This is a genomic window from Neisseria sp. HMSC15G01, from assembly GCF_001808255.1.
In the GTDB taxonomy this organism is placed as follows: domain Bacteria; phylum Pseudomonadota; class Gammaproteobacteria; order Burkholderiales; family Neisseriaceae; genus Neisseria; species Neisseria subflava_A.
On sequence record NZ_KV792687.1, the window covers coordinates 1 to 55,729 of the forward strand.

Genomic DNA, 55,729 nt, shown 5'->3' on the forward strand with positions numbered 1-55,729 from the left:
AAGGTGCCCCATCAACCATTAAATCCGTATACCCCTTTAAAAAAAGGCCGTCTGAAAGTTTCAGACGGCCTTTTTATTTATCCAAACGCTTAGTTTCCGTTCAATCTTTATCTCAATAATTCGTCGGTAACGCGTTGCAGAAATTCGATGCGCTCGGGTTTGGCTTCGCCTGATTCGGCAGCGGCTTTGACGGCGCAGCCGGGTTCAGCGCGGTGGGTGCAGTTGTGGAAACGGCACTGGCCGATAAGGTGGCGCAGGTCGGGGAAGTATTGTAATAAATCGGCAGCTTGGAGATGGTGCAGGCCGAATTCTTGCAGGCCGGGGGAATCGATGAGTCGGGTTTCTGCGTCTAAATCGTACAGTTGGGCGTGGGTGGTGGTGTGTTTGCCGGAATCGAGCGCGGTGGAAATGTCGCCGGTTCGGGCGGCTTGGTTGCCGAGTAGGGAGTTGGTCAGGGTGGACTTGCCCATGCCGCTTTGTCCGAGCAGGATGTTGGTTTGCCCTTCTAAAATGGGACGCAGGATGTCGGCGTTTTCCAATGCGTTGGTTTCGACCACGGGGTAGCCGAGGGTTTCGTAGAATTTGAGTTTCTCGCGCCATTGGGCGGTTTTGGGGAGGTCGGCTTTATTGAGGACGATGACGGCGTTAATGCCGGCCGCTTCGGCTGCGAGGAGGGCGCGTTGTAACAGGGCTTCGCTGGGTGAGGGGCTGGCGGCGGTTACGATGAGCAGTTGGGTAACGTTGGCGGCAATCAGTTTGGTTTTCCATGCGTCTTGGCGGTAGAGCAGGCTTTCGCGCGGGAGGTAGTCTTCAATCACGACTTGTTCGCCGTTGATGGGGCTGATGCGGACTTGGTCGCCACAGGCGAAATCGACGCGTTTTTTGCGGGTGGTGGCGTCATATATTTGGCCGTCGGGGGTGCGGACAATATAGCGGCGGCCATAGCTGGTAATAATTTGGGCGGTATCGGGCATGATGGAGTTTATTGTTTGGAATGGTGTGATTGTACCGAAAGTCGGCTATGGCCGTCTGAAAACTTGTTTGCACCTTTTAACTTTCTTTGGCTTGGTTTTTGGGTGTTTCTACTCTATATTTGCAATGTATTGGTTTTCAGGAGATTTTTTTATGGATTTCAGTCAGTTGCTCAATCAGGTTTTGGGTGCGGCTCAAAAAGGCGGCAAAGCGGTGGCGGACAGCCCGCTCAATTCTTTCGGCGGTGGCGCGCTGACGGGTGCTTTGGCATCGATGCTGTTGAAAAAGAAAAACGCAAAGAAGCTGGTCAAGGCCGGCTCGGTTGCCGCTTTGGGTTTTCTGGCTTATAAAGGCTATCAAAACTGGAAACAAAACCGCCAGCAGGACGAATTGCCGCAAAGTGCGTTCCAACCTGCCGGCCTGATTGGTGAAAACCACAGCCGTGTGATTTTGCAAACGATGATTGCGGCGGCGGCTTCAGACGGCCTGATTGACGATGCGGAACGCGCGGCCATTGAGCGTGAAAGCGGCAGCGATGCGGAAACGGCGGCATGGTTGCAGGCGGAATATGCGCAACCGGCCTCCATCGAGCAAATTGCCGCTTCGGTCGGCAATGACGAGGCTTTGGCAGCCGAAACTTATCTGGCGGCCCGATTGGTCTGCGCGGACTTGTCGCGCAAGGAAATTGTGTTCCTGAGCCGTTTGTCCCAAGCTTTGAATTTGGACGACCAACTGGTCGAGAGTTTGGAAAAACAGCTCGAATTGGCTTGAGCTGGATTTAAAAGGCCGTCTGAAACTTGATTTCAGACGGCCTTTCGACTTAATTTCAGAGTAAAATAACCCCTTCGACATATTAAAGGCTGTCTGAACATGAATAAACTTTTTTCCACATTCAAAACGTTTTTAGCCGCTTCGTCCGTCTTGGTATTGGCTGCCTGTCCGAGCGGCAACGCGCCGCAATCCAAACCTTCTACGCAGGGTCAAAATACGGTTTCGCATACTGCACCCAAACCGAAAGCCACGGTTGCGCTGGCTTTGGGCGGCGGCGCGTCCAAAGGCTTTGCCCATATCGGGATTATTAAGGTTTTGAAAGAAAACAATATTCCGGTCAAAATCGTTACTGGTACATCTGCCGGCTCGATTGTCGGCAGTATGTACGCTTCGGGAATGTCGCCCGACCGCCTCGAATTGGAAGCGGAAATTTTGGGTAAAACCGATTTGGTGGATTTGACCTTGTCCACCAGCGGCTTCATCAAAGGCGAAAAACTGCAAAACTACATCAACCGCAAAGTCGGCAACCGCCCGATGCAGCAGTTCCCCATCAAATTTGCCGCCGTTGCGACCGATTTTGAAAGCGGCAAACCGGTGGTATTCAACGTAGGCAATGCCGGACAGGCCGTCCGCGCTTCTGCTTCGATTCCGAACGTGTTCCAACCTGTCGTTATCGGCAGTCGCAAATATGTGGACGGCGGCCTGTCGCAGCCCGTACCAGTCAGCGCGGCGAAAAAACTGGGGGCAAACTTCATCATTGCCGTCGATATTTCCGCCCGTCCGGCCAAAAATGTCAGCCAAGGTATGTTCTCCTATCTTGACCAAACCTTCAACGTGATGAGCCAAACCGCCTTACACCAAGAATTGGGCCAAGCCAATGTGGTCATCAAACCGCAGGGTTTTGGAGCTGGGCTCGATTGGCGGTTTCGACCAAAAACAACGCGCCATCCAATTGGGCGAACAAGCCGCACGCGCCGCCCTGCCTGAAATCAAACGCAAACTGGCGGCATATCAGTATTAATCATCCGCCGTTTGAACAGGCCGTCTGAAAGTATGTTTTTCAGACGGCCTTTCTTGTGCAAATCTGCTAAAATCACGCGTTTCCTACAAATCATAAAATCCTAAAAAAATGAATATCTTTTACGAAGAGTCCGGCCAATTCAAAGTTGCCTCCATCGTCCAAAAAAACGACGCCACCTACCAAGTCGATACCCAACACGGCAAACGCACCAAAGTGAAGGCAAATAATGTCTTTGCCGAGTTTGACGGCGATATGGCGGCGTTTTTAGAGAACGCGCAGGCGCAGGCGGCGGACATCGATACCGATTTATTGTGGGAAGTATGCGGCGAAGAGGAATTTACCGCTGAGGCGATTGCCGAAGAATATTTCGGCCATGCACCGACCAAAACCGAGCTGGCGGCAACTTTGATTGCGCTGTACGCCGCGCCGATGTATTTCTATAAAAAAGCCAAAGGCGTGTTCAAAGCCGCGCCTGAAGAAACTTTGAAACAAGCGCTTGCCGCCATCGAACGCAAAAAACAGCAAGACGCGCAAATCGACGCTTGGGCGGAAGCCTTGAAACGCGGCGAGATGCCGTCTGAAATCGCGGCAGATTTGAAAACCATCCTGCACGCGCCCGACAAGCAGTCGCTGACTTACAAAGCCTTTACCAAAGCCGCCGACGCGCTGAAAATCTCTGCCTACGAACTGGCGAAAAAGACAGGCGGCATTACGTCCATTCCCCAATACCTGCAAGACGGGTTTGAAATCAAATACTTCCCCAAAGGAACAGGCTTCCCCGACCTTCCGCTTCCTGAAATGCCCGACTTGCCCAAAGCCGACGTTACCGCCTTTTCCATTGACGACGAATCGACTACCGAAGTGGACGATGCTTTGAGCCTGACCGACTTGGGCAATGGCATGAAACGCGTCGGCATCCACATTGCCGCGCCGTCGCTTGCCATTAAACAAGGCGACAAAATGGAAAAAAACATCATGGAACGCTTAAGCACGGTTTATTTCCCCGGCGGCAAAATCACCATGCTGCCCGAAAACTGGATTGCCGCGTTCAGCCTTGATGCGGGCGCGTACCGCCCTGCCGTCAGCATTTATTTTGATGTGGACGGCGAGTTCAACGTCGGCGCGCCAACCTGCAAAATCGAAGCCGTCAACATCGCCGAAAACCTGCGCATTCAAGCCATCGAACCGCATTTCAACGCCGAAACCGGCTTGGACGAAGCCGGCGAAATGATGTTTGCCCACCATCAAGACCTGATTTGGTTCTATCAATTCGCCATCGCCCTGCAAAAAGCGCGCGGCAAATACGAGCCCGACCGCGCGCCGCAATACGATTACAGCATCGAATTGGATGAGGAAGGCAACGTATCCGTCGTCCGCCGCGAACGCGGTTCGCCCATCGATACGCTGGTCAGCGAGATGATGATTCTTGCCAACAGCACTTGGGCGCAAATGCTGGACGAAAACGAGCTGCCCGGCCTTTTCCGCGTCCAACCGGCAGGCAAAGTGCGCATGAGCACCAAATCCGAGCCGCACATCGGCATGGGCGTGCAGCATTATGGCTGGTTTACCTCGCCGCTGCGCCGCGCCGCCGACTACATCAACCAAAAGCAGCTGATCAGCCTGATCGACGACTCTGCCGAGCCACTGTATCAAAACAGCGATGCCGAGCTTTTCGCCGCGCTGCGCGACTTCGATGCCGCCTATACAGCCTACGCCGACTTCCAACGCCAAATGGAAGCCTACTGGAGCCTTGTCTATCTGCAACAGCAAGGCACGAGCGAGCTGACGGCCACCATCCTCAAAGAAGACCTCGTCCGCATTGAAGGCCTGCCGCTGGTAACGCGCGCGACCGGTATCCCGTTTGACGCGCTGCCCAAATCACAGGCATTGTTCAAAATCACCGAATTGGATGCCGAGAAGCAGTTTATCGCGCTCAACTATCAAAAAGCCGTTTTACCGGGCTGATAACGTTATTCCGTTTGAAAAAAGGCCGTCTGAACGAAGAAACAGAAATCTTTGATTTCGTTTTCATCCCCTGTTCAGACGGCCTTCATCATCTAAAAATGCTACAATTCCCCTTTTCTGCCCATCATTTCAAACCATGAAAAAAAACGCCCCCCAATCCTTTGAAGAAGCCTTATCCCGCCTCGAAACCCTGACTCAAGCCATGCAAAGCAGCGAAATGCCGCTGGAAGACGCTTTGGCCGCCTATCAGGAAGGCAACGAATTGGTCAGATACTGCCAAACCAAATTGGCGGAAGTCGAGCAGAAACTGCAAGTCTTGGATGCCGGCGAACTGAAGGAGTTGAACCTTGAACCCGGCGAATGAACTCAAAACATGGCAACAAAAAGCCCAAGCGCAAACCGAATTGCTGCTGGCGCATTTCTTGCCGTCTGAAAGCCAAGTGCCGCATACGCTGCACGAAGCCATGCGTTACGTTACCCTCGGCGGCGGCAAACGGCTGCGCCCGCTCTTGGTGCTTGCCGCGTCCGAATTGGGCGAAGCAAACCAAAACGCCGTCGAGCAGGCCATGGCAGCCATCGAAATGGTGCACGTCTATTCGTTGGTTCACGACGATATGCCGGCGATGGACAACGACAGCCTGCGCCGCGGCAAACCGACCTGCCATGTGCAATACGATGAAGCAACCGCCCTTTTGGTCGGCGATGCGCTGCAAACCCAAGCCTTTGATGTATTGAGCCGTCCGACAGGCCTGCCTGCCGAACGCCAGCTTGCCATGTTGTCCACACTGGCTCAGGCATCCGGCAGCCTCGGTATGGCGGGCGGACAAGCCATCGACCTTGCCAATGTCGGCAAAGCCATGAATCAGGCCGAATTGGAACAGATGCACAGCCTCAAAACTGGTGCGCTCATCCGCGCGGCCGTGGCCTTAGGCGCACTTTCCTGTCCGGACTTAACACCGGCGCAAATCCAAACCTTAGACCACTACGCCGCCAAATTGGGCCTGGCTTTCCAAGTGATCGACGATGTATTGGACTGCGAAGCCGATACCGCCACCTTGGGCAAAACCGCCGGCAAAGACTCGGACAACGACAAACCGACCTACGTCAAACTGATGGGCCTTCAGGCCGCGCGTACTTACGCAGAAACGCTGATTGCAGAAGCCGTTGCCCTGATCGAGCCATTCGGCGACAAAGCCCTGCGCCTGCGCCAACTGGCCGAGTTTGTTACCGCACGGAAAAACTAAACCCGTAAATAAATAAAGGCCGTCTGAAACCTGATTTTAGGTTTCAGACGGCCTTTTTAACAGCCTGTTTGGCTTTTGTACCAACCGAATGCGAAGCCTTTCAAAATACGGCTCAGAAATCCCCCGCAAACTGCGTTTACAAACCTCAACCTGTCTGTTTAATCCAATAGGGCATCCACGAACGCTTTGGCATTAAACGGACGCAAATCGTCGATGCCTTCGCCTACGCCGATGTAGCGGACAGGAACAGGGCGGTCGGAGGCAAGGGCGGCAAGGATACCGCCTTTGGCCGTACCGTCTAGCTTGGTGACGATAAGTCCGGTCAGACCCAGCGCTTCGTCGAAGGCTTTCACTTGGTTGACGGCGTTTTGACCGATGTTGGCATCCAAAACAACGATGATTTCATGTGGCGCATCCGGCATGGCTTTTTGCAACACGCGTTTCACTTTTTTGATTTCTTCCATCAAATGAAGCTGCGTAGGCAAACGGCCGGCAGTATCAGCCAGCACGATGTCGATCCCGCGCGCTTTCGCGGCTTGGACGGCATCGAAGCAAACGGCTGCGGAATCGCCTGTGGTTTGCGAAATCACGGTTACATTGTTGCGCTCGCCCCAAGCTTGAAGCTGCTCACGCGCAGCGGCACGGAAAGTATCGCCTGCCGCCAGCAACACAGATTTACCCTGCGCTTGGAAGTATTTGGCGAGTTTGCCGATAGACGTGGTTTTACCCGCGCCGTTGATACCGGCAAGCATAATCACGAAAGGCTCCCTGGTTTCCGGCAAGACCAAAGGTTTCTCCAGAGGCTTAATCAAGTCGTACAGCGCATCTTTCAGCGCACCGCGCAATTCGTTGCCGTCTTTGAGGCCTTTGAGGCTGACACGGTCGCGCACGTCTTTCATCAAGTATTCGGTGGCTTCCATGCCCATATCGCTGGTAATCAGCACGGTTTCCAGCTCTTCGTACAAGTCCTCGTCGATCTGTCCGCCGCCGAACACGCCGGCCAACGATTTTGCCATTTTGTCGCGTGATTTGGTCAAGCCTTGTTTCAAACGCGCAGCCCAACTGAGCTTGTGTTCTTCTGCCGGAGCAGGGGCTTCAACCGGTATTTCCACAACGGCTTCTTGAACTTGCTCGACAGTCTCGCTAACTGCCTCAACAGCTTCTTCTTTGACTGCTTCAGCTTGTTCCGCTACTTCTTCAGCAACCTCGGCCGCTTCAGACGGCATCTCGGCAACGGTTTCCTTTACCTGCTCAACAACCTCGCTGACGGTTTCAACAGCTTCTTCTCTGACTGCCTCAGCCTGTTCTGCCACTTCTTCAGCAGCCTCGACCGCTTCAGACGGCATCTCGGCAACGGTTTCTTTTACCTGTTCAACAGTCTCGCTGGCGGTTTCAACAGCCGCTTCTTTTGCCGCTTCAACGTGTTCTTCTACTTTTTCAACTGTTTCAGACGGCGTTTCGGTCAAAGTTTCCCGAACCTGCTCGACGGTTTCGCTGATAGTTTCAACAGCCGATTCGACAACTGATTCAACATGCCCTTTGACGCTTTCTGCTAAAGATTCGGCATCTTCTTTAATATTTTCAACTACTTGAGCAACTTCAGATTCTATTTTTGCTGCGGTTTCCTGAACTTGAGCCTCCTCGGGAGCCGGAGTTTCCTGTTTTTTCTTGCGACGGAAGAAGCTGAACATTAAATTTTCCTTTTAATTTTAGAAACTTGAAATAGGGAGTATTGTAGCGTATTTTACGTGGCAAGGTCGTCTGAAAATCAAGGTTGTCAGGTTTTGGCATTTCCAACGTCTAATAAGATAAACCATCCATACAGGAAACATAGAGATGAATCCCCGCACATTATTTTCACTTTGCACCAAGTTCGGCTGCCTGCTTGCGCTTGGCGCCTGCTCATCCAAAATGATGGATACCGAAGCCGCAACCGTACCGCAGGCATTGTCCTCATTAAAAACCCCTGACAACCGCCCTGCCAGTGTTTTCCTAAAAAAAGACAAACCCACCCTGATTAAATTTTGGGCAAGTTGGTGTCCTTTGTGTTTGTCCGAATTGGGACAAACCGAAAAATGGGCGCAAGATATAAAATTCGGTTCTGCCAACCTGATTACCGTTGCCTCGCCCGGTTTTCTACACGAGAAAAAAGACGGCGACTTTCAAAAATGGTATTCCGGTTTGAACTATCCTAAGCTGCCCGTCGTTACCGACAACGGCGGCACCATCGCCCAAAGCCTGAATATCAGTGTTTACCCTTCTTGGGCATTAATCGGCAAAGACGGCGACGTGCAGCGCATCGTCAAAGGCAGCATCAACGAAGCGCAGGCATTGGCTTTAATCCGCGACCCGAATGCCGATATAGGCCGTCTGAAAAACACATTTTACAAACCCGACACACAGAAAAAGGATTCAGCAATCATGAATACGCGCACCATCTACCTCGCCGGCGGCTGCTTCTGGGGCTTGGAAGCCTATTTCCAACGCATAGACGGCGTGGTTGACGCAGTATCCGGCTACGCTAACGGCAAAACGGAAAACCCAAGCTACGAAGACGTGTCCTACCGCGATACAGGCCATGCCGAAACCGTTAAAGTCACCTATGATGCCGACAAACTCAGCCTAGACGATATCCTGCAATATTTCTTCCGCGTCGTTGATCCAACCAGCCTCAACAAACAAGGCAACGACACCGGCACGCAATACCGCAGCGGCGTGTACTACACCGACCCCGCCGAAAAAGCCGTCATCGCCGCCGCACTCAAACGCGAGCAGCAAAAATACAAACTTCCCCTCGTCGTCGAAAACGAGCCGCTAAAAAACTTCTACGACGCCGAGGAATACCATCAGGACTACCTGATTAAAAACCCCAACGGCTACTGCCACATCGACATCCGCAAAGCCGACGAACCGCTGCCGAGCAAAACCAAAGCCGTCCCTCAAGGCAAAGGCTTTGACGCGGCAACGTATAAAAAACCCAGCGCTGCTGAACTCAAACGCATTCTGACCGAAGAGCAATACCAGGTTACCCAAAACAGCGAGACCGAATACGCCTTCAGCCACGAATACGACCACTTGTTCAAACCCGGCATTTATGTGGACATCGTCAGCGGCGAACCCCTGTTCAGCTCTGCCGACAAATTTGATTCCGGCTGCGGCTGGCCGAGTTTTACCCATCCAATTAATGCCTCCGCCGTTACCGAACACGACGATTTCAGCTATAACATGCGCCGCACCGAAGTGCGCAGCCACGCCGCCGACTCACACTTGGGACACGTCTTCCCCGACGGCCCGAAAGACAAAGGCGGCCTGCGCTATTGCATCAACGGCGCAAGTTTGAAATTCATTCCTTTGGAAGAAATGGACGCAGCCGGCTACGGTGCATTGAAAGACAAAGTGAAATAACGGATTGAATCGAAAAAGGCCGTCTGAAAAAGATTTCAGACGGCCTTAAATTTATAATTTATTTGGTCATGTCATAAAATGATGCAACAGAAAGTATTAAATACATTACTGATATCAAAATATATTTAATTTTTTTATCTCTAATTTCTTTCCATAAATGCAAGCATATAGGAAGCATCGTAAACACTAGAACCGCAATATTAAAACATAAAAGAAAGAGATATCCTTTAGAACTTTCTTTCCAAAAGGGTATAAAAAAACTTGTACATATCGAAAATCCAATTAGAAAAGAGACAATACTATTTAAAACATCAATAATTCTTGCCTCTATTTGAATAGAAACAAGATACGGAAAATTACATAATTGTAGAAACCTAAGAAAATGAAGATATGCCAATAATACATATATTGGAGTCAAACCCATAAAAGTATCAAATATATTTTTAAAAGGAATTTTTCCATGAAAATGTAATATACTGACTAACAAGCCGATTGGTAACCATATAATCAAATTTTCCTTACTTGGAAAATATTTAAACATCTAAAACTTTCTTCATTATTTTCATACTATATATTTAATTCAAAAAAAGCCATTTGAAGATTCAAATGGCTTTTTTATAAATCAAATTCGTTTTGCCAACTCTTCGGCCTTACCCACATACAACGCAGGGGTCAGCTCAAGCAATTTGGCTTTGGCTTCTGCCGGAATTTCCAACGATTCGATAAAGAGTTTCAACACTTCAGGCGTAATGCCGTCTTTACCGCGTGTCAGGTCTTTCAGCTTCTCGTAAGGATTGGCTACGCCGTAACGACGCATTACGGTTTGAATCGGCTCGGCCAGCAGCTCCCAAGTAGCGTCCAAATCGGCAGCAAGGGCGGCAGGATTCGGCTCAAGCTTGTTCAGACCGCGCAGATGGGCGGCAAAGCCCAATATGGTATAGCCCACGCCTACGCCCATATTGCGCAATACGGTGCTGTCGGTCAGGTCGCGCTGCCAACGGGAAATCGGCAGTTTTTCAGACAAAAAGCCCAATACGGCATTGGCCATACCGAGGTTGCCTTCGGAGTTTTCAAAGTCAATCGGATTGACTTTGTGCGGCATGGTGGAAGAACCGACTTCGCCTGCTTTAACTTTTTGTTTGAAGTAACCCAAAGAAATATAGCCCCAAACATCGCGGTTGAAGTCGATCAGAATCGTGTTGACACGGCTGATGGCTTGGAAGAATTCCGCCATATAGTCATGCGGCTCGATTTGAATGGTGTAGGGGTTGAAGGTCAGGCCGAGGCTGATTTCAACGAAGTTGCGGCAATGGGTTTCCCAATCCACATCGGGATAAGCGACCATATGGGCATTGTAGTTGCCGACTGCGCCGTTGATTTTGCCGAGGAACTCTTGCGCTTGCAGGTTTTTGAACTGGCGTTGCAGGCGGTACACGACATTGGCGATTTCTTTACCCAATGTGCTTGGTGTCGCAGGCTGGCCATGCGTGCGGCTCATCATAGGGACGGCAGCCAACTCATGCGCCATGCCGGTCAGTTTTTTGATGATTTCGGCCAGTTTCGGCAGCAAAACAGTCTCACGCGCTTCTTGCAGCATTAAAGCGTGGGACAGGTTATTGATGTCTTCGCTGGTGCAGGCAAAGTGGATGAACTCGCTGGCAGCAGCCACTTCAGGCACGCCGGAGAAGCGTTCTTTAAGCCAATATTCGATGGCTTTGACATCATGATTGGTGGTCGCCTCAATAGCTTTGACGGCGGCAGCATCTTCAAGCGAGAAGTTTTCGATCACTTTGTCGATTTCGGCAAGCGTAAAATCGCTGAAAGCAGGAACTTCTACAATCTTAGGTTCGGCGGCAAGGACTTTGAGCCAGTTTAATTCAACTTTGACACGCGCACGCATCAGGCCGTATTCGGAGAAAATCGGACGCAATGCTTCAACGGATTTGGCGTAGCGGCCATCTAATGGGGAAAGTGCAGCGATAGGGTTAATCATGTCGGATCTTCCTATGGGATGAAAACCAAATTGTTTGCAATTATACATGATTTTACACTCCAAGGCCGTCTGAAAGACAGGTTTCAGACGGCCTTTTCAGCGTATTTTTCATAAAATTCTTTTCAGAGGTTCAACTTTGCAAAATCGATTTACGATATATGCCATCTTCACGGATAATATCGGCTGACTTTCTGTAAATAATGAGGTTTTATGAATATCAAACGTTTTTCCCTAGCTGCAACCGTATTTGCGGCTTTGATGTTGAGTGCCTGTGAAACAACCACCACATCGAGCGGCGGCGGCAGCTGGACCAACATCGGCACCATCTCTGAAGGCAATATCAAAGTGGCTATTGATAGAAGCAGCATTAAAAGAAATGGCGCACTGGTTACTTTCCGCGATAAAAAAACCGTTTCCAAACTGAAAGAGGAACGTTTCGTCAACACGCCGGCCTATAAAACAGCCATCGGCAGCTGGGAAATTCATTGCTCAAACAAAACCTATCGCCTGGCAGCGCTGCAACTGATGGACGAACACGGCCGGGTAATTTCCAACCAAAGCTATACTCCGACCAGCATCCGCCCAATGAGCGTCATGAGCGGTACGATTACTGAAAAACAATACGAAACTGTGTGCGGACATAAGCTTTAATCCACACTTATTCACAAAGTTATCCACAGTTTAAATATTTAAAAGGCCGTCTGAATGCTTTGAATATCAAGTTTCAGACGGCATTTTTATGTTTTTATGGAAATTTATCTTCAAATTTATCCACAAAATTTGTTTATTCAAAAATAATTTATTAAAGCGATTCATTTACGCTCAAAATTTGCTTCATTCTTTCACAAAATACTGCTTTATCCTCTAGACTGCTATGCATCAAACTGGATCTGCGCTAAATGCTTTTCACACAGGTATTCCAATCTTTTGGAAAAAATTTGCTTCTCCAAATAAATACCTTTCCTTTGAAAATACAATTCTTCTTTAACGCAGCCTTGCCCCTGTTTCTCCGTCAATAATCTGGCTGGGCGTTTTCTGCTTACCTATCAATCCGCCTACAACCCAGACTTTCCTGCCAAACTGTCTTCTGACTTCCCTTTCCGTTTTGCATGCCCGTTTTCCTGCACGATTGCATGAAGTAGAGACTAAAGGCATTTCCAAAACCTGACACAAACGCCTTGCACCTACATGCGCAGGAACTCTGACAGCCAATTTACTGCGTCCTTTTCCACGCAATGATGGCAATACTTTTTTGCCGACCGGCAATAAAAAAGTTTTCGGAGCAGGCCATGCTTCATGCAGCATAGTTTGGATATTTTCAGACGGCCTTTGCAGCAAAGGTTGCAACTGTTCCAAGCTATGGCCAATGACAATCATGCCTTTGTGTTGCGGTCGTTTTTTCAGATGAATCAGTTGATTGAGTGCTTTAGGCAAAGTAGGGACACAGCCCAAGCCATAGCAAGACTCGGTAGGATAGGCGACCAAACCGCCTTTTTTAAGATGCGCCTGCAGCCTGCATTGGGCTGCAGCCGATAAAATTCTGGGAAACATCATCATCATACCAAGGCCGTCTGAAACTGAGATTGTCGGACAATCTGTGTTCAGACGGCCTATTTCTATTCATTATTAACGGTTGATGGCTTTATCGGCAATGTCTTTACGGTATTGCATACCGTCAAAACGGATTGTTTCCAATGCCTCATAAGCCTTGCTTTTAGCTTGGGCAACATCATCGCCCAAACCGACTACACACAATACACGGCCGCCGTTGGTTACAACTTCTCCTTTTTCATTCGTTGCAGTACCGGCATGGAAAACTTTACCGATTTGATTGGCCTTATCCAAGCCGAAGATCACATCGCCTTTTTTCGGGGAGTCAGGATAATTTTGTGCGGCCAACACCACGCCTACTGCAGTTTGCGGATTCCATTTGGCAGCAACACTATCCAGTTTGCCGTCGATTGCCGCTTCAACCAAGTCCACCAAATCGCTATCCAAACGGCTCATAATCGGCTGGGTTTCAGGGTCGCCGAAACGGCAGTTGAATTCAATGGTATAAGGCGCACCGGTTTTATCAATCATCAAGCCCGCGTATAAAAAGCCGGTAAACTCATGACCTTCTGCTTTCATACCTGCCACGGTCGGCAAAATAATTTCATTCATCGCGCGCTCGTACACATCAGGCGTTACCACCGGAGCAGGGCTGTATGCGCCCATACCGCCGGTATTAGGGCCTTTGTCGTCATCCAACAGGCGTTTATGGTCTTGACTGGTTGCCATCGGCAAAACATGATTGCCGTCCACCATAACGATAAAGCTTGCTTCCTCGCCTTGCAGGAAATCTTCAATCACGACACGCGCGCCTGCATTGCCCATTTTGTTGCCCAACAACATATCGTCAATAGCGGCATGGGCTTCATCCAAAGTCATGGCGACAATCACGCCTTTACCGGCAGCCAAACCATCCGCCTTAATAACAATTGGCGCACCTTTTTGATTGACGTAATCATGTGCCGCATCGGCATTTTCAAAGGTTTGGTATTGCGCGGTTGGAATGTTATATTTTGCCATAAACGCTTTAGCAAAATCCTTTGAGCTCTCCAGCTGGGCCGCGTATTGAGTCGGGCCAAAAATCTTCAATCCGGCAGCACGGAAGTCATTCACCACACCCGCAGCCAAAGGCGCTTCAGGGCCGACTACGGTAAAGGCAATATTTTCATTACGGCAAAAATCAATCAAATCTTGATGTGCCGTCAACGCCACATTCTGCAGTTTAGGCTCAATTGCCGTTCCGGCATTACCAGGTGCAACAAAGACAATTTCTACTTTAGCCGACTGCGCCAATTTCCAAGCCAGTGCGTGTTCACGTCCACCATTACCAATAACGAGCAATTTCATACCATCTCCTTGAAGAATAGATGTTGTAAATAAAATTCAATCGATGGAATATTGTTCCATCTTGCATAGCTGTTTCAAATTAAGAATAATATTGCACCAAGACAACCATACTCTAATTTCAAACAACGAAAGGAAAATCATGCAAAAACGTATTGACGAAATTCAAAGCAAATACCGCGAATGGTGCGAATTACTGCCGCAACTGGAAGCAGATATCGCCCGTTGGAAACATGCTGCAAGCCTCATGCAAGACATGGATGACTTCTATACCAACGAATACCAAGCATGCCATCAAGCCATTGAAGAAGGGGCAGATGTTGATTTGCGAACACAGGGCGAATACAGCATTATGAGCGAAGATGCCCTATGGAACGCACTAGGGGAATTTCATCAACTGGCTTGGGAACACCTGCGCTCAAGTGTAAATGCTTTAGACAGATACCAAGGCTAAAACTTCAAAGGCCGTCTGAAACTTTTGATTTCTCAAATATGTTCAGACGACCTTTTATTCAAACGGCTTTTCAGTATCTATTTCAATTTGGCGCGTATTTTTCCAAGCAGCAATACAAGCTTCATAATCGGCCAACGCTATTTTCACTGTCAACTTACAATCCAGCTGCAAATCCTGTTCCACAATATCGACCTGATATTGTTTGGCAATCCGTATAGCCTCATTCAAAACAGGATATTCACATTTCAACCAAACTGTCTTTTCGACATTCTTTTCAACAACTTCAGCTATCGCCAATGCCTGAGTCGTTGATTCCTTATAAGCATGAATCAAACCGGGAACGCCCAATAGCGTACCGCCAAAATAACGCACAACCACAACCAACACATCCGTTACGCCGACAGAATCAATCTGTCCCAGAATAGGGCGGCCTGCGCTTCCGGACGGTTCTCCATCATCGTTTGCGCGAAACTGCATTCCATCCACACCCAATCGATAGGCATAGCACCAATGTCGTGCCTTGTGATGTTCTTCCTTTAATGGGTCTAAATACTTCTTCACATCGGCCAAAGTGCGAATCGGATAGGCGTATGCAATGAAGCGGCTGCCTTTATCTTTAAATTCAGCCTGTGTCGGTGTGGTAATGGTTTTATAGGTCGTAATCATGCCAAAATATTTTCAGACGGCCTTTGTTGTAAAAGGCCGTCTGAACGTTTCACGTGAAACATTAGTTTTTCAGTGCTTCAGTTAGTTGAGGCACAACTTCAAACAAATCACCAACCAAGCCGTAATCTGCCACATTGAAAATCGGAGCGTCAGCATCTTTGTTGATGGCAACAATTACTTTACTGTCCTGCATACCGGCAACGTGTTGGATAGCACCGGAAATACCGATAGCAAAGTACAGTTGCGGCGCAACCACTTTACCGGTTTGTCCGACTTGGGCATCGTTTGGCGCATACTCGGCATCCACTGCTGCACGGGATGCACCAATCGCCGCACCCAAAACATCAGCCAAAGGAGTCAATACTTCATTGAATTTTTCAGCGCTGCCCAACGCACGGCCACCGGAAACAATCACTTTTGCCTGAGTCAATTCAGGGCGGTCAGACTGGGAAAGTTGACGGTTTACGAAACGGCTCAGGTTTTGAGCAGGCGTTGCCTCAACATTGACCACTTCTGCATTACCGCCTTGTCCGGCAGCATCAAATGCGGTTGCACGGAAAGTCAGCACCAGTTTTTCAGAATTGGATTGAACGGTTTCAAATGCATTACCGGCATAAATCGGACGGACAAATGTCGAGTTATCCACAACTTCAGTTAAGTCCGAAACTTGTGGCACATCCAACAGGGCAGCGACCCGGGGCAGAAGATTTTTACCAAACGCAGTTGCAGTCGCAGCCACATAGCGGTAATCCGCAGCCAATTTAACAACCAAAGGCGATAATTCTTCTGCCAAGCCTTCAGCGTAATAGGGCGCATCGGCTACCAAAACTTTCGCCACGCCTGCAACCTGTTTTGCCTCTTCAACCACCGCAGCAGCATTGCTGCCGGCAACCAATAAATCTACATTACCCAATTTGGCGGCAGCCGTTACCGCATGCAAAGTGGCAGGATTCAAATGTTGGTTATTATGTTCTGCAATAATCAATACGCTCATTTCATACTCCTTAGATCACTTTGGCTTCGTTTTTCAGCTTTTCAACCAACTCGGCAACATCAGCCACTTTCACACCAGCTTGACGTGCTTTAGGTTCGGCAAATTTCACGGTATTCAAACGCGGAGAAATATCCACAGCCAAATCGGCAGGACTTAATTTTTCCAAAGGTTTTTTCTTTGCCGCCATGATATTAGGAAGTTTGACAAAGCGTGGTTCGTTCAAACGCAAATCTGCACTAATGACCGCAGGCAGCTTCAATGCAACAGTCTCTTCGCCGCCGTCAATTTCACGGGTTACCAATGCTTCTTCGCCTTCAATTTGCACTTTTGATGCAAAAGTACCTTGAGCCGCATTCAACAACGCAGCCAGCATTTGGGCAACTTGGTTGGCGTCATCGTCAATTGCCTGTTTGCCCAGCAATAAAATTTGCGGATTTTCTTTATCCGCAACAGCTTTCAGCAATTTTGCAACGGCCAAAGGCTCCAACTTCGCATCAGTCTCAACATGAACCGCACGGTCGGCACCCATCGCCAAAGCAGTACGCAACGTCTCTTCGCATTTTTTCTCGCCAAGAGAAACAGCAACAATCTCGCTTACTTTTCCGGCTTCTTTCAAACGGACAGCTTCTTCTACCGCGATTTCATCAAACGGGTTCATCGACATTTTGACATTACCGATATCCACATCGGAACCATCGGCTTTCACACGAACTTTGACGTTATAGTCCACTACGCGCTTTACTGCGACCAGTGCTTTCATTCAATTCTCCTAAAAAGAATGTCCATCAAATCTAGCATACTGCTTTTGATACATTCTTTATATAAAATCCAATTCGGTTTTCACCAACATGATAAAACCAAATTTGTATAAATCTTGGTAAATAGAGCGGAATTATATCATTTCTAAAGCATTTACTCAGAAAATAAATCCAACTCCCCTGCAATTATTTACCATATGCTGCAACACAATCCATCAAGGTTTGATAAACCTCGTCAACATTGGGAATTTGAGCAATACCGCCTAAATTTTTTGCATAAGCCGAAACTTGAACGCCGGTCTTGGCCGGATCTGTATCTGTATAAATTCCTACAACAGGCTTTTCCAGTGCATTGGCAAGATGCAGTAGTCCGGTATCTACGCCAATAATACCCTCTGCGTTTTTCAATAAAAATGCAGCCTGTAATAAATTCATTTTGTCGCAAACCGAAGCAGACGGTAAATCGCTTGCAATCTGTTCGGCACGCATTTTTTCGGTTTCATTTCCCCACGGCAAATATACATTGCATTGTTGTTCTTCATTCAACTTTTTCAATAATGCACGCCAGTGTTCTACCGGCCATAATTTACTGTCTCGACTGGTTGCATGCAAAGCAACGTAATAAGGGGATTGCAAATTTTTCAGACGGCCTGATTCAGGAACCGACAAACCAAATACCTGCGTTTCAGGCATTGTATAACCAAATACTTGGGCGAATAATTCACGGTTTCGCCAGACCGCATTTTTGCCTTTCGGCACGGCAAATGTTTTACTGTATGCAAAGGCAGCCAAACTTTCACGCGTGCTGTGTTTATCTAAACCGTAAATAGGGGATTTCGCCATTTTGGCAAAGCATGCGCTTTTAATCAGTCCTTGACTATCTAAAACAAAATCAAAAGATTCAACCTGTAAATCTGTTTTCAGACGGCCTATTTCACGCCAAGTTTCAGCCTGAAAAAGCTGTTTGCGCCATTGCCGCCATTTCATTACATGAACCTTTTTGACAAAAGGATGCAAGCGGACAATATCTGCAAACCCTGCCTCACACAGCCAATGGAGCTCTACCTCAGGACATTGTCGCGCCAAATCTTCAACTGCGGGTAACGTGTGAATTAAATCGCCCATACTGGACAAGCGGACAAGTAAAATCTTCATATTTTGAAAAATGTTTCACGTGAAACAACAGAATTTTAAATATACTTTATTGATTATTAATGTATTTTTTTATTTCTTCGGCGTTTTCTAAAATAATAGCTCCGGCAGAACGCATTTCCCGCCATGCAGATTCAACCGTTTCCGGAGCAATGCCACGGCAAGCCGCCTGATTGACGATGACTTTCCAAGCCCCGCCTTTAAGCAACTGTAAAACTGTCGTTTTCACACAATAATCCGTTGCCAAACCGCCGACAATGACTGTATCTGCATTTTGACAGCGCAACCATTCGATCAAACCTGTACTGAGCTTTTCTTCAATATCGTGAAAACATGCGCCGTAAGGATGTAACTCAGGATCGACGCCTTTCCAAACGCAATAATTGTATTCTTTGGCTGAAGGCAGGCCATCCAACAAATCATAGCCATATGTTCCAACCATCGCATGCGATACCCAAGTCAAATCCGCATCGGGTAAACCCGTCGGTTTCAACATATCAACAGGATTATCCACAAGCCATTTTGCCGCGGCATGATGCGCATCTTTCGTCATTACGCGTAAATCCGCCAATGCAGCTTGAGCATTGAGTTCATCCGCAATCAGATGACCTTCGGCAACGGGCAATTCTTTCGGGCACAAAGGCGTAAACGTTTTTTGTGCATCTACATCGATGGAAACAATCATGGATTAATATAACCTATTGATTTTATTTATATAATTTGAATTGAGCATTTATTACCAATGTACGGACATTTGGAATAAATGCTTTGTATTATAACAAATTACTACCGCAAAATGTGGGAAAACATCTGTGATATGATGACAGTTTGCACAGAATTTTTATCCATAAATTATGTCCTATTCGATTACGCCTATTGCAACCGTTCATTCCCCCTACAAACAAAAATTCGGCATTGCCCGCCAACCCGGTTTGGTTCCTGCGGCAGAAATTTGCATTGAATTCAATCCTGAATTTACCACAGACAGCGTTCGGGGCTTGGAAGATTTCGACTACGTGTGGATAAGTTTTATTTTCCACGGCGTATTGGATGAAGGTTGGGCGCAAATGGTGCGTCCGCCACGGCTTGGAGGCAAACAAAAAATGGGCGTATTTGCCACGCGCAGCCCGCACCGCCCCAATCATCTCGGTTTATCCCTGCTGAAACTCGAACGCATCGAAACAGGCAAACCTGTCCGCATCTATTGCAGCGGCGCAGACCTATTAGACGGTACTCCGGTAGTGGATATCAAACCCTACATCCCGTTTGTCGAATCCAAACCTGACGCATCATCAGGCTTTGTCAGCGGCAAACCTGAAGAATTGAACGTTGTCTGGGCAGAAAGTACGCTTGCAGAACATTTATCCACAGAAGAAAAACATCTCATTGAGCAAAGCATCGCCCAAGATCCTCGCCCTGCCTATCAAGATATTCCCGAACGGGTTTATGTAATGAATATTGCGGATTATGAAGTGCAGTTTAGGATAGAAAACAAATGTGCCACAGTGATTAAACTATCCACAATCTGATTGCAAATTGAATCTATCTACACACAAAAGGCCGTCTGAAATGTTCAGACGGCCTTTTAATTATCCACAGACTGATTGATTCAGCCCGTTATTTTTTAGATTTTGCTGGCAAAAAATTCCAAGGTACGAACCAATTGGCAAGTGTAAGACATTTCATTGTCGTACCAAGCAACGGTTTTTACCAATTGTTTGTCGCCAACTGTCATCACGCGGGTTTGAGTCGCATCGAAAAGTGAGCCGTATTCGATACCGATGACGTCGGAAGAAACAATTTGATCTTCAGTGTAGCCTAAAGCATCGTTGGCGGCAGCTTTCATGGCTGCATTGATTTCTTCTTTGGTAACAGGGCGTTCGAGAACAGAAACCAGTTCAGTCAAAGAGCCGGTGGCTACAGGAACGCGTTGGGCAGAACCATCAAGTTTGCCGTTCAATTCAGGGATAACCAAGCCGATGGCTTTAGCGGCACCGGTGCTGTTCGGTACGATATTCAAGGCAGCGGCACGGGCGCGGCGGAAGTCGCCTTTGCGGTGTGGCGCGTCAAGGGTGTTTTGGTCGCCGGTATAAGCGTGGATAGTGGTCATCAGGCCTTCAACAATACCGAATTCTTTTTGCAATACCGCAGCCATAGGGGCCAGACAGTTAGTCGTACAAGAAGCGGCGGAGATAACGGTTTCGCTGCCGTCCAAAATATCTTGGTTTACGCCGTATACGACAGTTTTCACATCATTGCCGCCAGGAGCCGAAATTACAACTTTGCGCGCACCGGCACGGATATGGGCTTCCGCTTTGGTTTTATTGGTAAAGAAACCAGTACATTCGAGGACAACGTCCACACCCAGCTCGCCCCAAGGCAATTCTTCAGGATTAGGATTGGCAAATACTTTGATTTCTTTGCCGTTCACAACAATCGCATCATCTTTCAATTCGGCAGAGCCTTCAAAGCGGCCTTGAGTACTGTCGTATTTAAAGAGGTGCAGCAGCATATCGGCAGGAGTCAAGTCGTTAACAGCAACGACTTCGATACCTTGGGCTTTTTCAATTTGACGTAATGCCAGACGACCGATACGGCCAAAACCATTAATCGCTACTTTAATACTCATTTTGCTACTCCTAATTAGATGGAATGGGAAAAATTTTTCAGTAAGGCCATTGTATCCTGAAATAAAATTACTTTCTAGGATTAAAGATAATTACTTTTAAGTTGTTTGATTTAAATAAAGAAAACATGAAATTCTTGTTTGTAGGAAAATATCAGGTAAATCGAATCAGTCCTTAATTTTGATATTTTATTTCATAAAAACCTTTTTCCAATCTTAAAAGTTTCATAAGTTTATGGAAATCATAAACTTAGTTCTATTTCCTCCGTATTTTGCCATTTTTGTGTTGATAATTCAGTGTTTTCTTCAAATTATAATATTTTAATTTTTAAAATGATGATTTTGATGAAGAACCAAACCATCTGTGGATAACGGAATAACTTTCTTTAAAACCAATTTGATAGTCGCTTTTTATCTTTGAGGCCAACCCCAACTGAATGCCGGAATAAAAAAGGATAGAATCTTAGTTCTTCTATTTTTCTGTGGATAAAACCCAAATTACCCACTTCAATTTCACATGCTATTGTGGATAATTAAAATTTTGAAATTCACACCCGCAAAACATCCATATTGGCAAATACTATTAAAAATGATGGCTTGTTTTTTCCTTTTTAACGTATCATTTGCCCATCAGACTTTTTAAAAGGAAGCAATTATGCTGCAACGGACTTTAGCCAAATCAGTAAGCGTTACCGGCGTTGGCCTGCATTCGGGCGAAAGGGTCGCTCTGACTTTGCATCCTGCCGAAGAAAACAGCGGTATTTCGTTCCGCCGTACCGATTTAAGTGGGGAAATGGGCGAAATAATCAAATTGAATCCTTATTTGATCAACGATACCCGCCTCTCTTCAACCATCGTTACCGATAAAGGCGTACGCATCGGCACGATTGAACACATTATGTCGGCTCTGTCTGCCTATGGCATCGACAATGCCTTGATTGAATTGAACGCGCCTGAAATTCCGATTATGGACGGCTCCAGCCTGCCGTTTATTTACCTATTACAAGATGCAGGCGTTGTCGATCAAAAAGCCCAAAAACGTTTTCTAAAAATCCTCAAACCCGTTGAAATCAAAGAAACCGGAAAATGGGTGCGCTTTACGCCTTATGACGGCTTTAAAGTTACTTTAACCATCGAATTTGATCATCCCGTATTCAACCGAAGCGCACCTACTTTCGAGATTGATTTTGCAGGAAAATCCTATATCGATGAGATTGCCCGTGCCCGTACCTTCGGCTTTATGCACGAAGTGGAAATGATGCGCGCCCACAATCTCGGACTGGGCGGCAATTTGAACAACGCCATCGTGATTGACGACATGGATGTTTTGAATCCGGAAGGTTTGCGCTATCCCGATGAATTTGTCCGCCACAAAATCCTTGATGCGATTGGCGATTTATACATTGTCGGCCATCCGATTATCGGCGCATTTGAAGGTTACAAATCAGGCCATGCCATCAATAATGCGCTGTTGCGTGCCGTTTTGGCAGATGAAACCGCTTACGAATGGGTTGAGTTTGCCGATGACGAAGATTTGCCCACCGCTTTTCACGAGTTGCCGGCAGCCTGATAGAAAATAGATAAAGCAGTCCAATGAAAAGGCCGTCTGAACCTTTCAGACGGCCTAAATCATGTCATTTTCCACAAGTAATTATCCACATATTCATCCTTTTTATCTTATTGAAAAATAAAAACATTAAAATTTAGCGTTATTCTTATACACATCTTATCCATATTTTTTCCTAAACTAAAAGGCCGTCTGAACAACTAGGTTTCAGACGGCCTTTGCATGTCAAACCGACAATATCAATCGCCCATGACCTTGCCTTCACGGCGCGGGTCGGCGCCGCCGAGCAAACTGTCTTTGCCGATCACAATGCCTTGCACGCCGGAATTCAAATCGCGGATTTGGACTTTGTAGCCCAATTTTTCCAACGCAGCCGCTTTATCCGCAGCCGCTGTTTTATCCTCGATTTCATACTGGCTGCCGCGATTGAGCATATTCGGCAGTGAAATTGCCGTCTGAATGTCCATACCCCAATCGATATGCGCCACCAGCGTTTTAGCGACAAAACCGATAATGCGGCTGCCACCCGGCGAACCGACCGCCATATAAGGTTTTCCGTCTTTCATCACAATGGTCGGCGCCATCGAAGAACGCGGACGTTTTCCACCGGCAACGCTGTTTGCCACCGTTTTACCGTCCTCTCCGACAGGATTGAAGGCAAAATCGGTTAATTCGTTGTTGAGCAGATAACCGTTTGCCATCAGCCCCGAACCGAACGCGTTTTCAATCGAAGTCGTCATCGACACGACATTGCCGTCTTTATCCACAACCACCAAATGGCTAGTAGACGGTAGCTCGACCGCCATGCCCTGCGCGTATACCTTGCCGAACTGACCTGCCTGAATAGTTTCCAATGCCTTGTCAGCTTTGCGGATTTCTTCGGCACGCGGTTTCAAATAAGCCTGAGAAATCATGGCGCGGGTCGGAACGTTCACAAACGCAGGATCGCCGACATAATAATCACGGTCGGCAAAAGCAATCCGCGACGCATCGCCTATCCAGCGCCAACTGTGAATATTTTCCGATCCCAACGCCCTCATATCCTGATTTTGTAAGACGCCCAAAATCTCACCCAAAGCAATCGCGCCCGAACTTGGCGCGCCCATGCCGCAAACTTCATATTCACGATACGGCGCGCAAACCGGCTTACGCTCGATAACTTGATAGTTTTTCAAATCCGCCATGCTGATTTTGCCAGGATTATCCACAGCACCGGTAACGGCACGAACAATATTCTGCGCCTGCATTCCCTGATAAAACGGCGCACTGCCTTTTTCCGCCAACAGGCGTACGGAACGCGCAAATTCAGGGTTTTTCAAAACCGTTCCCGAAGCCAAAGGTTTGCCGTCAGGCAGGAAGTAAGCGGCGGTTTGCGGATAACGTTGCAAGGGTTCCAAATTTTGTTCGATGGATTTCGCCATACGCGGAGAAACGGCAAAACCTTGTTCCGCCAAAGTAATCGGTTTCTCAAACAAACTTGCCCAGGGCAATTTGCCGTAACGCTTGTGGACATCTTCCAGCAGCTTCGGAATTCCCGGCACACCGACCGAACGGCCGCCGACCACTGCTTTCATAAAGCCCATCGGTTTGCCGTTTTCATCCAAGAAAAGTTCCGGCGTTGCCGCTTTCGGCGCCGTTTCTCGGGCATCAAACGTCGTCAGCTTTTTCGCCTTATTGTCCCAATACACCAAAAACGCACCGCCGCCCAATCCGGAAGACTGCGGCTCAACCAGTCCCAAAGTTGTCTGCATGGCAATCATCGCATCTATCGCACTGCCGCCGCGCTTCAAAATTTCATAACCGGCTTCAGTTGCCAGCGGATTGGCAGACGCCGCCATATAATGCTTGGCGCGGATTAATTTCTGCTCCGTCAGCCCTGTTCCTTGCTCCGGCGCATGGTTATCCACAGATACAGAGGGCAGGGAAACTTGAGGCTTTTGAACCGGCTGTTGCGCACAAGCGGCCAAAATCAAAACGGATAACAGGTTAATACTAAAGGAAAACTTCATATGCACACCCTTATTGAAATATTTTCAGACGGCCTTTTCCCAGCTTAAATAAAAGGAAATATGAAAATAACTTGAAATAAAAAACCATTTGACTATTTCTCTAGTCAATCAGTTCCAATTGGAGAAGTATAAAACAGGCTAAGATTGTGCACAGGCAAAAAGTTACCCACAGAATAAAGCAGTAGGAAATTTTTATCCACATCTGCAAACAAGGCCGACAATACTTTATCCTCATCAAAAAATATCAGCTAAGTATTTGAAAAATTTTTGTAATCAAAGTTATCAACAAGCTGTGTCTGCACTCAATATCATCTTCTATTTATTATTTAAAATCTTATTTATAGTTTGTTTTCCCAAAGGCCGTCTGAAACGTAAAGGCATCTTTTCAAAAAATTAAAAAGTTAAGGATTGTTAAAAAGTTGTAAATCAGCTAGAGTTACGGTTGATAAATTAAATTAATAATGGAGCTTCCATCAATGAAAGGCGATATCGGCGTCATCGGCTTGGCCGTTATGGGTCAAAATTTGATTTTGAATATGAACGATCGCGGTTTCAAAGTCGTGGCGTACAACCGGACCACCGCTAAAGTAGACGATTTTCTCAACGGCGCAGCTAAAGGTACCAACATTATCGGTGCCTATTCATTGCAAGATTTAGTGGATAAACTGGAAAAACCGCGCAAAATCATGATGATGGTTCGCGCTGGCTCTGTTGTTGACGATTTTATCGAACAACTCGTTCCGCTTTTGGACGAAGGCGACATCATTATTGACGGCGGTAATGCCAACTATCCTGATTCCACCCGCCGTACACACGAGCTGGCCGCGAAAGGCATCCGCTTTATCGGCGCGGGCGTATCCGGTGGCGAAGAAGGCGCGCGTCACGGCCCGTCCATCATGCCCGGCGGCGACGAAGCCGCATGGCCCGCCGTCAAACCTATCTTCCAAGCCATTGCCGCCAAAACCCCGCAAGGCGAACCCTGCTGCGACTGGGTCGGCCGCGACGGCGCAGGCCATTTCGTCAAAATGGTGCACAACGGCATCGAATACGGTGATATGCAGTTGATTTGCGAAGCGTACCAATTCATGAAAGACGGTTTGGGCCTGTCTTATGATGAAATGCACCAAATCTTCAACAAGTGGAACAAAACCGAACTGGATTCTTATCTGATTGAAATTACTGCCGCGATTTTGGGTTACAGAGATGAAAACGGCGAACCTTTGGTCGAAAAAATCCTTGATACCGCAGGTCAAAAAGGCACAGGCAAATGGACCGGTATCAATGCCCTCGATTTGGGTATCCCGTTGACCCTGATTTCCGAAGCCGTGTTTGCACGTTGCGTGTCCGCGTTTAAAGACCAACGCGCCCAAGCAAACAGCCTGTTTGGCAAAACCATCAGCCCCGTCGAAGGCGACAAAGCCACATGGGTGGATGCTTTGCGCCAAGCCCTGTTGGCATCCAAAATCATTTCTTATGCACAAGGCTTTATGCTGATCCGCGAAGCCAGCGAAAACAACGATTGGGCATTGAATTACGGCAATACTGCCCTCTTGTGGCGCGAAGGCTGCATCATCCGCAGCGCGTTCTTGGGCAACATCCGTGACGCATACGAAGCCAATCCTGATTTGGTATTCTTGGGTTCCGATCCTTATTTCAAAGGCGTGTTGGAAACCTGTCTGCCTGCATGGCGTAAAGTGGTGGCCAAAGCGATTGAGTACGGTATTCCGATGCCTTGCATGGCTTCCGCCATTACCTTCCTTGACGGCTACACTTCCGAGCGTCTGCCGGCCAACCTGCTGCAAGCGCAACGCGACTACTTCGGCGCGCACACTTACGAGCGTACCGACAAACCGCGCGGCGAGTTCTTCCATACCAACTGGACAGGCAAGGGCGGCGATACCGCTTCAACCACATACGATATTTAATTTGCCTGAGCAAACAAAAGGCCGTCTGAGTATTTCAGACGGCCTTTTTATAGGGTTATCCACAATGAAGAATGAAACGATTTAACCTATTTTATAGATAACTTTATGAAATAAATAAGAATTAATAAAGGCCGTCTGAATATTTCAGACGGCCTTTAAAATTGTTCACAACCTTATCAACAGGTTTTCCATAGATTAAACCAGATTTTGCGGATTACCGGCCACAAAGTGGTTGATATTGTCTAAAAGGATGTCAAACAGGCGGTTGGCGGCCTCTTGGCTTGCCCATGCAATGTGTGGCGTGACGATGAGGTTGGGCAGTCGGGCTTTCAGCAGAGGGTTGCCGTCGCGCGGCGGCTCTTGTGTCAATACGTCAAAACCTGCTCCGCCGATTTGGCCGTATTTCAACGCCGCAACCAAAGCGGCTTCATCAACCAAGCCGCCGCGTCCGCAGTTGATGAGGATGGCGCCGGGTTTCATTTGCTGCAATTCAGCTTCGCCTATCATATTGGCCGTTTGCGGCGTGAGCGGACAATTAAGCGATACGACATCGGCGGAGCGGATGGCTTCGTCAAAGGAAACATAACCGTCGCGGACGCTTTGGGCATTTTTATGTTCGGCGAACACGACATTCATTTTGAAAGCCTGAGCATAAGTTGCCAGCGTTTTCCCGATATTGCCGCGACCGAAAATCGCCAGCGTTTTACCGTTCAAATCGCGCATCGGTGCGCCGAGGTGGCAGAAAAACGGTGAGTTTTCCCACAAGCCTGCCGCAACGTCACGCTGATAGGCAGGCAGGTTGCGCATCAGGGTAATCATCATCATAAACGCGTGTTCCGCCACGGATTCATTGCCGTAAGCGCGGATATTGCACACTGCCGTACCGTTTTGTTTGGCAGCCTCAACGTCCACATTGTTGACGCCTGTCGCGGTAACGGCAACCAGCTTGAATTGTGGATTTTCGGCAAATGCTTGGGCGGAAATCACGACTTTGTTGGTAATCACAATGTCCGCGCCGCGGATACGCTCTAAGGTTTCGTGCGCTTCGGTTGTGCCGTAGCTGCTCAATGTATGTGGAAAATCAAAATCAAACGGGCGGTTGACGAGAGTATCGCGGTCGAGGACGACAATATGGAGCGGGTTCATAAAATTCCTATCAAAAATAAAATATCGATTTATAAAATCTAAATTAGGATAAAGGATTTAAAATATACGCGTTAGTTGATAATAATTATTATGTAGCGATTAAAACACCAATGTATCAGGAAAACAGAATGATTAAAACCATTACATTTGCTATTTTGCATTTCAGCGTCGCATTTAGTGTCGCCTATATTCTGACCGGCAGTATCGGCGTTTCCAGCGCGGTGGCCTTGGTCGAACCCATCGCCAATACCGTCGTCTTTTATTTTCACGAAAAAGCGTGGAACCGCTACGAGAAAAACAAATCCGAAAAACAAAAATTGTGGGTGCCTCTGCATCAGTGCGGCTAAAGTTTCAGACGGCCCTTTGCTTGATTAAAAACGATTATGCCTTTGCAGTTCGTCCATCGCCATCAAAATGCCAAACCCTAAAATAGGGTAAGACTTTACGAAGGCTTCATGAAGGTAAAAATGCTAAAATACGCTATTCTTGCAAACCCATTCAGACGGCCTCAATGCTCACCGATTTAGAAAAAAACGCCATCCGCGACCATTACCAAAACATCGGCAAAAACCTGCCCGGTTTCCGTCCGCGCGCTTCGCAGCGGGAAATGATTGCGGCGATTGCCAACGCTTTTTCGCGGACGTTGACGCGTGAAGAAGGCGAAGAAGCGCCCAAACGCGAGGGCGAGAGCATTGCCGTGATCGAAGGGCCGACCGGCGTGGGTAAATCGTTGGCCTATCTTTTGGCCGGCGGCATCATGGCGCAAACGCGCGGCAAACGGCTGATTGTCAGCAGCGCGACGGTGGCCTTGCAGGAGCAGTTGGTTGACCGCGATTTACCGTTTCTGGTCGAAAAAAGCGGTTTGGAGCTGACCTTTACGCTTGCCAAGGGGCGCGGCCGTTATCTTTGCCCTTACAAACTCTATCAACTGACGCAAAACAACGCCCAGCAAAACCTGCTTGGTTTTGAAGCGCCGGAAGTGTTGTGGGACAGCAAACCCAAGCCGGAAGAATTGAACCTGCTGCGCGACATTGCCGATGAATTTTCCGCCCGCCGCTTTAATGGCGACCGCGACACTTGGCCGGAAAAAATCGATGACGCGATTTGGCTCAAAGTTACCAACGACCGCCACGGTTGCCTGAAATCCGCCTGTCCTAACCGTCCGGAATGCCCGTTTTACCTGGCGCGCGATGTTTTGGAAACCGTCGATGTCGTCGTTGCCAACCATGACCTTCTGCTTGCCGACATCAGCATGGGCGGCGGCGTGATTCTGCCTGCACCCGAAAACAGTTTCTATTGCATAGACGAAGCGCACCATCTGCCCAAAAAAGCCCTCAGCCGTTTTGCCGCCGAACATTCATGGAATATTGCCGTTTGGACGCTGGAAAAACTGCCGCAGCTTACCGGCAAAATTGCCACGCTGACCGATAAAGCCGAACTTGCCAACCTTGCTGACGAAGCTGCCACATCCTTGCTCGACAGCCTGCACGAATGGCAGTTTCACTTGGCGGAAGAGCCGTCTTTAAGTCTGGGGTCGTCTGAAAACGACAGGCGGAAACACAACGAACCGACTTGGCTGTGGGAAGACGGCAAAATCCCCGAAGGCCTGGAAACCACAGTTTCCAATACGGCCATTGCTGCACGCAGCCTGCTCAAACACGTCGTCGGGCTGAACGATGCGCTTTCCGCCGCCCGCCGCGAAAAAGAACAGGACGGCGCGCTCATCGACCGCCTGACCAGCGAGTTCGGCCTTTTTATCGCCCGTATCGAACAAATCAGCGCAGTTTGGGATTTGCTCTCTACCGTTCCCATTGAAGGCGAAGAGCCGTTGGCGAAATGGATAACCCGCCGTGCCGACGACAAAAACGACTATATTTTCAACGCCAGCCCCATCAGCAGCGCATCCCACCTTGCCAACAGCCTGTGGCGGCGCGCGGCAGGTGCGGTGTTGACTTCGGCCACCCTGCAATCGCTCGGCAGCTTCAACCTGATTTTGCGCCAAACCGGCCTGCTGTGGCTGCCCGAAACCACCACGCTTGCATTGGAAAGCCCGTTTAATTTCGATACGCAAGGCGAGCTGTATATTCCGCCCGTACACGCCAGCCCCAAAGACCCTGATGCGCACACGGCCGCCATTGTCGAATGGTTGCCGAAGCTGGTTTCGCCGGTTGAAGCCATCGGCACGCTGGTGTTGTTTTCCTCGCGCAAGCAAATGCAGGATGTCGCCTTACGACTGCCTGACGAATACTTGCCGCTTCTGCTTGTACAAGGAGAGTTGCCCAAGGCTGTCCTGTTGCAAAGGCACCATCAAGCCATTGCCGAAGGTAAAGCCAGCATTATTTTCGGCCTCGACAGTTTTGCCGAAGGCCTCGACCTGCCCGGCACGGCCTGCGTTCAAGTCATTATTGCCAAGCTGCCGTTTGCCATGCCGGACAACCCCATCGAGAAAACCCAAAACCGTTGGATTGAACAACGCGGCGGCAATCCTTTTATCGAAATTACGGTGCCTGAAGCCAGCATCAAACTGATCCAAGCCGTCGGCCGCCTTATCCGTACCGAACAGGATTACGGCCGTGTGACCATCCTCGACAACCGCGTCAAAACGCAACGCTACGGCCAGCAATTATTGGCCTGTTTGCCGCCGTTTAAACGGATAGGGTAGTTGTGGATAATTCAAAGGCAGAGGCCGTCTGAAATCAAATGTTCAGACGGCCTTTTATTCATTTCAAGCTATAAATCCAATTTCATGACGGATACGGTTTCCCCGTTGTGCCAAGTCTGCGTGATTTCTTTCTAGCCGAACTTTTCATACACGGCCTGCACATCCGGCGTGGGGTAATTCCTAAATCAAATTTTACTAGCACACAGTTAGAAGATATTATGGCTGGAAAACGGACTATTAATGGATATATTTGGCATCATAATGCACAAAGTGCACCAAATAACATGCAGCTAGTACCATTGGAAATACATGATGCAGTTAGACATACTGGTCAAAATGCATTAAAAAAAGGACGTTAATCAAGGAAATGAATAATGAAAAAATTAAATATCTGGAGAGATGAAGGAAAAGTTTCTGCTTCAATCATTGAAAAATTTGCAGAAAATTTAGGTGTAACATTCCCTAGATCGTATATATATTTGATAAGTGAACATGATTATTTATATCCCGAAGAAGATTGTTTTATTTTTATTGATAATAATAAGAATACAGATGACAGAAATATTTTATTTTTAGGATATAAAAAAGATGCCTCCTGTCATGAAAATATCTATACCTATTCATGCATTGATAATGAATATGGCTATGGAAACCAAGTTGTTGCATTTGGAATAAGTGCAAATGGCGATTATATTTGTTTTGATTACCGTAAGAATTCAAGTAATCCATCCATCGTACTTATGTATCATGATGAATTTTACGAAGATGAACTAGGTAATACCAAGATGATTACAGTTCCCATCACACCTGATTTTGATAGTTTTATAGATAAACTTTATCAAGATGTAGATTAACTGGCACTACTAACCAGCATAGCCTGTGTAACCAACCAAAAAAGTGAAATGGTAGGATGTGCATTCATGCACACGCGGTTTTGGTTTCGCTGAACTCCGTTTCAGGCTGCCTTAAAACCACTTACCTTTCCTTTTTACTTTAACTAATCGTAACTCTAAACTATGCCCACTCCCCCCTAAACATTCTCTCACCCAAGCTCTATCCCAGTGAGCCATATAACGAAAGCGAAGCACCCGGTGCTATCACTTGGTTGTGGTATTAATCCCATGCACCGCCAAGTGCCTATTGCCTGTGTAAAAAAAGAAAATCAACTCACCGAAAAAAACAAGCAAGAAGAATTAAGCACATGACAAAAAACCGTGTATATCCTTGCCCAAGCGGTATTTAGAAGCAGCGGTTGCAGCAGCAGAAGTCAGCATTTCCATAACCTACGGCGAACAGCAAAACCGACAAACCACCCAAGTTCAAGTAAATCAAGCCCAAGCCAGCCAAATTCAAGCAGGCGGTAAAACTACCCTTATTGCCGGAGGTGCAGGCGAACAATCCAATATCAACATCACAGGCTCAGATGTTTCAGGTAAAGCAGGAACCGGCCTGATTGCCGATAACGACATCACACTCCAATCCGCCGAACAAAGCAGCAGCGAACGCAGCAACAACAAAAGCAGCGGCTGGATAGAGATACAGATGCGGCAAACCCAGTTCGCGTGCTTTATCCAGACAAAACGAAACCAGCTGCCTGCCTACGCCCAAACCGCGAAATTGCGGCAAAACGAACACATCACCCAGCCAATATTCGTATTCGGGAAAACACGCCATATCAAACCGCTTTAATGCCGCCGAACCCATCAGCCGCCCTTCGTTATCGACAGCCGCAAACGCCAGCGGCAAGTCATCCCCATTAAGGCACTGTGCGTAATACACACGGATTTTGTCCAGAGACGACCACGGCGCAAAATCGTGCCATTCCTCAAATAGCGTGAGTGATAAAGGCTCGACAAATTCAGGCTTCAGACGGCATATGTTCATATCGGGTCCTCTTGTTGTACCGCGTAGGGATTATTTTCACAGTATAGGCCGTCTGAAAGGTTAACACATCTTAAAAAATCAGCGTAAAACACGATAAACCCGCCGCCAGCCCCATTCAAATCACTTATAATTCTGCCCATACCGCACACAAACAAAAGAAGAACACCATGGCCAAGAAATTTCCCATTTTCCCGAAAAATCCCGAGCGTATCTGCTGGGGTTGCGACAAATACTGCAAAGAAGACGATCTGCAATGCGGCAACGGTTGCGAGCGCATCCAACATCCCATCGAATTGGACGGCCGCGACTGGTATAAAAAAGGCGACTGGAGCAATTTGTTGAGCGAAGAGCAGCAAATCGAACTTGGACTGAAAGAAGCACCCAAGCCGGCCAAACCGCATATCAAGCTGCCTTTAAAAAACAAAACGGCTTAAACGGTATGCCGTAAACAAACGAAATAAAAAGGCCGTCTGAAACCTGAAAAACAGGGTTTCAGACGGCCTTTGCGTTGTCGGATTATGCCTTCACATAATGCACAAACGCGTATTCGATGCCTTTGGCGGAAACATGGTTTTCCCGAGAGGCTTCTTGCCATGTTTCTGTGGAAAACTCAGGAAAAAACGCATCGCCGTCCACATCCAAACCGACTTCGGTCAAACGCAAATCCGTGGCAATCGGCAGGGCTTGTGCATAAATTTGAGCGCCGCCCATGATGATGACTTCTTCAGCCCCCTGACACAAAGCCAGCGCATCTTCCAAAGAAGCCGCCGTTTGCGCACCTTCGGCCTGATAATCTTGGCGGGTGATGACGATATTTTGACGGCCGGGCAGCGGTTTGCGCGGCAGAGATTCCCATGTTTTGCGGCCCATAATGACGGGTTTGCCGGTGGTGTAGGATTTGAAAAAGGCAAAATCCTCGGGCAAATGCCAAGGCATAGTGTTGTTGATGCCGATACAGCGGCGGGCGGCGTAGGCGGCGATAAGGGTGATTTTCGGCATGATGAAGTCCGTTTGCAAAATAAAATGATTATAGCGGAAGGGAGGCTGGATGGACTGAATGCCCGATATTTTTAAAATGTTTCAATATTTATAAAATTAATATTCAAAATACTTAATTTTGACAAAAATCATTTATTGTTCATTTTTTTAGGTATATGATGAATATCATACCAAATAAAAAGGAAAGGAAAAAATGATGCGAACCCTCCGTATTTCTGCTTTGACTGCTTCCCTGTCTTTGATGTTGGCTGCCTGCGGTGGCGCAACAAGCGGCTTGTCGAATGCCGTGACCGAGCCGCTCAATCCGCATCCGAAAGGCGTGTTGTCCGTTGAATTGAACGAATCCGTCCCTGAAAACGGTACGTTGGAGCTGATGGCCAACGGTAAACCGCAAAACCTGAAAAAAGGCGACAAACTCGATACCGGCTTTTTGAAAACCGATAAAGTATCTTCTTACGACTACGCCCAAAAAATTAAGGTAAACGGCCAAGTCATCACTTTGGAAACGGGCGACTTCCAAGTGTATAAACAAAATTATTCCACTGTTGCCGCGCGTTACGCCAAACAAAAAGCCGATGACGCAGGCAAGCTGCAAAACCTCGATACATACACATTCATCGTCGGCGAAGTCCAAGGCGATGAAACAGCGTATCGCAATTTGCCCAAACAAGGCAGCTATCAGTATTCAGGTATCGCGTTTAATGGCGACGACCGCAGCGGCCGTCTGAAATACACCGTCGATTTCGATAAAAAACAAGGTTACGGCAAAATCAGCAGCATGGCTTCCCACAATAATGTCGACCTGCTTGCCGCAGGCATTGCCAATAACAATGGCAAAGCCGCCATCAGCGGTAAAACCAGTTTGAATGGCGTAGAAAACGGCCGTTACGATTTGAAACTCTTCGGCCCGCAGGCTGAAGAAATTGCCGGTAAAGCGCAAATCAAAGTTGGCGACTCCACCAAAGAAATCGGTTTAGCCGGTAAAAAAGAATAGGAAACAAGGCCGTCTGAAATGTTCAGACGGCCTTTTTGTGACAAAAAAAGCAACGGCTCAAACCGTTGCTTTTTTCATGCCAACCTAAATTACAGGCTGCCCAAGATAATGCGCAATACGCGGCGCAACGGCTCGGCAGCACCCCACAAGAGTTGGTCGCCGACAGTGAATGCGCTGATGTATTCGCCACCCATCTCCAGTTTGCGGATACGGCCGACAGGAACAGACAGCGTGCCGGTAACTTTGGCGGGCGTCAGCTCGTGGATGCTGGCTTCTTTTTCGTTGGGGATAACTTTCACCCAGTCGTTCGCGCCTGCCAAAATCGCTTCGATTTCGGAAACAGGCAGGTCTTTTTTCAGCTTCAGGGTGAGGGCTTGGCTGTGGCAGCGCATAGAGCCGATGCGTACGCACAAGCCGTCGATTACGGTCGGATTGTCGCTGCGACCGAGGATTTTGTTGGTTTCTACGCCGCCCTTCCATTCTTCTTTTGACTGGCCGTTGCCCAAGTCCACGTCAATCCACGGAATCAGGCTGCCGGCGAGCGGTACGCCGAAGTTGGCTTTCGGATAGTCTTCGCTGCGCAGGAAATCGGACACTTTGCGGTCGATGTCGAGAATCGCGCTGGAAGGATCGGCAAGCTCGTCCGCCACTTTAGCGTGAATCGCGCCCATGCCGCTGATGAGTTCGCGCATGTTTTTCGCACCCGCGCCGGAAGCGGCTTGGTAGGTCATGCTGGTTGCCCATTCGACCAAATCGTTTTGGAACAGGCCGCCCAAAGCCATCAACATCAGGGAAACGGTACAGTTGCCGCCGATGTAGTTTTTCACGCCGTTTTTGAGACCGTTGTCGATGACGTTGCGATTGACAGGGTCGAGGACGATAATCGCATCGTCTTTCATGCGCAGGGAAGAAGCCGCGTCAACCCAGTAGCCGTTCCAGCCGCTGTCGCGCAGGGGTTGGAAGACGGATTTGGTGTAATCGCCACCCTGACAGGTAACGATGATGTCCATTTTTGCCAATTCGGCAACATCATTGGCATCCAACAATGTTTTGGCTGCCTGACCGAAATCAGGGGCAGCGCCGCCGACGTTGGAAGTGGTAAAGAAAAACGCTTCGGGAATGTGGGCGAAGTCGTTTTCTTCTTTCATACGCTGCATCAAAACAGAGCCAACCATACCGCGCCAGCCGACGAAACCTACTTTCATGTGTTACTCCTTACAAAGAAAATCCGGATAAGTTTATAGTGCATTAACAAAAATCGGAACGGCATCGCCTGCCGCTTTGTTCAGACTTTTGTTAACCCACTATAAAAAAGGGGAAAACGAGTGTTTTAACGCCGTCTGCGGAAAATGTAAAGGTTTTTATCAAAAATTTTTAGAATGATGGGAAAATAGGTTAAGATAACAATGAAACTACATTTCATTAATTGCACAGAGGAAGATTAAATGAGCGAAATCAATTTGTCGGATTTGCCTAAAACAGAAATAGTAGATGTCCATATTGCTTCGCCGGGGGCGAGGGTTGTGGCATATTTGTTGAATAATCTGTTTACTTTTTTGATATGGGTACCATTCATTGTGATGGTAGTTTTCACTTTTGATGAAAGCAAAGAATTAGTTTCGGAGTCTTCTCTTTCTAATACTCCTGACTATGCAGTCATAACATTTTTTATTTCTTTGGCTGTCTATTTGGTTTTTGGTATCTTCCAACTGTATTACATGAGCCGAGACGGTCAGTCTTTAGGTAAAAAAATTATGGGCATCCGGGTGTTAAAAAGTGACGGTAGCAATCCGGGTTTTGGTGGTACGGTTTTGATACGCGAAGTGGCTTGGTCATTCATTGTCGGTATTATAGTCATTGCGGTAATGTTGGCAGTAAATGAAACAGGTGGAGATTTGGTTTCTCTGCTTATGACTTTCATCAACTTCATCATGCTCTTCTCCGTCAAACGCAACCGTCGCACGCTCTACGATATGCTGGCCGATACGGTTGTCGTCAAATTGCCGCCGCGCCGATAAATCGCTTTTTTGTGTTAAAATCAGCACTTTCCAACATAGGCCGTCTGAAAAATAGCTTTCAGACGGCCTTTCAACACGCTATTGATTCCATGAAAAAACATCTGTACCGCATTACGCTCGTCAGTATTGCCGCAGCCATTCTTGCCGCCTGCCCGAGCAAAAGCATTAAAAATCTTCCCGAAACCGACACCAGCGTTATCAAAGGTCCTGACCGCCCCACCGGTACGCCTGATCCCGTCGGTACGACAGTGAGCGGGGGAGGAGCAAACTACACCGTAGTTTCCTACAACGAATTGCCGCACTGGGACCTCCAACACTTTACCAAAAGCCTGCAGTCTTTCCGTTTAGGCTGTGAAAAACTTAAAAACCGCCAAGGCTGGCAGGACGTTTGTATCCAAGCCATGCAAACGCCGGTGCACCATTTCCAAGCCAAGCACTTTTTCGAGCGCTATTTCACCGCATGGCGCGTCGATAACGGCGGCAATCCTGCCGGCACCATTACCGGCTATTACGAACCGGTCCTGCACGGCGACGACAAATCCACAAGCCAATCCCGTTTCCCTATTTACGGCATTCCGAACGATTTCGTTTCCGTTCCGCTGGCTGCAAACTTGAGGGGCAGCAAAGCCACTGTCCGCATCCGCCAAACCGGCCCAAACAGCGGTGTCATCGACAACAGCGGTACATACACGGCCGACTTGTCCAGATTCCCGATTACAGCACGCAGCACTGCGCTGAAAGGCCGTTTTGAAGGCAGCCGTTTTGTTCCTTACTACACCCGCAGCCAAATCAACGGCGGCGCGCTTAACGGCAAAGCGCCGATTTTGGGTTATGCAGATGATCCGGTCGAACTTTTCTTTATGCACATTCAAGGTTCAGGCCGTCTGAAAACACCGTCCGGAAAATACATCCGTGTCGGATTTTCCGATAAAAACGAACATCCGTATGTTTCCATCGGCCGCTATATGGCGGATAAAGGCTATCTGCCGCTGGGTCAGACCAGCATGCAGGGCATCAAGGCCTATATGAAGCAAAACCCCGGCCGCCTTGCCGAAGTTTTGGGACAAAACCCAAGCTACGTCTTTTTCCGCGAGCTGACCGGCAGCAGTGATTCAGGCCCGGTGGGCGCATTAGGTACGCCGTTGATGGGCGAATACGCCGGTGCCATCGACCGCCACTACATCACGCTTGGCGCACCGCTGTTTGTCGCCACTGCCCATCCGATCACCAAAAAAGCCCTCAACCGCTTAATTATGGCGCAAGACACCGGCAGCGCGATTAAAGGCGCGGTCCGTGTGGATTATTTCTGGGGCTATGGTGACGAAGCAGGCGAAGTGGCCGGCAAAATGAAAACCACCGGCTATGTATGGCAGCTCCTGCCCAACGGCATGAAACCGGAATACCGCCCATAAACAGCGGTTTAAAAAGGCCGTCTGAAACCAAGATTGAGGTTTCAGACGGCCTTTTTATTTCTATAAAAATGCGGCAGGTTTTTAAAACCTGCCGCGGTATGGGGACATACAGCTCGGACGGTAAGCCGGGTTCTGTCGCGGACAGTCATTCCTCTAGGCACATCATTGCTGGTGTGCTCAAGCAACCTACCCGAACGCTCGGCGAGCAGCGTCATCGAGTTCTGTTTGGTCTTGCTCCGAATGGGGTTTAGCCTGCTGCGCTTTGTTACCAAATGCACGGTGCGCTCTTACCGCACCTTTTCACCCTTACCTGTTTTGCCCGAAGGCAATCATCGGCGGTATTGCTTTCTGTTCCACTTTCCGTCGCGTTACCGCGCCCGGCCGTTAGCCGGCATTCTGCTCTGTGGAGCCCGGACTTTCCTCCCCGTATGCCTTACGCGATACGCGGCGACTGTCTGTCCGACCTGTATGAGGTGCGGATTATAACACAGCCGCCATAAGGTTCAGACGGCCTAAATATTTATTTTTTCTTTTTAAATGCTATTTCGGTCAAACCCAATTCCTGTGCTTTTTTGCGGACTGCGGATTCAGGCATTTCGCGTGCTAGGCGGCTGGTGCAGTATTCGGTCATGGTGGTGGCGCAGGCTTTGAAGTTGCCGGTAAAGTCGCTGGCGGCACTTAAAAACGGGATAAGGCGGCCGGCCATGATTTCTTCGGCCGGTGCGTCTGTTTGGGCGGATACGCGTCCGGACTCGACCGCCGAGAAAATTTGTTCGGTAAAGCGTCGGGCGAAGTTTTCTTCTGTTTGGCAGTCTTGGAATGCGGTGTTTTCGTGTTGGCAGACAAGGGTAACTTCGCCTTGAGCTTCTTGCAGCGGTTCGGCCAAATCGAGTTTGAGGGTTTGCTTGTCGGTTTGCAGCCAGGCGGTGCGGCCTTGGGTTTTGATGATTTTGCCGTAAACGCCGATGGCATCGTTTTTGGGGATGTTTTTCTGTTCGGCAAGTTGCTGGGCCGAGAATAAGGGGGCTTGTTCGGCAAATGCGCCGCCGGTTTCGTGTTTGAAGTAGGCGGCGAGGTCTTGTTTGATGAGGGCTTGGGTCAGTAGTTTTTCGCCTTCGGTCAGGCGGTGTGCAAAGCCGTGTGTTTTGGGGTCGGATGCGGCATCCGTGGTCTTGGTGTCCGGTGTGCAGGCGCTCAGGAGTAAAAGCAGGGGAAGGATGTATTTCATGGTTAGTCTCTCAACAGGCCGTCTGAACCTATGGTTTCAAACGGTCAGCGTTGTTTATCGATAACGATAAACCCGGCGGGGATAAACGGGATAGGCTGGGTAATTGCGGACGGGTTCGCTGTCTTGATAGATGACGGTCGTCCCGGGCGGGGCGTTGATGGTCACGGTTTTGTTGACAGTGGTTTGCGAGTGGACGGGCAGGTCCAAGACGGCGGTGCGTCCATACGGGGTCTCGGTATAGACGCATGCGCTTAGAAAGAGGGTGATGCTCAGGGCCAATGTCTTCATGTTTCAGACGGCCTTATTTGAGCAGGTTTTTCAAGGCCAGGCGCACGCCTTCGCCGACTTCCGTGCCCTTGGGAATGCCTTTGGTGGCGGCTTTGGCTTCGCGTTCGTTGTAGCCGAGGGCAAGCAGGGTGTTGATAATGTCTTGGCTTTCGTCGGCAACGGCATCAGGGGCAAACAGGCCGTCTGAAACGGTATGGGACACGAGTTTGCCACGCAGTTCCAATACCATGCGTTCGGCGGTTTTCTTGCCGATGCCGGGCGCGGAGGAGAGACGTTTGACGTCTTCTTCGGCGATGGCTTGCGCTAGCTCGTCGGCATTCATGGCCGACAAAATGCCCAATGCGGTTTTGGCACCGATGCCGCTGACTTTGACCAGTTGGCGGAAGGTGGCGCGTTCCTCGGCTGAGGCGAAACCAAACAGCAAATGTGCGTCTTCGCGGACAACAAGCTGAGAGTAAAGATGGACGGTTTCGCCAACGGAAGGCAGGTTGTAGAAAGTCTGCATGGAAACGTCGGCTTCATAACCGACGCCGTTGACGTCGATAACGACCTGCGGCGGATTTTTCTCAATCAATTTTCCTGTGAGCCTGCTGATCATGGTGTTCCCCTGTGATTAAAAAAGGCCGTCTGAAACCTTGCAATCGGGTTTCAGACGGCCTTGTATTGTATCAAACTTCAGCGGTAACGCGGACGAAATCAGATGGCGGATGCCAGGTTCAGATGACGGGCGCGTTCGCCTGCTTCGGCGGCACGTTCTTGGCTGCTGAACGGACCCATTTTGACAACGTATTCGTAGTTGCGTTTTTCAAGCGTGATTTTGCTGTCGGATGGCAGGCTTTGTGCGGTTTGGTTCAAATAGGCTTGCGCTTCGCGTTCGGTACCGAAGGATTTCAAATCAACAAAAAATTCTTTGTTGTTTGGGGTAATAATGGTTTGAGCGGCGGTTTGGCCGGGGATGATTTGTTCAACTTTGACGTTGGCTGTGCCTTGGTTGATGAAACCCAATTGTTGGGCGGCGGCTTTGGAAACATCGATGACGCGGTTGCCGTGGAAAGGGCCGCGGTCGTTGACACGGACGATGACGCTTTTGCCGGTTTGCATATTGGTCACACGTGCGTAGCTGGGAATAGGGAGGGTTTTGTGGGCGGCGGAGAGGGCGTTCATATTGTAACGCTCGCCGCTGGAAGTTTTACGGCCGTGGAATTGGCTGCCGTACCATGAGGCTTTGCCGGTTTGGCTGAAAGAGGAAACTTTGGTCAGCGGCGTGTAGCGTTTGCCGGCAACTTTGTAACTGCGGTTGGCAGAAGGATGCAGTTTTTCGACTCGGACCACGCTGTCGGCGACGGCGGCATTGATGGAAAGGACGCCGATGGTGGCGGCGGCTAAGGAAAGGAGGGTTTTTTTGGTAAAAGTCAAAACGGGTTCCGTTCTTGAGTTGATAACGCAGCGGTTTCAGACGGCCTGTTATACGCCGCCTGCGAAACCGTTTTGTCGCCATGCTTCAAACAGAATAACGGCGACGGTATTGGAAAGATTCATGCTCCTGCTGTCGGGCATCATCGGCAGGCGGATTTTTTGTCCGGCAGGCAGGCTGTCGAGAACTTCGGCAGGCAGGCCGCGCGTTTCGGGACCAAACAGCAACACGTCGCCTTCGCGGAAGGAAACTTCGTCGGGTCGGGTAGAACCTTTGGTGGTCAGCGCGAAAATGCGACGGCCTTCAAGGGCCTTGAGGCAATCATCGAAATTTTCATGTACCGTCAGTTTGGCAAACTCGTGATAATCCAAGCCCGCGCGTTTCATTTTGGACGAATCCAGCGGAAACCCAAGCGGCTTGACCAAGTGCAAATCGGCACCGGTATTGGCGCACAGGCGGATGATATTGCCCGTATTGGGCGGGATTTCGGGTTGGTACAAAACTATGGTAAACATATAAATCAATCACTTATAGAGTGGCATAATGCCGAAATGTTCCATGGGTGTCAAAAACTTTAAGCTATTTTTTCATTGGCGGCCGCGCCAAGCTCCAGCAAAAAATCTTACCTGCGCCTGATTTTTTCAGTGTTTTCGCCAATTCGTTTAAAGTCGAACCGGTGGTAAAGACATCATCAATTAACAGAATATTACACGCCTTCGGCAATTCAGTTTTGATTTTAAATGCATTCTTGATATTTCGCCGACGTTCGTCGCTTTTCAGCGTACTTTGCGGCTCGCCGTGCCGTCTGAAAACCGCGTGGCGCGGCAGCAGCGTCCAGCCGTAGCGTTTTGCCAAAATATCCGTCAACACCTCGCTTTGGTTGAATCCGCGCTTGAGCCGCCGCTCTTTGCTCAAAGGCATGGGCAGGACGAAATCGAAGTGTTCCGCCGCCAGCCAGTCCGGTGCGTTTTGGCACATCAAATCCGCCAACGGACGGCTCATGCCCAAATCCGCCAAGTGTTTCAGCTCGCGTATCATGCTGCTGACGGGCGGTTCGTAATACAGCGAGGCCCACATTCTATCAAATGCGGGCGGCTTTTTCTGACAACTGCCGCACACCGCCCCGCCCGCGACATAGCGGAAACACAAAGGACAGCTTTGTGCCGCGTCGATAAAATATTCCGTCAAATCGTTTGCGCAGCCTCGGCAAAGGCCGTCTGAAACGGAATCGTGGCATAATACGCAACGTCGCGCATTGAGCCGTTTCAAATTGCGCCACCAAGAAAGAACATTCATGCCACACTCCGCCAAAAAAGTTTATCTGATACACGGTTGGGCGGCGAACCGCCATGTATTCGACGATTTGATACCGCGCCTGCCTGCCAATTGGGACGTCCACGCGCTTGATTTGCCCGGACACGGCGATGCGCCTTTTGCCGAACCGTTTGATATTGCCGCCGTTGCCGAAGCCTTCGCCGGACAAATCGACACGCCGGCACACATTCTCGGCTGGTCGCTGGGCGGACTGGTTGCCCTGTATTTGACCGCGCTTTATCCCGACAAAATCCAATCGCTCTGCCTGACGGCAAGTTTTGCCCGATTGACTGCCGACACGGATTATCCCGAAGGCTTGGCGCAACCTGCCTTGGGCAAGATGGTCGGCGCATTCCAGCAGGATTATGCCAAACATATTAAACAGTTTCTACAACTGCAACTGTTGCACACGCCGCATTCGGGCGAAATCTTAAACCGCATATTGCCCGATTTGGCGCGCTGCGGCACGCCTTCCGCCTTACAGGCCGCGCTTGAAGCCGTCAATCATGCCGACGCGCGTCCGCTGTTGCCGCTTATTCAAACGCCGTCATTGCTGGTGTTTGGACAGAAAGACGCCATCACACCGCCGCGCATGGGCGAATATTTACACCGCCATTTGAGCAACAGCGAGCTGGTCCTTATCGACAAAGCCGCACACGCGCCCTTTTTAAGCCATGCCGACGAATTTGCCGAAACCTACCGCAATTTTGTCGAAAAGGCCGTCTGAAACAGCCTTAAACCATAAAAACATTGTCGGGCAAAGCCCGCTGACACGACCCACCATGACCGAACAAGACAAACGCTGGCAGATTCACCGCCATCTCGCCCAAGACACCGACGAGCGCCTGCAGCTGGTCCGCAATGCACCCAAACGCATCATGCTGATTGGTGCCGATGCCGACATCAGCCGCAGCCTGCTGGCCGCGCGTTATCCCGACGCCGTGTTTGAAGAATACGATCCGAATGCCGACTTTTTGAAAACCGCCGCTGCCGCGCGCAAAGGCGGTTTCTGGCAGAAGCTGACCGGCAAAACCATTCCGCAGCATTACCAAGCCCTGACCGCGCCGTTGCCCGAAGCATCCGCCGATATGTTGTGGGCCAATCTCAGCCTCAGCCGCGCCGACGATATTTTGCCGGTATTGAAAAACTGGGCCGTCGCTTTGAAAACCGACGGATTATTGTTTTTCACACACTTTGGCCGCGACAGCCTGAGCGAGCTGACAGGCCGTCTGAACCATGAAGGCATCGAATGCGAAGCGCCCACGCTGATTGATATGCACGACTTGGGCGATATGCTCGCCGACAACGGCTTTTACGATCCGGTAACCGACACGGCCAAGCTTGAGTTGAGCTATAAAAAAGCCGGAACGTTTTGGCAGGACATGGAAACCTTGGGATTGTGGAATGCGTTAAAGTTCAGCAATCCGCAAGCGGCCAAGGAATGTGTGGATAAGATTTTTGAAAACGAAGGCCGTCTGAACATCACGCTTGAAACCGTGTACGGCCATGCCGTGAAGAAATTGGTGTTGCCGCAAGGGGAGAATGTGGTGCAGTTTTTCCCGAAACGGCAGGGCTAGTTTGGCGGTTGTGCCGGTAGGGTTGACACCGCGATTGCGTGTTGTCGAATGCGGTTTGGCGTTTGTATTGATTGCCTGCGCTGTTTAATATGTATGAAAAGAAAAAGGCCGTCTGAAAAGTTTTCAGACGGCCTTTTGTTTGATTCCGAATTAAGCCTGTTTGGCAGCCCATTCGGCCGGAGTGGCGGCAACGGAAATCGACAGTGCGTGCAATTCGTTGCTTTCGAGTTGCGGCTTGAGGCCGTCTTTAATCAGGCGGTGGCGGGCGAGGCGGGCTTTGCCTTCAAATGAGGAGGAAACGATTACGGCGAAGAAGTGATGGCCGTCGCCTTCGACTTCGACGTGTTCGCAAGGGGTAACGCCTTCAATCAGGGTTTTGACTTGTTCGGATAAAAGCATGGTGGTTCCTTGGGAAATGGTTTGCTTGTAAAAGAGGGCATTATACCGAATCTTGATAAAAACAGGCCGTCTGAAAAACCAAACTTCGGATTTCAGACGGCCTCGGTCTTTTGAAGCGTCAAATGCTTATTCGTACACTTTCAGCAGCTCGACTTCAAAAATCAAAGTTGCGTGTGGAGGAATCACGCCGCCAGCACCGTGTGCGCCGTAGCCCATTTCGGAAGGAATGGTCAGCTTGCGTTTGCCGCCTTCTTTCATGCCGCCGAAGCCTTCGTCCCAACCTTTAATCACTTGGCCGACGCCCAGAGTGATGGTCAGCGGTTGACGGCGGTCGAGGCTGGAGTCGAATTTGGTACCGTCTTCCAACCAGCCGGTGTAATGTACGGTGATTTCTTTGCCTTTGACGGCTTCTTTGCCGTGGCCTTCTTGCAAGTCTTCAATAATCAGGCTCATGATGTTCCTTTCGGATGTATGGTGAAAATCGGCTCAAGATTACCATATTGTGTGGAATCGTGAAACAAATGCGCCCATATGGCCGGCAACAAAGAGGCCGTCTGAAACGGATTTTCAGACGGCCTTTGTTTTGTGCTAAACCTTATTTGTTGTCAGGTTGGGATTTGACATCGGTGGATACAGGCAGCTCAGGCATGGTTCGGGCAGACTCTGGAACATTGCCGGAGAGGGCTTTCAAGAAGGCAACGATGTTTTCAGTGTCTTCCGGAGCCAGGGTTTTACCCAATTGAGCTTTCGCCATGATGTTGACGGCTTTATCCAGTTCCCAAACGCTGCCGTTGTGGAAGTATGGGTAGGTGCGTTCGACGTTTCTCAAGCCGGGAACGCGGAAGAAGAATTCGTCTTCGGCTTTTTTGGTTACGTCCGCACGGCCTTTGTCGTGTTTAGGATCGTCGATGTGTTTCCAGTAAGGACCGTCCACCAAGCCGAATTTTTGGAACATGGTACCGCCCAAGTTGACGCCGTTGTGACAAGCGATACAGCCGTTGTCCATAAATGCGCGTACGCCTTTGCGTTCTTGTTCGCTCAGGGCAGATACGTTGCCTTTCAGGTAGTCGTCCCAACGGGTCGGGGTCAGCAGGGTACGTTCAAACGCGCCCAATGCGGTGGTGATGTTTTTTAAGGAAACCGCGCCGTCTTCAGGGAATGCGGCTTTGAATTTTTCTTGGTATTCAGGGATACCGGCGATTTTGGCGGCGGCATCGGCTTCGGTAGCGTTGGCCATTTCAACCGGGTTGAGCAATGGGCCGCCGGCTTGTTCTTCCACATCGGCTGCACGGCCGTCCCAGAATTGGCTGCCCAACAAGGCGGCATTCAGAGCAGTTGGGGAGTTACGGCCGCCGAATTGGCTTTTGTGGCCCGCGCTGGTCGGCATGTTGTCTACGCCGGCAGTTGCCAAGTTGTGGCAAGAGTTACAGCTGACGGTGTTGCCTTTGGACAGGCGGTTTTCGTACCAAAGTTGTTGGCCGAGTTTGACCTGTTCTTCGGTAAACGGACGAACTTTTTGCATTTCGGCTAAGTCAGGCAAAGGTTTGAACGTAGCTTGCGCGCGTTCCAACAGGGCTTTGTCTTCGGCAGAAACATCGGCAGAATTTTGAGGGGCCGAAACAGCGGCGGTGCTTGCGGCAGCATCGGCACCGCTCGCGGCAGAAGCTGCTTGAGGGGTTTCGGTTGTTTGAGCCGTTTTCTCGCCGCAGGCGGTCAGCGCGGCAGAAACGACCAAAGCCAAAGCGATTTGGTGGAGTTTTAAACGTGGCATAGGAGGGTTCCTTTGTTATGCGTTTGTTATGTCATGGATTGCTGATTGCACCAGCAATATGCCAACTATAAAAGATAAGGCGGTTTTAATTTTTGTTGTAAATCAACCTTTTAAATTTGATAAATTCTGAAAATATCACTGATAGGGAAATTTATACTATGGAACTTTTTTATTATTTATTTACAATTGCTTAGATAAATTAAGGCCGTCTGAAAAAATAAAATTCAGACGGCCTTATTCAGACGGCCTTTTAGTTTTTATTGATTACGTCCGTTATTTTATTTTAAAAAATCTTAATAAATATGGGGTTATTAAAAAATAAAAATAATTTGCGTTATTAAGCATAAAGCGTTATAAATGCGTTAACAAATGAACATTTCACTTTAGAGTTTTTTATGCTGATTGCTTTATTGATTATGCTGCGCGAGGGCATCGAAGCCGCCCTGATCGTCGGCATTGTTGCCAGTTTTTTGAAACAGTCGGGACACAGCGAGCTGATGCCGAAGGTTTGGCTGGGCGTGTTTTTGGCTTCGGTCATGTGTTTGGGTATTGGTTACGGCATTCATTCCGCTACCGGCGAGATTCCGCAAAAAGAACAGGAATTGGTGGTCGGCGCCATCGGCCTGGTGGCCGTGGCTATGCTGACGTACATGATTTTGTGGATGAAAAAGGCCGCGCGTTCGATGAAACAACATCTTCAGGATTCTGTTCAGTCGGCCTTGAACCGCGGCAGCGGCCAGGGGTGGGCCTTAGTCGGCATGGCGTTTTTGGCTGTGGCGCGCGAAGGTTTAGAGAGCGTGTTTTTCCTGCTTGCCGTGTTCCAGCAAAGCCCGACGTGGTCTATGCCGATAGGCGCGGTGTTGGGGCTGTTGGTGGCAGTTGTCATCGGTACGCTGATTTATCAGGGCGGTATGCGCCTGAACTTGGCGAAGTTTTTCCGTTGGACGGGCGCGTTTCTGATTGTGGTGGCGGCCGGTCTGCTGGCCGGTTCGTTTCGCGCGCTGCATGAGGCCGGCGTATGGAATGTGATGCAGGATATTGCTTTCGACACATCGAAATATTTGCATGAAGACAGCCCTTTAGGCGTGCTGCTCGGCGGTTTCTTCGGCTATACCGACCACCCAACCGAAGGCGAAGTCCTGATTTGGCTGCTGTATCTGGTTCCCGTCATGATTTGGTTTTTGCGCGGCAGTGCGCCAGCAAAAACGTTAACTAAATAAGAAGGAAGTAAAATGAAAAAATTCAATCTGACTGCTTTGTCTGTAATGCTGGCTCTGGGTTTGACCGCGTGTCAGCCGCCTGAAGCCGAAAAAGCCGCGCCTGCCGCTTCAGGCGCATCCGCTGCCGCCAATGCCGACGGTTCGGTCAATATCGGTGTGAACGATACTGCCTGCGAACCGATGGAATTGACCGTCCCCAGCGGCCAAGTCGTGTTCAACATTAAAAACGACAGCGGCCGCAAGCTGGAATGGGAAATCCTGAAAGGCGTGATGGTGGTGGACGAGCGTGAAAACATCGCCCCGGGTTTATCCGACAAAATGACCGTTACCCTACTGCCGGGCGAATACGAAATGACTTGCGGCCTGTTGACAAATCCGCGCGGTAAGCTGATTGTTACCGACAGCGGCTTCAAAGACACTGCCAACGAAGCGGATTTGGAAAAACTGTCCCAACCGCTCGCCGACTATAAAGCTTACGTTCAAGGCGAGGTTAAAGAGCTGGTGGCGAAAACCAAAACCTTTACCGAAGCCGTTAAAGCCGGCGACATTGAAAAGGCCAAATCCCTGTTTGCCGCCACCCGCGTCCATTACGAACGTATCGAACCGATTGCCGAGCTTTTCAGCGAACTCGACCCCGTCATCGATGCGCGTGAAGACGACTTCAAAGACGGTGCGAAAGATGCCGGATTTACCGGCTTCCACCGTATCGAACACGCCCTTTGGGTAGAAAAAGACGTATCCGGCGTGAAGGAAATTGCAGCCAAACTGATGACCGATGTCGAAGCACTGCAAAAAGAAATCGACGCATTGGCGTTTCCTCCGGGTAAGGTGGTCGGCGGCGCGTCCGAACTGATTGAAGAAGTGGCCGGCAGCAAAATCAGCGGCGAAGAAGACCGTTACAGCCATACCGACTTGAGCGACTTCCAAGCCAATGTGGAAGGCTCCAAAAAAATCGTTGATTTGTTCCGTCCGCTGATCGAAGCCAAAGACAAAGCGCTGTTGGAAAAAACTGATGCCAACTTCAAACAGGTTGAAGACATTTTGGCGAAATACAAAAAACAAGACGGCTTCGAGCTATACGACAAACTGAGCGAAGAAGACCGCAAAGCCCTGCAGGCGCCGATTAATGCCTTGGCAGAAGACTTGGCCAAACTGCGCGGCATTTTGGGTTTGAAATAAGATAACGCGTTTTCAGACGGCCTTTGGATATTGAAAGGCCGTCTGAATCTTATTGCCGCCCACACAAATATGTCTGAAAACCGACCTTACTTCACACGATTGCAATCTTTCCGTTCCCTGCCAAGGAGCAGACCATGAGCCAAAACAAACAACCGGCACAACCCGAAAAACGAACCCTTTTCAAAACTGCCCTTGCCGCCGGCGCCATCGGCGTTGCCGGTTATTTTGCCGGTAAAAAACAAGGCGAATCCGCCGCCGAGACCCAAAACAACCAACATTCCGAGCTGGCCTATCCGTGTTATGGCGAGCATCAGGCAGGCATCGTTACGCCACACCAGCTCTTCGGCATCATGTGTGCCTTTGACGTTACCGCCAAAGACGCCAAACAACTTGAAAACCTGTTCCGCGCCCTGACCGCCCGCATCGAATTCCTCACCCAAGGCGGCGAATACCAAGACGGCGACGACAAGCTCCCGCCTGCGGGCAGCGGCATCCTCGGCAAACAATTCCGCCCCGACGGACTGACGGTTACCGTCGGCGTCGGCAGCAGCCTATTTGACGACCGCTTCGGCCTCAAAGACAAAAAGCCGAAACACCTGCAGGAAATGCGCGACTTTCCTAACGACAAACTCCAAAAATCTTGGTGCGACGGCGACCTCAGCCTGCAAATTTGCGCATTCTCCCCCGAAACCTGCCAAGCCGCCCTGCGCGACATCATCAAAAACACCGCCCAGTTTGCCGTGATCCGTTGGAGCATAGACGGTTGGCTCCCTAAAGCCGAACCCGGCGCCATTGCCGCGCGCAATCTTTTAGGTTTCCGCGACGGCTCCGGTAATCCAAAAGTCGAAGATCCCAAAGTCGCCGATCAAGTCCTGTGGACAGGCGTTGCCGCCAACAGCTTGGACGAACCGGCATGGGCGAAAAACGGCAGCTATCAGGCCGTCCGCCTCATCCGCCACTTTGTCGAATTTTGGGACCGCACCCCGATGCAGGAACAAACCGATATTTTCGGCCGGCGCAAATACAGCGGTGCGCCCATGGACGGTAAAAAAGAAGGCGACACCGCCGATTTCGCCAAAGACGCCGACGGCAAAATCACGCCCAAAGACAGCCATATGCGCCTTGCCAATCCGCGCGATCCTGAGTTCATGAAAAAACACCTGCTCTCCCGCCGCGCCTTCAACTACTCGCGCGGCCTAGCCGCCAACGGCCAACTTGATGTCGGCTTGGTGTTCATCTGCTATCAGGCCAACCTTGCCGACGGCTTCATCTTCGTGCAAAACCTGCTCAACGGCGAGCCGCTGGAGGAATACATCAGCCCGTTTGGCGGCGGCTATTTCTTCGTCCTGCCGGGTGTCGAAAAAGGCAGCTTCCTCGGCAAAGAGCTTTTGGGCGTATAAATCCGCCGATGGTTTGAATAGATAAAAAGGCCGTCTGAAACCTGATTTCCAGATTTCAGACGGCCTGTGTTTTTTCTATTAAACCAAATGTTCCGCCAAGAAAGCCAATGCGTATTCGACGGCTTGCGCCCTTACTGCTTCGCGGTCACCTGTGAATAGCGCGGTTTGCTCAAACGAACCTTCGGGCGTGGCCAGGCCGAACCAGACTGTGCCGACCGGTTTGGCCGCGCTGCCTCCGCTAGGGCCGGCGATGCCGGAAATACTCAAAGCATAATCTGCCTGCGCTACGGCTTTTACGCCGCGTGCCATTTCATAGACGGTCTCGCGGCTGACCGCGCCGTGTTTCAGCAAGGTGTCGGGCATGACACCAAGACGCTCTTGTTTGGCTTGGTTGCTGTATGTGACGAAGCTTTGATGAAACCATTGCGAGCTGCCGGAGAGGGAAGTCAGCGCACCTGCAAGCAGGCCACCGGTGCAGGACTCGGCGCAGGTAACGGTTTGACGGCGGCTGGTCAGGTGTTCGGCGATGGTTTGCAGATGGGACATGGCGGCTCCTTATGGAAATGGTGGAATAGGGCGGGCGTTTGGCCCGCCGGGTTTCAGACGGCCTGAAAGCTGAAATCAGTCTTTCGGCTGAATGAGGTGGACATCGCGTTGCGGGAATGGGATGTTGATGTTGGCTTCGCGCAGATTTTCGACGATCTGCTCGTTCAGGGCGAATCGGAATGGGCCGAGATTTTCTTCTTGCGTCCACGCCCAAAGGGTGATTTCGATGGCGCTGTCGCCAAGGTTGGTAATGTATACGACGGCAGGTCGTTCTTCGGTTTGAACACACAATGGATGCTCGGTTGCCGCTCTCAATACGGCGGCTTTGGCGGCTTTCAAGTCGCAGGCGTAATCGACGCCGACAACGACTTGGGCGCGGCACAGGGGCAGGGAGGAGCGGTTGGTGATGCTGTTGGTCATGACCACGCTGTTGGGTAGGACGACTTCTTCGTTGTCCGGCGTGCTCAAAGAGGTCTGCACCATTTTGATTTCTCGGACGATACCTTCAAAACCGTTGACGCGGATAAAGTCACCGACTTTAAACGGGCGGAACAGGATAATCAGCACGCCGGCGGCGAAGTTGGACAGTTGGTCTTTCAAAGACAAAGCCACGGCCAAGCCTGCGCCACCGATCAAGGCGGTCACGGAAGTGGTCGGAATGCCGAGTTTACCCAGTGCGGCGATGATGATGAGGATCAGCAGGCCGATGTTGGCGACGTTGCCGAGGAAGCTGACCAGCGTTTTATCGACTTTGGCACGTGTCAGCGCGGCTTTCATCAGTGTCACCACGCGCGTGGTGACCCAGCGGCCGATAAAGAAGATGGCTAAGGCGGCCAGCAGGTTCATGCCGAAAGACATGCCGGTTTGGGCGAGTTGTTCCCAACCGGAGAAGGGGGAGAGGGATTGAAGATCGAAATTCATAATTGTGTATGCGTGTGAAGTTGTTTAAAAGGTCATTGTAAAACAAGGCCGTCTGAAAAACTAATGATTTGTTTTTTCAGACGGCCTTTAATCTTTCTTAAATCTTTTTCAGCTTAACGTAAAACGGTTTTGCTCCAACGGCTCACCCATTGTTTTTGTTTGGTGTTGATGTCGGCGCGGTTGGGGGAATCGCTGTGTTTCGGGGTTTGGGCAAACTCGAATACTTTGGGCAGCGGCGTGTTTTTGACTGCCGGATAGACCCACATTTCGGCAGGCAGGGCTTTTTGCACTTCGCCGCTTTGCAGCCAGCTCACCAGTTTGGCCGCCAGCTCGGGTTGTTTTGCGCCTTTTAAAACGGCCGCGCCTTCAACTTGGCGGAATGTGCCGCCTTTGAGGAAGAGGTTACCGGTGGGCGGGGTGCTGTATTTGCCTTTGGAGTAGTGGACTTCGGCCGCCGGGCTGGTGGCATAGCTGACCACGAGGGGATAGGCGCCGCCGTTTTGGGTAAAGTCGGTGTAGTAGGCTTCGCTCCAGCCTTTGGCGACTTTCACGCCGTTTTGGCGCATTTGCGCCCACCATTTGAACGCGCCTTCTTCACCCATACCGCCGATGTTGGCCAAGAGGAAGGAGAAGCCGGGCGAGGATGTGGCGGGAGACGGAGTCACCAGAAGGTTTTTATATTCCGGTTTGGTCAGGTCTTGCAAGGTTTGCGGCAGGGGCAGTTTTTTCTGTTCAAACCATTTTTTGTCGTAGTTGATGGTGACATAGGCGTAATCGACAGCCAGCGCATCGGGCAGGGACGCGGTTACGGGCGCGGATTTGGGTTGGCTGGCAGCGAGGATGCCGGCGGCTTTGGCTTTGCCGATGTTGGCGTTGTCCAAACCGTAAACTGCATCGGCAATCGGGTTGGCCTTGCTCAAAATCAGCTTGTTGAGCATTTCGTTGCCGCTGCCTGCCTTGATGACGGACACTTTGGCATCGTTGGCTTTTTCAAATTGAGCGATGACGGTTTGGGGCAGGCTGAAGGATTTGTGCACGGCCAAACGCACTTCGGTTTGGGCGTACAGGTTTGCCGAAGCCAGTAATAGAGCCACTGCGGACAATTTCAGTTTCATTCTCTTTCCTTTGTGCGGGTAAAATACGAAATATCATAACAAAATCTGCATATCAAGGCACGATATGAATCATTCCCCAGTTTGGCTGTTTGACCTCGACAATACTTTGCACAATGCCGAAGCCGGCATTTTCTACATCATCAACCGCGCCATGACCGAATACATGGCAGGCCGTCTGAAGCTTTCCGAAGAAGCCGCCTCTCATCTGCGCCAAGATTATTGGCACCGATACGGCGCGACGCTTGCCGGTTTGCAAATCCACCATCCCGAAGTCGATATCGATGAATTTTTGCTTGAAAGTCATCCACTTAAGCAAATTTTGGTAAAGGTGGAGGGTATGGATGGAACTGATGATGTTTTAGGCCGTCTGAAAGGGCGAAAAGCCGTATTTTCCAACGGGCCTTCGTTTTATGTCCGCGCATTGGTTGAGGCGTTGGGCTTGGAAGCGCATTTTGACGGCTTGTTCGGCACGGACGACTTCGGCCTGCTCTACAAACCTAATCCGCAGGCCTATCTCAACGTCTGCCGCCTGTTGGGCGTCAAACCCGAACAGTGCATTATGGTGGACGACAGCGCCGACAATCTGCACCAAGCCAAAGCCTTGGGCATGAAGACCGTTTGGTATGGCGAAAAGGCCCATCCGCTGCCATTTGCCGACGGCATAGCGAAAGATATGCAGGGTTTGCTTGAAGTTTGCACAAAACTGCCGTGAAGTTTTGCAAAAACAAGTACAATACGCGGTATTGCCGACATTTAAAACAAGGACAACATCATGCGTAAACTCGCTTTAATTCTGACCGCCGCCGCCGTTTTGGCCGGTTGCTCTTGGGAAACCTACACCAACGAATCCGGCCGTACCGCCGTACGCCAAAAATATGCTACCGGCACACCTATCGTTTATCAGGACGGTACTTATTCTAAAAACATGAATTACAACCAGTTCCGCCCAGAGCGCCGCGCCGTCCAATCCCATCAAGCGGATCATGCTGAACACGGCGAACGCGGCCAGCACTGGCAAAAACCGCAATTTGCCAACCAACAGCCAGCAACCGAATAACAATATCCCCAAGGCCGTCTGAAACGGAGTGAAAAACAACCAACACTTGTTGCCACACTTTTCAGACGGCCTCAAACAACGACAACGGAAACCGTATCATGGCTCAGACAGCTTTAAATATCGTCATCCTCGCCGCCGGCAAAGGCACGCGCATGTACTCCAAAATGCCCAAAGTGCTGCACCGCATCGGCGGCCTTCCCATGGTTGAGCGCGTTATCGACACCGCCGCCTCCCTGAATCCCCAAAACATCTGCGTCGTCATCGGCCACGGCAAAGAGCAAGTCTTGGACACCGTCAAACGCGATGTCGTTTGGGTCGAACAAACCGAACAGCTCGGTACCGGCCACGCCGTCAAAACCGCCCTGCCGCACCTGTCTGCCGAAGGCCGCACGCTGGTGTTGTACGGCGACGTCCCCCTGATTGACGCAGCCACCCTTGAAACCCTGCTCGAAGCCGCAGGCGACGAAGTCGGCCTGTTGACCGACGTGCCCAACGACCCGACAGGTTTGGGCCGCATCATCCGCGACAGCAACGGCAGCGTAACCGCCATTGTCGAAGAAAAAGACGCCGATGCCGCCCAAAAAGCCGTGAAAGAAATCAATACCGGCATTTTGGTTCTGCCCAACGCCAAACTCGAAGCTTGGTTGAACAGCCTTTCCAGCAACAATGCCCAAGGCGAATACTATCTGACCGACCTCATCGCCAAAGCCGTTGCCGACGGTATCAAAGTTCATCCTGTCCAAGTCCGTGCCTCCCATCTGGCCGCCGGCGTGAACAACAAACTCCAACTGGCCGAACTCGAGCGTATTTTCCAAACCGAACAGGCGCAAGAATTGCTCAAAGCAGGCGTAACCCTGCGCGATCCGGCACGTTTCGATTTACGAGGCCGTCTGAAACACGGACAAGATGTCGTGATTGACGTCAACGTCGTCATCGAAGGCGAAGTCGAACTCGGCGACAACGTCGAAATCGGTGCCAACTGCGTGATCAAAAACGCCAAAATCGGTGCCAACACCAAAATCGCCCCATTCTCCCATTTTGAAGGTTGCGAAGTCGGCGAAAACAACCAAATCGGCCCATACGCTCGTTTGCGTCCGCAAGCCAAACTGGCCGACGACGTACACATCGGCAACTTCGTCGAAGTCAAAAACGCCACCATCGGCAACGGCACCAAAGCCAACCACCTCACCTACATCGGTGATGCTGAGATCGGCAGCAAAACCAACTTCGGCGCCGGCACGATTATTGCCAACTACGACGGCGTGAACAAACACAAAACCGTCATCGGTGACGAAGTACGCATCGGTTCAAACTGCGTACTGGTTGCCCCCGTTACCCTCGGCAACAAAGTGACGACAGGCGCGGGCAGCGCGATTACCCGCAACTGCGAAGACGGCAAACTCGTCCTCGCCCGTTCGCGCCAAACCGTCATCGAAGGCTGGGTGCGTCCGGAAAAAGGCGATAAGAAGTAAGGCTGGTCTTTTATTTGTTTTCAGACGGCCTTGAGAAACAACAGGCCGTCTGAAACCCAGATTTGCCGTTTCAATGAATATAAAACGGCGTTTTCCGACTGCCGCTTTCGGGAGCCGGAGCAGCAGTCATTTTTTCAAACTTTTGATACTAAGGAACTTATATGTGCGGTATCGTAGGTGCTATTCGCGCCAATCACAATGTAGTCGATTTTCTGACCGATGGTCTCAAACGCCTTGAATACCGAGGCTACGATTCGTCGGGTATTGCCGTAAACATGGACGGCAAAATCAAACGCGTCCGCCGTGTCGGCCGTGTTCAGCTGATGGAAGATGCAGCACGTGAAAATGGCGTGTTCGGCCATATCGGCATCGGCCATACCCGTTGGGCAACCCACGGCGGTGTAACCGAGCCTAACGCCCACCCTCATATTTCCGGCGGCATGATCGCGGTTGTCCACAACGGCATCATCGAAAACTTTGAAGCCGAACGCGAACGCCTGAAAGCGTTGGGTTACACCTTCGAATCGCAAACCGATACCGAAGTCATCGCCCACAGCGTCAACCACGAATACACACAAAATGGCGGCAAACTGTTTGAAGCCGTCCAAGCTGCGACTGCCCGTTTCCACGGTGCATACGCCATTGCCGTTATCGCACAAGACAACCCTGAACAAATGGTTGTTGCGCGCATGGGCTGCCCGCTGTTGGTGGCTTTGGGCGACCAAGAAACCTTTATCGCTTCCGACGTATCCGCCGTGATCGCCTTTACCCGCCGCATCGCTTACTTGGAAGACGGCGACATCGCCCTGCTGAACGCAAACGGTATCGAAAAATTGCTCGACAAAACCGGTGCGCAAACCGAACGCGCGATTAAAGTGTCCGAATTGTCTCTGGCTTCTTTGGAGTTGGGCCCATACAGCCACTTCATGCAAAAAGAAATCCACGAACAGCCCCGCGCCATTGCCGATACAGCCGAAGTCTTCTTGGACGGCGGTTTTGAACCTGAAAACTTCGGCGCGAATGCACGCGAAGTATTCGACGATATCCATAGCATCAAAATCCTTGCCTGCGGTACGTCCTACTATGCCGCGCTGACCGCCAAATACTGGCTCGAATCCATCGCCAAAGTGCCGACCGACGTGGAAATCGCCAGCGAATACCGCTACCGCGACGTGATTGCCGATCCGAAACAACTGGTCATCACCATTTCCCAATCCGGCGAAACTTTGGACACCATGGAAGCCCTGAAATACGCGCAATCCTTGGGACACAAACACAGCCTGTCTATTTGTAACG

At 49.8% G+C, this 55,729-nt stretch carries 55 protein-coding genes, 1 other RNA gene and 1 pseudogene (1 of these 57 cut by a window edge); 28 read left to right on the top strand and 29 right to left on the bottom strand.

The features are described from left to right. Positions 1-107: 107 nt before the first annotated feature. Positions 108-974 carry a ribosome small subunit-dependent GTPase A gene (gene rsgA, locus HMPREF3139_RS07995; protein WP_070461520.1) on the bottom strand — a complete coding sequence of 289 codons (867 nt, stop codon included), beginning with the start codon at positions 972-974 and terminating at the stop codon, positions 108-110. A gap of 151 nt (positions 975-1,125) precedes the next feature. Between rsgA and HMPREF3139_RS08000 the strand changes: the two genes are divergently transcribed. The 5 genes and pseudogenes from HMPREF3139_RS08000 (at position 1,126) to HMPREF3139_RS08020 (ending at position 5,973) form a co-directional block, all read left to right on the top strand. Continuing rightward, the gene (locus HMPREF3139_RS08000; RefSeq protein ID WP_036492402.1) at positions 1,126-1,743 is read left to right on the top strand and encodes a tellurite resistance TerB family protein; all 618 of its coding nucleotides are present in this window, start codon (positions 1,126-1,128) and stop codon (positions 1,741-1,743) included. Positions 1,744-1,842: 99 nt separating this feature from the next. After that, positions 1,843-2,764: pseudogene (locus HMPREF3139_RS08005) on the top strand (patatin-like phospholipase family protein). 108 nt (positions 2,765-2,872) lie between these two features. Then, positions 2,873-4,729: a ribonuclease catalytic domain-containing protein gene (locus tag HMPREF3139_RS08010; RefSeq protein ID WP_070461521.1), complete on the top strand. Its 1,857-nt coding sequence runs from the start codon at positions 2,873-2,875 to the stop codon at positions 4,727-4,729. 136 nt (positions 4,730-4,865) lie between these two features. Next, complete coding sequence (locus HMPREF3139_RS08015; RefSeq protein WP_003681131.1) at positions 4,866-5,093, top strand: exodeoxyribonuclease VII small subunit; 228 nt, start codon at positions 4,866-4,868, stop codon at positions 5,091-5,093. Then, complete coding sequence (locus HMPREF3139_RS08020) at positions 5,077-5,973, top strand: polyprenyl synthetase family protein (protein WP_070461522.1); 897 nt, start codon at positions 5,077-5,079, stop codon at positions 5,971-5,973. Before HMPREF3139_RS08015 ends, HMPREF3139_RS08020 begins: the two co-directional genes overlap by 17 nt. A 158-nt stretch (positions 5,974-6,131) precedes the next feature. On the opposite strand, the gene ftsY is transcribed toward HMPREF3139_RS08020, so the two are convergent. Next, a complete protein-coding gene (gene ftsY, locus HMPREF3139_RS08025; protein ID WP_004519177.1) occupies positions 6,132-7,664 on the bottom strand; it encodes a signal recognition particle-docking protein FtsY in 1,533 nt (510 codons plus the stop codon). 145 nt (positions 7,665-7,809) lie between these two features. On the opposite strand from ftsY, the gene msrAB reads away from it, so the two are divergent. After that, positions 7,810-9,378, top strand: coding sequence for a bifunctional peptide-methionine (S)-S-oxide reductase MsrA/peptide-methionine (R)-S-oxide reductase MsrB (gene msrAB, locus HMPREF3139_RS08030; protein ID WP_039861899.1), 1,569 nt, complete (start codon positions 7,810-7,812; stop codon positions 9,376-9,378). 622 nt (positions 9,379-10,000) lie between these two features. Here msrAB and purB read toward each other — a convergent pair. Continuing rightward, entirely contained in the window at positions 10,001-11,371 is a 1,371-nt protein-coding gene (gene purB / locus HMPREF3139_RS08040; protein ID WP_004519181.1) for an adenylosuccinate lyase, read from the bottom strand. A 210-nt stretch (positions 11,372-11,581) separates the two neighbouring features. On the opposite strand from purB, the gene HMPREF3139_RS08045 reads away from it, so the two are divergent. Next, positions 11,582-12,022 carry a surface-adhesin E family protein gene (locus HMPREF3139_RS08045; RefSeq protein ID WP_004519182.1) on the top strand — a complete coding sequence of 147 codons (441 nt, stop codon included), beginning with the start codon at positions 11,582-11,584 and terminating at the stop codon, positions 12,020-12,022. A 333-nt stretch (positions 12,023-12,355) separates the two neighbouring features. Here the strand turns inward: HMPREF3139_RS08045 and HMPREF3139_RS08050 are convergent, their stop codons facing one another. Both HMPREF3139_RS08050 and purD read right to left on the bottom strand, forming a co-directional pair. Further along, entirely contained in the window at positions 12,356-12,925 is a 570-nt protein-coding gene (locus tag HMPREF3139_RS08050) for an L-threonylcarbamoyladenylate synthase (RefSeq protein ID WP_070461562.1), read from the bottom strand. A gap of 72 nt (positions 12,926-12,997) precedes the next feature. After that, complete coding sequence (purD, locus tag HMPREF3139_RS08055) at positions 12,998-14,269, bottom strand: phosphoribosylamine--glycine ligase (RefSeq protein ID WP_070461523.1); 1,272 nt, start codon at positions 14,267-14,269, stop codon at positions 12,998-13,000. A gap of 139 nt (positions 14,270-14,408) precedes the next feature. Between purD and HMPREF3139_RS08060 the strand changes: the two genes are divergently transcribed. Then, a complete protein-coding gene (locus HMPREF3139_RS08060) occupies positions 14,409-14,720 on the top strand; it encodes a DUF4298 domain-containing protein (RefSeq protein WP_003747758.1) in 312 nt (103 codons plus the stop codon). A 54-nt stretch (positions 14,721-14,774) separates the two neighbouring features. On the opposite strand, the gene HMPREF3139_RS08065 is transcribed toward HMPREF3139_RS08060, so the two are convergent. The 5 genes from HMPREF3139_RS08065 to HMPREF3139_RS08085 all read right to left on the bottom strand — a co-directional run bounded on the left by HMPREF3139_RS08065 (position 14,775) and on the right by HMPREF3139_RS08085 (position 18,975). Continuing rightward, positions 14,775-15,386 carry an IMPACT family protein gene (locus HMPREF3139_RS08065; protein ID WP_070461524.1) on the bottom strand — a complete coding sequence of 204 codons (612 nt, stop codon included), beginning with the start codon at positions 15,384-15,386 and terminating at the stop codon, positions 14,775-14,777. Positions 15,387-15,447: 61 nt separating this feature from the next. Continuing rightward, the gene (locus tag HMPREF3139_RS08070) at positions 15,448-16,380 is read right to left on the bottom strand and encodes an electron transfer flavoprotein subunit alpha/FixB family protein (protein WP_070461525.1); all 933 of its coding nucleotides are present in this window, start codon (positions 16,378-16,380) and stop codon (positions 15,448-15,450) included. Positions 16,381-16,390: 10 nt separating this feature from the next. Continuing rightward, a complete protein-coding gene (locus HMPREF3139_RS08075; protein WP_003686610.1) occupies positions 16,391-17,140 on the bottom strand; it encodes an electron transfer flavoprotein subunit beta/FixA family protein in 750 nt (249 codons plus the stop codon). Between the two features lie 184 nt (positions 17,141-17,324). Continuing rightward, complete coding sequence (waaC, locus tag HMPREF3139_RS08080; RefSeq protein ID WP_070461526.1) at positions 17,325-18,293, bottom strand: lipopolysaccharide heptosyltransferase I; 969 nt, start codon at positions 18,291-18,293, stop codon at positions 17,325-17,327. Positions 18,294-18,339: 46 nt separating this feature from the next. Continuing rightward, positions 18,340-18,975: a nicotinamidase gene (locus HMPREF3139_RS08085; protein WP_004519191.1), complete on the bottom strand. Its 636-nt coding sequence runs from the start codon at positions 18,973-18,975 to the stop codon at positions 18,340-18,342. Positions 18,976-19,144: 169 nt separating this feature from the next. Between HMPREF3139_RS08085 and tsaA the strand changes: the two genes are divergently transcribed. Further along, positions 19,145-19,819, top strand: a complete 675-nt coding sequence (gene tsaA, locus HMPREF3139_RS08090; protein WP_004519192.1) for a tRNA (N6-threonylcarbamoyladenosine(37)-N6)-methyltransferase TrmO — start codon at positions 19,145-19,147, stop codon at positions 19,817-19,819. Between the two features lie 95 nt (positions 19,820-19,914). On the opposite strand, the gene gap is transcribed toward tsaA, so the two are convergent. Then, complete coding sequence (gene gap, locus HMPREF3139_RS08095; RefSeq protein WP_049335677.1) at positions 19,915-20,919, bottom strand: type I glyceraldehyde-3-phosphate dehydrogenase; 1,005 nt, start codon at positions 20,917-20,919, stop codon at positions 19,915-19,917. 652 nt (positions 20,920-21,571) lie between these two features. Between gap and lpxC the strand changes: the two genes are divergently transcribed. Next, positions 21,572-22,486: a UDP-3-O-acyl-N-acetylglucosamine deacetylase gene (gene lpxC / locus HMPREF3139_RS08100; protein ID WP_070461527.1), complete on the top strand. Its 915-nt coding sequence runs from the start codon at positions 21,572-21,574 to the stop codon at positions 22,484-22,486. Between the two features lie 236 nt (positions 22,487-22,722). On the opposite strand, the gene ggt is transcribed toward lpxC, so the two are convergent. After that, complete coding sequence (gene ggt / locus HMPREF3139_RS08105) at positions 22,723-24,492, bottom strand: gamma-glutamyltransferase (protein WP_070461528.1); 1,770 nt, start codon at positions 24,490-24,492, stop codon at positions 22,723-22,725. 476 nt (positions 24,493-24,968) lie between these two features. Between ggt and gnd the strand changes: the two genes are divergently transcribed. Beyond that, positions 24,969-26,417 carry a decarboxylating NADP(+)-dependent phosphogluconate dehydrogenase gene (gnd, locus tag HMPREF3139_RS08110; RefSeq protein ID WP_070461529.1) on the top strand — a complete coding sequence of 483 codons (1,449 nt, stop codon included), beginning with the start codon at positions 24,969-24,971 and terminating at the stop codon, positions 26,415-26,417. 195 nt (positions 26,418-26,612) lie between these two features. On the opposite strand, the gene HMPREF3139_RS08115 is transcribed toward gnd, so the two are convergent. Further along, complete coding sequence (locus tag HMPREF3139_RS08115) at positions 26,613-27,563, bottom strand: D-2-hydroxyacid dehydrogenase (RefSeq protein WP_070461530.1); 951 nt, start codon at positions 27,561-27,563, stop codon at positions 26,613-26,615. 128 nt (positions 27,564-27,691) lie between these two features. On the opposite strand from HMPREF3139_RS08115, the gene HMPREF3139_RS08120 reads away from it, so the two are divergent. The 4 genes from HMPREF3139_RS08120 (at position 27,692) to HMPREF3139_RS08130 (ending at position 31,079) form a co-directional block, all read left to right on the top strand. After that, positions 27,692-27,910 (top strand): DUF2061 domain-containing protein, encoded by a 219-nt coding sequence (locus HMPREF3139_RS08120; protein WP_107768592.1) that lies wholly within the window; start codon positions 27,692-27,694, stop codon positions 27,908-27,910. Between the two features lie 164 nt (positions 27,911-28,074). Then, positions 28,075-30,225: an ATP-dependent DNA helicase DinG gene (gene dinG, locus HMPREF3139_RS08125; protein WP_070461532.1), complete on the top strand. Its 2,151-nt coding sequence runs from the start codon at positions 28,075-28,077 to the stop codon at positions 30,223-30,225. A 107-nt stretch (positions 30,226-30,332) separates the two neighbouring features. Further along, positions 30,333-30,584 carry an HNH endonuclease gene (locus tag HMPREF3139_RS11275; protein ID WP_283120669.1) on the top strand — a complete coding sequence of 84 codons (252 nt, stop codon included), beginning with the start codon at positions 30,333-30,335 and terminating at the stop codon, positions 30,582-30,584. A 15-nt stretch (positions 30,585-30,599) separates the two neighbouring features. Beyond that, positions 30,600-31,079: an SMI1/KNR4 family protein gene (locus tag HMPREF3139_RS08130; RefSeq protein WP_070461533.1), complete on the top strand. Its 480-nt coding sequence runs from the start codon at positions 30,600-30,602 to the stop codon at positions 31,077-31,079. A gap of 574 nt (positions 31,080-31,653) precedes the next feature. On the opposite strand, the gene HMPREF3139_RS10710 is transcribed toward HMPREF3139_RS08130, so the two are convergent. After that, entirely contained in the window at positions 31,654-32,109 is a 456-nt protein-coding gene (locus HMPREF3139_RS10710) for a GNAT family N-acetyltransferase (protein WP_234396013.1), read from the bottom strand. A gap of 167 nt (positions 32,110-32,276) precedes the next feature. Between HMPREF3139_RS10710 and HMPREF3139_RS08140 the strand changes: the two genes are divergently transcribed. Next, on the top strand, positions 32,277-32,543 hold the full coding sequence (locus HMPREF3139_RS08140) for a DUF3079 domain-containing protein (RefSeq protein ID WP_003686685.1): 267 nt from the start codon (positions 32,277-32,279) through the stop codon (positions 32,541-32,543). 82 nt (positions 32,544-32,625) lie between these two features. Here HMPREF3139_RS08140 and HMPREF3139_RS08145 read toward each other — a convergent pair whose 3' ends face one another. Further along, positions 32,626-33,108: a dihydrofolate reductase gene (locus tag HMPREF3139_RS08145; RefSeq protein ID WP_070461535.1), complete on the bottom strand. Its 483-nt coding sequence runs from the start codon at positions 33,106-33,108 to the stop codon at positions 32,626-32,628. Positions 33,109-33,304: 196 nt separating this feature from the next. Here HMPREF3139_RS08145 and HMPREF3139_RS08150 point away from each other — a divergent pair, with 196 nt between their 5' ends. Then, positions 33,305-34,102: a factor H-binding protein gene (locus HMPREF3139_RS08150; protein ID WP_070461536.1), complete on the top strand. Its 798-nt coding sequence runs from the start codon at positions 33,305-33,307 to the stop codon at positions 34,100-34,102. A gap of 89 nt (positions 34,103-34,191) precedes the next feature. Here HMPREF3139_RS08150 and asd read toward each other — a convergent pair whose 3' ends face one another. Further along, a complete protein-coding gene (gene asd, locus HMPREF3139_RS08155) occupies positions 34,192-35,307 on the bottom strand; it encodes an aspartate-semialdehyde dehydrogenase (RefSeq protein WP_063076326.1) in 1,116 nt (371 codons plus the stop codon). A gap of 240 nt (positions 35,308-35,547) precedes the next feature. Here asd and HMPREF3139_RS08160 point away from each other — a divergent pair, with 240 nt between their 5' ends. Next, positions 35,548-36,120 carry an RDD family protein gene (locus HMPREF3139_RS08160; protein WP_070461537.1) on the top strand — a complete coding sequence of 191 codons (573 nt, stop codon included), beginning with the start codon at positions 35,548-35,550 and terminating at the stop codon, positions 36,118-36,120. A gap of 89 nt (positions 36,121-36,209) precedes the next feature. Continuing rightward, entirely contained in the window at positions 36,210-37,532 is a 1,323-nt protein-coding gene (locus tag HMPREF3139_RS08165) for a murein transglycosylase A (protein ID WP_070461538.1), read from the top strand. A gap of 105 nt (positions 37,533-37,637) precedes the next feature. Here the strand turns inward: HMPREF3139_RS08165 and rnpB are convergent. From rnpB to HMPREF3139_RS08200, 7 genes are all read right to left on the bottom strand, one after another. Next, an RNA gene (gene rnpB / locus HMPREF3139_RS08170) (RNase P RNA component class A) lies at positions 37,638-37,999 on the bottom strand. Between the two features lie 53 nt (positions 38,000-38,052). Beyond that, a complete protein-coding gene (locus tag HMPREF3139_RS08175; protein WP_049335661.1) occupies positions 38,053-38,760 on the bottom strand; it encodes a hypothetical protein in 708 nt (235 codons plus the stop codon). A gap of 54 nt (positions 38,761-38,814) precedes the next feature. Further along, the gene (locus HMPREF3139_RS08180) at positions 38,815-39,048 is read right to left on the bottom strand and encodes a methionine-binding protein (protein WP_070461539.1); all 234 of its coding nucleotides are present in this window, start codon (positions 39,046-39,048) and stop codon (positions 38,815-38,817) included. Between the two features lie 13 nt (positions 39,049-39,061). Further along, positions 39,062-39,646: a Holliday junction branch migration protein RuvA gene (gene ruvA / locus HMPREF3139_RS08185; protein WP_070461540.1), complete on the bottom strand. Its 585-nt coding sequence runs from the start codon at positions 39,644-39,646 to the stop codon at positions 39,062-39,064. A 98-nt stretch (positions 39,647-39,744) separates the two neighbouring features. Then, on the bottom strand, positions 39,745-40,464 hold the full coding sequence (locus tag HMPREF3139_RS08190) for a septal ring lytic transglycosylase RlpA family protein (protein WP_070461541.1): 720 nt from the start codon (positions 40,462-40,464) through the stop codon (positions 39,745-39,747). Positions 40,465-40,512: 48 nt separating this feature from the next. Continuing rightward, positions 40,513-40,977: a tRNA (uridine(34)/cytosine(34)/5-carboxymethylaminomethyluridine(34)-2'-O)-methyltransferase TrmL gene (gene trmL / locus HMPREF3139_RS08195; protein WP_070461542.1), complete on the bottom strand. Its 465-nt coding sequence runs from the start codon at positions 40,975-40,977 to the stop codon at positions 40,513-40,515. Between the two features lie 64 nt (positions 40,978-41,041). Beyond that, positions 41,042-41,758: a ComF family protein gene (locus tag HMPREF3139_RS08200; protein WP_070461543.1), complete on the bottom strand. Its 717-nt coding sequence runs from the start codon at positions 41,756-41,758 to the stop codon at positions 41,042-41,044. Here HMPREF3139_RS08200 and bioH point away from each other — a divergent pair. Both bioH and HMPREF3139_RS08210 read left to right on the top strand, forming a co-directional pair. Next, positions 41,757-42,503 carry a pimeloyl-ACP methyl ester esterase BioH gene (gene bioH / locus HMPREF3139_RS08205; RefSeq protein WP_070461544.1) on the top strand — a complete coding sequence of 249 codons (747 nt, stop codon included), beginning with the start codon at positions 41,757-41,759 and terminating at the stop codon, positions 42,501-42,503. The genes HMPREF3139_RS08200 and bioH overlap by 2 nt on opposite strands. 55 nt (positions 42,504-42,558) lie before the next feature. After that, complete coding sequence (locus HMPREF3139_RS08210) at positions 42,559-43,353, top strand: class I SAM-dependent methyltransferase (protein WP_070461545.1); 795 nt, start codon at positions 42,559-42,561, stop codon at positions 43,351-43,353. 150 nt (positions 43,354-43,503) lie between these two features. Here the strand turns inward: HMPREF3139_RS08210 and HMPREF3139_RS08215 are convergent, their stop codons facing one another. From HMPREF3139_RS08215 to HMPREF3139_RS08225, 3 genes are all read right to left on the bottom strand, one after another. Beyond that, entirely contained in the window at positions 43,504-43,752 is a 249-nt protein-coding gene (locus HMPREF3139_RS08215; protein WP_070461546.1) for a BolA family protein, read from the bottom strand. A gap of 126 nt (positions 43,753-43,878) precedes the next feature. Continuing rightward, positions 43,879-44,208 (bottom strand): FKBP-type peptidyl-prolyl cis-trans isomerase, encoded by a 330-nt coding sequence (locus tag HMPREF3139_RS08220; protein ID WP_094192864.1) that lies wholly within the window; start codon positions 44,206-44,208, stop codon positions 43,879-43,881. A 139-nt stretch (positions 44,209-44,347) separates the two neighbouring features. Further along, a complete protein-coding gene (locus HMPREF3139_RS08225) occupies positions 44,348-45,523 on the bottom strand; it encodes a cytochrome-c peroxidase (protein ID WP_070461547.1) in 1,176 nt (391 codons plus the stop codon). Between the two features lie 395 nt (positions 45,524-45,918). Here HMPREF3139_RS08225 and efeU point away from each other — a divergent pair, with 395 nt between their 5' ends. The 3 genes from efeU (at position 45,919) to efeB (ending at position 49,322) form a co-directional block, all read left to right on the top strand. Next, positions 45,919-46,743, top strand: coding sequence for an iron uptake transporter permease EfeU (efeU, locus tag HMPREF3139_RS08230; RefSeq protein WP_036492490.1), 825 nt, complete (start codon positions 45,919-45,921; stop codon positions 46,741-46,743). Positions 46,744-46,755: 12 nt separating this feature from the next. Then, a complete protein-coding gene (gene efeO / locus HMPREF3139_RS08235; protein WP_049333129.1) occupies positions 46,756-47,922 on the top strand; it encodes an iron uptake system protein EfeO in 1,167 nt (388 codons plus the stop codon). A 134-nt stretch (positions 47,923-48,056) separates the two neighbouring features. After that, positions 48,057-49,322, top strand: coding sequence for an iron uptake transporter deferrochelatase/peroxidase subunit (gene efeB / locus HMPREF3139_RS08240; RefSeq protein WP_070461548.1), 1,266 nt, complete (start codon positions 48,057-48,059; stop codon positions 49,320-49,322). Positions 49,323-49,400: 78 nt separating this feature from the next. Here efeB and HMPREF3139_RS08245 read toward each other — a convergent pair whose 3' ends face one another. The 3 genes from HMPREF3139_RS08245 to HMPREF3139_RS08255 form a co-directional block, all read right to left on the bottom strand. Further along, positions 49,401-49,868, bottom strand: a complete 468-nt coding sequence (locus HMPREF3139_RS08245; RefSeq protein ID WP_070461549.1) for a CinA family protein — start codon at positions 49,866-49,868, stop codon at positions 49,401-49,403. Between the two features lie 75 nt (positions 49,869-49,943). Continuing rightward, on the bottom strand, positions 49,944-50,789 hold the full coding sequence (locus HMPREF3139_RS08250; protein WP_070461550.1) for a mechanosensitive ion channel family protein: 846 nt from the start codon (positions 50,787-50,789) through the stop codon (positions 49,944-49,946). 113 nt (positions 50,790-50,902) lie between these two features. Further along, positions 50,903-51,904: a thiamine ABC transporter substrate-binding protein gene (locus HMPREF3139_RS08255; RefSeq protein ID WP_070461551.1), complete on the bottom strand. Its 1,002-nt coding sequence runs from the start codon at positions 51,902-51,904 to the stop codon at positions 50,903-50,905. 64 nt (positions 51,905-51,968) lie between these two features. Here HMPREF3139_RS08255 and HMPREF3139_RS08260 point away from each other — a divergent pair, with 64 nt between their 5' ends. From HMPREF3139_RS08260 to glmS, 4 genes are all read left to right on the top strand, one after another. Continuing rightward, positions 51,969-52,616: a pyrimidine 5'-nucleotidase gene (locus tag HMPREF3139_RS08260; protein ID WP_070461552.1), complete on the top strand. Its 648-nt coding sequence runs from the start codon at positions 51,969-51,971 to the stop codon at positions 52,614-52,616. A gap of 60 nt (positions 52,617-52,676) precedes the next feature. After that, positions 52,677-52,961 (top strand): membrane lipoprotein lipid attachment site-containing protein, encoded by a 285-nt coding sequence (locus HMPREF3139_RS08265; protein ID WP_049335838.1) that lies wholly within the window; start codon positions 52,677-52,679, stop codon positions 52,959-52,961. A gap of 98 nt (positions 52,962-53,059) precedes the next feature. Continuing rightward, on the top strand, positions 53,060-54,433 hold the full coding sequence (gene glmU / locus HMPREF3139_RS08270) for a bifunctional UDP-N-acetylglucosamine diphosphorylase/glucosamine-1-phosphate N-acetyltransferase GlmU (protein ID WP_049335633.1): 1,374 nt from the start codon (positions 53,060-53,062) through the stop codon (positions 54,431-54,433). A 161-nt stretch (positions 54,434-54,594) separates the two neighbouring features. Next, positions 54,595-55,729: the 5' portion of a glutamine--fructose-6-phosphate transaminase (isomerizing) gene (gene glmS / locus HMPREF3139_RS08275; RefSeq protein ID WP_070461553.1), read on the top strand. 704 nt of this gene lie beyond the right edge of the window; 1,135 of the gene's 1,839 nt are visible here — the first part of the coding sequence; it begins with the start codon at positions 54,595-54,597; its stop codon lies off the right edge, out of view.

What these genes read in the sequence shown, in the direction of transcription:
- HMPREF3139_RS08045 (WP_004519182.1), top strand. Translation starts at nt 11,582, where the DNA reads ATGAATATCAAACGTTTTTCCCTAGCTGCAACCGTATTTGCGGCTTTG.
- dinG (WP_070461532.1), top strand. Translation starts at nt 28,075, where the DNA reads ATGCTCACCGATTTAGAAAAAAACGCCATCCGCGACCATTACCAAAAC.
- asd (WP_063076326.1), bottom strand. Translation starts at nt 35,307, where the DNA reads ATGAAAGTAGGTTTCGTCGGCTGGCGCGGTATGGTTGGCTCTGTTTTG.
- waaC (WP_070461526.1), bottom strand. Translation starts at nt 18,293, where the DNA reads ATGAAGATTTTACTTGTCCGCTTGTCCAGTATGGGCGATTTAATTCAC.
- HMPREF3139_RS08245 (WP_070461549.1), bottom strand. Translation starts at nt 49,868, where the DNA reads ATGTCCCATCTGCAAACCATCGCCGAACACCTGACCAGCCGCCGTCAA.
- HMPREF3139_RS08165 (WP_070461538.1), top strand. Translation starts at nt 36,210, where the DNA reads ATGAAAAAACATCTGTACCGCATTACGCTCGTCAGTATTGCCGCAGCC.
- HMPREF3139_RS08210 (WP_070461545.1), top strand. Translation starts at nt 42,559, where the DNA reads ATGACCGAACAAGACAAACGCTGGCAGATTCACCGCCATCTCGCCCAA.
- efeB (WP_070461548.1), top strand. Translation starts at nt 48,057, where the DNA reads ATGAGCCAAAACAAACAACCGGCACAACCCGAAAAACGAACCCTTTTC.
- gnd (WP_070461529.1), top strand. Translation starts at nt 24,969, where the DNA reads ATGAAAGGCGATATCGGCGTCATCGGCTTGGCCGTTATGGGTCAAAAT.
- HMPREF3139_RS08200 (WP_070461543.1), bottom strand. Translation starts at nt 41,758, where the DNA reads ATGAATGTTCTTTCTTGGTGGCGCAATTTGAAACGGCTCAATGCGCGA.
- tsaA (WP_004519192.1), top strand. Translation starts at nt 19,145, where the DNA reads ATGTCCTATTCGATTACGCCTATTGCAACCGTTCATTCCCCCTACAAA.
- HMPREF3139_RS08085 (WP_004519191.1), bottom strand. Translation starts at nt 18,975, where the DNA reads ATGATTGTTTCCATCGATGTAGATGCACAAAAAACGTTTACGCCTTTG.
- ggt (WP_070461528.1), bottom strand. Translation starts at nt 24,492, where the DNA reads ATGAAGTTTTCCTTTAGTATTAACCTGTTATCCGTTTTGATTTTGGCC.
- HMPREF3139_RS08180 (WP_070461539.1), bottom strand. Translation starts at nt 39,048, where the DNA reads ATGAAGACATTGGCCCTGAGCATCACCCTCTTTCTAAGCGCATGCGTC.
- HMPREF3139_RS08145 (WP_070461535.1), bottom strand. Translation starts at nt 33,108, where the DNA reads ATGCCGAAAATCACCCTTATCGCCGCCTACGCCGCCCGCCGCTGTATC.
- HMPREF3139_RS08075 (WP_003686610.1), bottom strand. Translation starts at nt 17,140, where the DNA reads ATGAAAGCACTGGTCGCAGTAAAGCGCGTAGTGGACTATAACGTCAAA.
- HMPREF3139_RS08070 (WP_070461525.1), bottom strand. Translation starts at nt 16,380, where the DNA reads ATGAGCGTATTGATTATTGCAGAACATAATAACCAACATTTGAATCCT.
- trmL (WP_070461542.1), bottom strand. Translation starts at nt 40,977, where the DNA reads ATGTTTACCATAGTTTTGTACCAACCCGAAATCCCGCCCAATACGGGC.
- HMPREF3139_RS08265 (WP_049335838.1), top strand. Translation starts at nt 52,677, where the DNA reads ATGCGTAAACTCGCTTTAATTCTGACCGCCGCCGCCGTTTTGGCCGGT.
- HMPREF3139_RS08015 (WP_003681131.1), top strand. Translation starts at nt 4,866, where the DNA reads ATGAAAAAAAACGCCCCCCAATCCTTTGAAGAAGCCTTATCCCGCCTC.
- HMPREF3139_RS08160 (WP_070461537.1), top strand. Translation starts at nt 35,548, where the DNA reads ATGAGCGAAATCAATTTGTCGGATTTGCCTAAAACAGAAATAGTAGAT.
- HMPREF3139_RS08010 (WP_070461521.1), top strand. Translation starts at nt 2,873, where the DNA reads ATGAATATCTTTTACGAAGAGTCCGGCCAATTCAAAGTTGCCTCCATC.
- HMPREF3139_RS08260 (WP_070461552.1), top strand. Translation starts at nt 51,969, where the DNA reads ATGAATCATTCCCCAGTTTGGCTGTTTGACCTCGACAATACTTTGCAC.
- HMPREF3139_RS08225 (WP_070461547.1), bottom strand. Translation starts at nt 45,523, where the DNA reads ATGCCACGTTTAAAACTCCACCAAATCGCTTTGGCTTTGGTCGTTTCT.
- msrAB (WP_039861899.1), top strand. Translation starts at nt 7,810, where the DNA reads ATGAATCCCCGCACATTATTTTCACTTTGCACCAAGTTCGGCTGCCTG.
- purB (WP_004519181.1), bottom strand. Translation starts at nt 11,371, where the DNA reads ATGATTAACCCTATCGCTGCACTTTCCCCATTAGATGGCCGCTACGCC.
- efeO (WP_049333129.1), top strand. Translation starts at nt 46,756, where the DNA reads ATGAAAAAATTCAATCTGACTGCTTTGTCTGTAATGCTGGCTCTGGGT.
- HMPREF3139_RS08255 (WP_070461551.1), bottom strand. Translation starts at nt 51,904, where the DNA reads ATGAAACTGAAATTGTCCGCAGTGGCTCTATTACTGGCTTCGGCAAAC.
- HMPREF3139_RS08060 (WP_003747758.1), top strand. Translation starts at nt 14,409, where the DNA reads ATGCAAAAACGTATTGACGAAATTCAAAGCAAATACCGCGAATGGTGC.
- HMPREF3139_RS08215 (WP_070461546.1), bottom strand. Translation starts at nt 43,752, where the DNA reads ATGCTTTTATCCGAACAAGTCAAAACCCTGATTGAAGGCGTTACCCCT.
- bioH (WP_070461544.1), top strand. Translation starts at nt 41,757, where the DNA reads ATGCCACACTCCGCCAAAAAAGTTTATCTGATACACGGTTGGGCGGCG.
- HMPREF3139_RS08175 (WP_049335661.1), bottom strand. Translation starts at nt 38,760, where the DNA reads ATGAAATACATCCTTCCCCTGCTTTTACTCCTGAGCGCCTGCACACCG.
- HMPREF3139_RS08065 (WP_070461524.1), bottom strand. Translation starts at nt 15,386, where the DNA reads ATGATTACGACCTATAAAACCATTACCACACCGACACAGGCTGAATTT.
- HMPREF3139_RS08140 (WP_003686685.1), top strand. Translation starts at nt 32,277, where the DNA reads ATGGCCAAGAAATTTCCCATTTTCCCGAAAAATCCCGAGCGTATCTGC.
- HMPREF3139_RS08120 (WP_107768592.1), top strand. Translation starts at nt 27,692, where the DNA reads ATGATTAAAACCATTACATTTGCTATTTTGCATTTCAGCGTCGCATTT.
- ruvA (WP_070461540.1), bottom strand. Translation starts at nt 39,646, where the DNA reads ATGATCAGCAGGCTCACAGGAAAATTGATTGAGAAAAATCCGCCGCAG.
- purD (WP_070461523.1), bottom strand. Translation starts at nt 14,269, where the DNA reads ATGAAATTGCTCGTTATTGGTAATGGTGGACGTGAACACGCACTGGCT.
- HMPREF3139_RS08115 (WP_070461530.1), bottom strand. Translation starts at nt 27,563, where the DNA reads ATGAACCCGCTCCATATTGTCGTCCTCGACCGCGATACTCTCGTCAAC.
- efeU (WP_036492490.1), top strand. Translation starts at nt 45,919, where the DNA reads ATGCTGATTGCTTTATTGATTATGCTGCGCGAGGGCATCGAAGCCGCC.
- HMPREF3139_RS08150 (WP_070461536.1), top strand. Translation starts at nt 33,305, where the DNA reads ATGCGAACCCTCCGTATTTCTGCTTTGACTGCTTCCCTGTCTTTGATG.
- gap (WP_049335677.1), bottom strand. Translation starts at nt 20,919, where the DNA reads ATGAGTATTAAAGTAGCGATTAATGGTTTTGGCCGTATCGGTCGTCTG.
- ftsY (WP_004519177.1), bottom strand. Translation starts at nt 7,664, where the DNA reads ATGTTCAGCTTCTTCCGTCGCAAGAAAAAACAGGAAACTCCGGCTCCC.
- lpxC (WP_070461527.1), top strand. Translation starts at nt 21,572, where the DNA reads ATGCTGCAACGGACTTTAGCCAAATCAGTAAGCGTTACCGGCGTTGGC.
- HMPREF3139_RS08130 (WP_070461533.1), top strand. Translation starts at nt 30,600, where the DNA reads ATGAAAAAATTAAATATCTGGAGAGATGAAGGAAAAGTTTCTGCTTCA.
- HMPREF3139_RS10710 (WP_234396013.1), bottom strand. Translation starts at nt 32,109, where the DNA reads ATGAACATATGCCGTCTGAAGCCTGAATTTGTCGAGCCTTTATCACTC.
- HMPREF3139_RS08050 (WP_070461562.1), bottom strand. Translation starts at nt 12,925, where the DNA reads ATGATGTTTCCCAGAATTTTATCGGCTGCAGCCCAATGCAGGCTGCAG.
- HMPREF3139_RS08250 (WP_070461550.1), bottom strand. Translation starts at nt 50,789, where the DNA reads ATGAATTTCGATCTTCAATCCCTCTCCCCCTTCTCCGGTTGGGAACAA.
- HMPREF3139_RS08000 (WP_036492402.1), top strand. Translation starts at nt 1,126, where the DNA reads ATGGATTTCAGTCAGTTGCTCAATCAGGTTTTGGGTGCGGCTCAAAAA.
- rsgA (WP_070461520.1), bottom strand. Translation starts at nt 974, where the DNA reads ATGCCCGATACCGCCCAAATTATTACCAGCTATGGCCGCCGCTATATT.
- glmU (WP_049335633.1), top strand. Translation starts at nt 53,060, where the DNA reads ATGGCTCAGACAGCTTTAAATATCGTCATCCTCGCCGCCGGCAAAGGC.